A 56,386-nucleotide genomic window follows, 5' to 3' on the forward strand; every position below is an offset into this window, starting at 1 on the left:
CAAGCCTCGCGCGTGGGCGCCGATCGCGCGGCGCTAGGCTTGGACCATCGTCGCGAGCGTCTGCAGTGCGTAGTGGACCGTCGCGGCCCGCACGGCGGCCCGGTCGCCGTCGAATCGGCGCCGCTCGGTGCGCACATGGCCGTCCACCGACCAGCCGAACCACACCGTGCCGACCGGCTTTTCGGGCGAGCCGCCGGTCGGGCCGGCGACACCGGTCACCGCCACCGCGACTTGCGCTTTCGAGCGCGCGACGGCGCCTTCGGCCATGGCGCGCGCGACTTCCTCGCTGACCGCGCCGTGCGCCGCGATCAACGCCGCATCGACGCCGAGCATCTCGGTCTTGGCCTCGTTCGAATACGTGACGAAGCCGCGCTCCAACCAGTTGCTCGATCCCGAAAGATCGGTGCATGCGCCGGCGATCAGGCCGCCGGTGCAGCTTTCGGCCGTGGCCATCATCCAGCGCTTGCGTTGCAGCAGGTCAGCCAGCAACTCGACGAGAGCGGGCGTGTCGAGTTCGGAAGGGGATGGGTTCATCGTTTCACCATGCGCGCAATGCGGCGATCACCAGCAGCGTGCAGAACGCGGCCACCAGGTCGTCGAACAGGATGCCGAATCCGGCCGCGCGCCATCGCATCGTCTCGGGCGTGGCACCGCGTTGCTTGAAGAGCCGGTCCGCCCAGCCTACCGGGCCGATCTTGACGGCGTCGAAGAAGCGGAACAGTGCAAAGGCGGCGATCTGCCCGAAGAGCCCCGCGGGCATCACCAGCCACAGGATGATCCAGAAGGCGACCACTTCGTCCCACACGATGGAGCCGGGGTCGGCCACGTTCATGTGGCGAGCGGTCACGGTGCAGGCCCACCAGCCGACCGGCAGCGACACCAGGATCACCCAGCCGATCGTTGCGGCCGAGAGCCAGTGGTTCATGATGAGGTACGCGGCCCAGGCCCACAGCGTACCGACCGTCCCTGGCGCCCGGCGGGGCAGGCCCGAACCGAAGCCGAGGGCGATGACGTGCGCCGGGTGCGAGAACATGAAGCGCAGCGTGGCGCGGCGCGGCGAAAAATCCGGTGCGGCACCGGAAGGAGAAGCAACTGGCATGGGGCGACAGTGTCGCGCATCTCCGGCGATGCCGGTCGGGAGGGAAGGTCAGGCGGTCGCCGTCTCCCGCGCGGCCTGTCCACGAAGCCGGGCCACGAGGTCACCCACGTCCCCCGGAAGGCGGTCGCCCCGCCATGCGACGTGCTGGTCTGCGCGGCAGAGCACCAGTCGATGCCTGTACGCCGGAGGGATCTCCGCCGCATCGACGTCAACCACCGCCAGCGGCATGTCGCATGACTTCGCGCCCTGTACCAGCGCCGAAACATCGATCCCGCGATCGAAACGCAGCAGCGTGTAGCCAGGCCCGAATGCGTCGTACAGCGACCGTCCGCCCGCGAGCCAGAAATGCGGCGCGCGGCATCCCGGCACGGTCGAAGGCGTGAAGCTGCCCATCGAGTAGGTCGGCGGTTCCTCGCCGTCGGTCGCGATGATCGGCGAGCCGGTATAGAAGTAGCCGAAGTTCAGTCCGGCGCAGCAGAACTGCTGCACGTTGAGTTCGTAGGCCTCGCGTCCGATCCCGGCACGCAGTGCATCGCCCTTGGCGCCAGGCGCTTCGATGTCGGCGGGCACCGCGCGGCGGGCGCGGATCATCTTCTGCGCGTGGTCCATCGCGAAGTGCGACACCTGCTCGGTGATCGGCTGCCGCTCGGCCTCGTAGGCGTCGAGGATGCGCTCATCGGCCCAGCCCTGGACGCAGGCCGAGAGCAGCCACGACAGGTTGATGGCATCGGCGATCCCGGCATTCATGCCGTAGCCCGCGTAGGGCACCCACAGGTGCGCCGCGTCGCCCGCCAGGAACACCCGGCGGTCGCGGAAGCGGTTGGACAAGAGGCGGCGGCCGACCCAATCTTCCTTGCTGATCACCTCGTAGCGGAAATCGGGGCCGACGCCGAGGATTTCGCGGATGGATCGATCGCGGTCGACCGAATCGAACTCCGGCTCTTCGGCGTTGAGGTGGTTGTGCACGAGCCAGGTCTCGTGCCCGTCGATGGCGAACATGGTGCCGCACCGGCGCGGGTTCACCGAGTAGTACGACCAGGCCGGCTTGCCGGGGATCATTGCGCGCAGTTCCGGCGCGCGGATGAAGGTCGACTGCACGCGCTGGATCACCGCCGTGCCTTCCAGCTTGGCGCCGATCTTCTTGCGCACGCCCGAGCCGCCGCCGTCGCAGCCCACCATGTAGCGGGCTCGGATGGTGCGCGAGGCTCCCTGGTCGAGATCGGTCGCGGTGGCGCGCACGCCGTCGTCGTCCTGCTCGAAGTCCGTCACCTGCGTGCGGTTGAGCAGTGTCACATGGGGCAGCGCCGCTGCGTGCTCCAGAAGGATCGGTTCCAGGAAGATCTGGTTGATGCGATGCGGTGGCTCCGGCGTCGGCCACCAGGCGTCCGGCCCCTCGGTCTCGGTGTAGCGGTCACGACGGCACGGGATCGGAATGCGCGTGAGCTCGATGCCCGTCACGCTGGTGCGGAACACCACGTCGTTGGGGTGATCGGCCGGCAGCCCGGCATCGCGCAGCTTCTGCGCCACGCCCAAGCGACGGAACTGCTCCATCGTGCGTGCCGACACATGGTTGCACTTCACGTTGGGCGGCTCGGCGTAGCGGCGAATTTCCGCGATGACGACCTTCACGCCGCGCGAGGCCAGGTCCATGGCCAGGGTCAGGCCCACGGGGCCGGCGCCGACGATGAGGACATCGGCTTGGAGTTCTGTGTTCGTCATGCGGTTTTCAGTCCAGCTTGATGCCAGCGGTCTTGATGACCTTGGCCCATTTCTTTGTCTCTTCACGGATGTAGTTGTCGAAATCCTTCGGTGTGCCGGGTGCAGGCTCCACGCCGAGGGTGCGCATGGCTTCCTTCACCTTCTCATCATTGAGCGCGGCGACGATCTCCGCGTTCATCCGCGCGACGATCGGCGCGGGCGTATCGGCCGGCGCCACCACGCCGAACCAGCCGGTAGAGTCGTAACCCGGCAATCCGGCCTCGGCGACCGTCGGCACGTCGGGCAACATTGGCAGGCGCTTCGGGCTGGTCACGGCGTAGGCGATCAACTTGCCCGCCTTGATCTGCTGCAGCGCCGAAGGCAGATCGACCACCGCCAGCGGTATCTGGCCCGCCATCGCGTCGAGCGCGGCCGGTCCCGATCCGCGGTAGGGCACCTCGACCAGCTTCACGTCCGCCATCTGGCTGAAGAGCGCCGCCGACAGATGCATTGCAGTGCCGTTGCCGCCGTGGCCGATCGACAGCTTGCCCGGCTCGGCCTTCGCCAGCGCGATCAGTTCTTGCTGCGTCTTCGCGGCAACCGACGGGTGCCCGACGATCACGAACGGAATGGCGGCGAGCATGCCGACCGGCTTGAAGTCCTTCAGCGGATCGAAGGGCATGTTGGGGTAGAGGCTCACGTTCGCCGACAGCGCACCGGCCGCGCCGACGCCCAGCGTGTAGCCGTCGCCCGGCGCCTTCGCCACCGCGGTGAGGCCGACGTTGCCGCCGGCGCCCGGCCGGTTGTCGACGATCACCGCCTGCCCGAGCTTTTCGTTGAGCTTCGGCACCAGCATGCGGACCACCGCGTCGGCGCTTCCTCCCGGCGGGAAGGTGACGATCATGCGGATCGGCTTGGTGGGGAAGTCGCTGCTGTTGCTGGCGGCCTGTCCGTGCGCGGTGCCTGCGAGCAGGGCGAAAGTCGTGCCGAGCAGCGCCAGGGCGCGGGCGAGATTCTTCATGGATCGGTACCTCGTGTTGTCTCCAGCGCGCATTGGACGCCAGGGATATTCATTCGTAAATCAATAAATTCCGAATGAAATATGATGAATTCTGATGAATCAGAAGTTCACCCCCACGATTCGGCAGCTGCGCGCCTTTCTCGCCGTGCATCAGCTGCGCAAGCTCAGCGCCGCGGCCGAGAAGCTGTTTGTCACGCAGTCGGCCGTGAGCATGCTCATCCGCCAGCTCGAGGAGGGGCTCGGCGCCAGGCTCTTCGACCGCACCACCCGCTCGCTGCAGCCCACGGCGGCGGCTGAAGAGATGCTCGCCACGGCGGAGCGCATCCTCCGCGATGTCGATTCATTGAGCGCCGGATTCCGCGAGCTCTCCACGCTGCAGCGCGGCCGGGTCAGCCTCGCCATCACGCCGACGCTGGCTTCGTTCCTGATGCCGGCGGCGATCCGCCGCTTCGGCGAAGCGCATCCGCAGGTGCGTGTCGTCGTCGACGACTGCGCGCCCGAACAGTTCGTCTCGCGCATCATCGGCGAGCACGTCGATTTCGGCATTGGCACGCCCGAGCGGCCTGGCGCCGAGGTCGAGACGCAGACCTTGCTGCGCGATCACCTGAGCCTGGTGTGCCTGCGCGACCATCCGCTGGCAGGGAAGAAGGCAGTGCGCTGGGCCGACCTGGGTGGCCATCCCCTCATCACCGTGCGGCCCGGCTACGGCATCCGCCCCTTGATCGACGGTACGGCCACGGGGGCGGGCGTGGTGCTCAACGTGGTCAACGAGGTGTCGTTCCTGTCGACCGCGATCTGGATGACGGCGAGCGGCATGGGGGCGTCGATCATGCCTTCGGCCTTCGCGAAGGCGGCAGGCGACCCGGAATTGGTGATCAAGCCCATCACCGCGCCGCGCGTGTCGCGCGACATCTCGGTGGTCACCAAGCGGGGGCGTTCGCTGTCGGCAGCGAGCCGCAGCTTCATCGATGCCCTGCGCCGCGGGCTGAAGGAAAGCTGAGAAAGCCTCAGGAAGGCCGGCCCGTTCAGGCCGGCTGGAAATGCTGCTCGATGCGCTGGGCCACGGCCTTCGGGCGGTTGCGCAGGGCTTCGGTGGCGCAGGCGCCGAGGAACATGCCGTCGAAATTCATCTCCACGCTCTCGAAGTAGTGGTCGAGCGACGCCCCTGCGTCGAGCACGCACTGCTCCAGCGACGTGAAGGTGCCGCCGGAATCCTGCGCGTCAGATCCTTGGGCGCTGATGCGATAGGAATAGGCGCCAGTTGCGATGCGCCGGAATTCGATCAGGGGTTTCATGGCACTCGGATGATTGCGGCGATGGCGCATCCGGTAAATAGTCCATTTGGACCGGACGGACTTCGCGCAGAATTCGCAGGTCATGCTTCCGCCCCGAATCCTTCTCATCGACGACCATGCGCTCTTCCGGTGCGGACTCCGGATGGTGCTGTTGTCCGGCATTCCCGACCTCGAAGTGGCCGAAGCCGCATCACTGGAAGAGGCGATGAAGACCGCCATGGCGGAGCCGGCCCTGGTCCTGCTCGACATCCAACTGCACGGGCTCAACGGCCTCGAAGGCATTGCGCTGGTCAAGCGCAAGTGGCCGGATGCGGCGGTGGTCATCCTTTCGTCCGACGCCGCACCGCAGAATGTGCGAATGGCTTTGGAACGCGGCGCCGCCGCCTTCGTCTCGAAAGCCGACACGGCGGACAACATCCTGGCGGTGATCGAGCAGTTGCGGCGCGGCCAGGAGATCGTGTCTCCGGTTCAGGCCGACGCGCAGGCCGCCAGCGGAGACGGAACTCGCCAGTTGCTGACGCCGCGCCAGTTCGAAGTGCTCGACCTGCTGTGCCAGGGCCTGCCCAACAAGGTGATTGGCCGCCGTCTCAACCTGTCGGAGAACACCGTGCGCGGGCACGTGCAGGCCGTGTTGGCCGCGCTGCATGTGTCGAGCCGCTCCGAGGCGGGCTTCGCGGCCCGCCGCAGGGGACTGGTCGCCTGATGAAGAACCCGCTGCGCCTCGCCGACGGGCGCACCCTGATCGAGCAACTGCGGCTGCTGTGCGGCAACGTCGGCAGCTCGGTCATCCCCACCATCCTCGTCGCGCTGCTGCTGGTGTGGGTGCTTTCCAACGAGAGCAACGTGCTCGCGCTGCGTGCCTGGGCCGGGGCGGTGATCCTCATGAAGCTCATCTGCGCGCGCGAGGCGCGGCGCACGCTGGCATCGGTGATATCGCCCGAACGCGCGGAGCAGCTCGTCCTGCGGCAGATGGTGCTGAATGCCGTCGACGGCGCCGTGTGGGGTTCGCTCGCGTGGGCCACCCTGGGCACGACGACGGTGGCCGGCTCGGTGCTCGTGGTGGCGGTGCTCGCGGGCGTCGCCGGCAGTTCCATGTCGTCGCTGGCGCCGGTGCTGCCGGTCTTCCTCGTGTTCGGCGCGACCGAACTGATCCTCCTCGCGACGAAGCTGTGGACGCTTGGCGACCCGGCCTACAACGCGCTGGGCGTGGCCGGCGCGCTGTACGTGGTCACGCTGCTCGGGCAAGCTCGCAACAGCGCCAAGGCGGCGCGCGCGGCCATCGACTTGCGCTTCGAGAACGTCGAACTGATCGAGCGCCTGCGCGTGGAAACCGAACACGCCCAAGCGGCGCAGCAGAAGGCCGACGAGGCCAATCTCGCCAAATCCAAGTTCCTCGCCGCGGCCAGTCACGACCTGCGCCAGCCGATCCATGCGCAGGGGCTGTTCCTGGAAGTGCTGGCGCGCAGCAAGCTCTCCGCCGCGCAGTACGACGCGCTCGCCAACGCACGCGCCACCTGGCAGGCTTCCGCCGAGATGCTCGACACACTGCTCGACTTTTCGCGCATCGAGGCCGGCGTCGTCGAACCGCAGATGCAGGTCTTCCATCTGCAGCCGCTGCTCAACAAGATCGAGAACGAACTCGCGCCCCAGGCCGATGCCAAGGGCATCGTCTACCGTTCGCGCGAAACCCATGTCGCCGTGCGGTCAGACCCTGCCCTGGTGGCGCTCATCCTGCGCAACCTGGTCTCGAACGCCATCCGCTACACCGAGCGCGGCGGCGTGCTCGTGGCCTGCCGGTTGCGCGGCGCCGAAGTACAGATCGAGGTGTGGGACACCGGCATCGGCATCGAGGCTTCGCAGCACGAGGACATTTTTCGCGAGTTCCATCAACTCGGGAATGCAGAGCGCGACCGCCGCAAGGGCCTGGGGCTTGGCCTCGCCATCGCGCACGGACTGGCGCGCACGCTCGGCCACGGCCTGTCGCTGGTCTCGCGGCCGGGACGCGGCAGCGTCTTCAGAGTCAGTCTGCCGATCGCGCAGATGGGCGTCGCGAGCGGCGCCATCCAAGTCGTGCCGAGCCATTCGCGGATCTTCGATGTGCGCGTGCTGGTGATCGACGACGACGACTCCGTGCGCGCAGGCATGCGCCAACTGCTGGGCGCGTGGGGCTGCGAATGCGACGTCGCCGATTCGATCGAGGAAGCGCTGGCCCTGGCCCGCGTTCACCCGCCGGGCCTGGTGATCAGCGACTACCGTCTGCGTGAACTGCGCACCGGCGCCGAGGCGATTTCCGCGTTGCGCGCAGAGTTCGGTGAATCGCTGCCCGCGTTGTTGATCACCGGAGACACCGCGCCGCAGCGCCTGCGCGAGGCTCGCGCGAGCGGTGTGCCCTTGCTGCACAAGCCGGTGTCGCCGAACCAGCTCTACCACGGGCTGATGTGCGTGCTGAACGAGGTCGAGATCGATTCGTCGTTCGCGCGCCTCGAAGCGGCGCCGGGCGAGAGCCTTCGGCGCGCCTGACCTCGCTGCGGTGCCGCTCAGGCGAAGTGATCGAAGGAAGCGAAGCGCTGCGCGACGGCCTTGCCTTGCGCATCGAGGATGCGAAGCCCTGATTCCGATTCGATGCGGCCGATCCGCGCCACCGGTGTGCCCGTCGTGCGCCCGGCCTGCTCCACAGCATCGCGGGCCGCGGTCGGCGCGGTGAAGGCGAGTTCGTAGTCGTCGCCGCCCGCGAGCGCGCAGGTGCGCCGCACGTCGAGACTCAGCGGCGCAGTCGTTCCCATGGCGAGCAGGTCGGCCGCCGCATCGGCATCGATCTGCGCCCCGACACTGCTGGCCTCCAGGATGTGCCCGAGGTCCCCGACCAGCCCGTCGCTGATGTCGATCGCCGCGGTCGCGATGCCGCGCAGTGCCTGCCCCAGCGCAACACGCGGTGTGGGTTGTTCCATTCGCCCGCGCGCCAGCTCGAACGCCTCGGCCGGCAGCGCAAGCGTGCCGCGAAACACTTCGAGCGCGAGCCGCGCGTCGCCGAGCGTGCCGCTGACCCAGATGTCGTCACCCACCTTCGCGCCCGAACGCAGCAGCGCGCCGCCTGCGGGCACTTCGCCGAACACCGTGATGCAAAGATTGAGCGGCCCGCGTGTCGTGTCGCCGCCGATCAACTCGCAACCGTGCGCATCGGCCAGTGCGAAGAGGCCGCGCGAAAACCCTTCCAGCCAAACCTCATCGACCGCAGACAACGCGAGCGCCAGCGTGAACGCCAGCGGCATGGCACCGCACGCCGCCAGATCGCTCAGATTGACGGCCAGCGCCTTGTGCCCGAGCCGCTCGGGACTGACAGTGGAAAGAAAGTGCCGCCCTTCGACCAGCATGTCCGAAGAAACCGCAAGCTGCATGCCCGCAGCCGGTGCGAGCAGTGCGCAATCGTCGCCCACGCCCAGCGGCGAGCGCTTCACGGGCCGCGTGAAATAGCGCGCAATGAGATCGAATTCGCCAGTGCTCATGTCAGGGCGGCCTCAGACGGCGGCGGTGCGGAAGCGCAGGCCCGATTGCCGAACCACCTCGGCAAGCAACCTCTCCTTGCCCTGCAACTCCCGCAGCCAGCGCGCGTCGTTGCGATTGGCCTCGACGCTGGTGCGCAGTTCCGACAGCGCCTTCGTGGCATTGAGCGCCTCACTGTGCCATTCGAGCTGCGTCATGGTCATCAGGATATGGTCGCGCAGCGACATGTGCTCCCCGCTCGCCGGATCGACATAGACCGCATCGAGACCGAAGCGGCAGGCCTGGAAGCGGTTGTAGGTGTAGACGAGGTAATCGTCCTCGGTCGGCATGAAAGGCTGCTCCTGCAGGAACCACGCGGCCAGCGACTGCACATAGCCGGCCAGCGCGGCGGCGCGTTCCACGGTCAGCGGCGTGTCGAACACGCGGATCTCGATGGTGCCGAATTCGGGCTTGGGCCGGATGTCCCAGTAGAAGTCCTTCATGCTCCGGACCACGCCGGTGCGCGTCATGCGCATGAAGTAGTTCTCGAACTCCTTCCACGACAAGGTGAACGGCGCGCGGCCCGACAACGGAAACGCGAACACCGAATTCAGCCGCGCCGAATCGAACTGCGTGTCCTGCCCCTGCACGAAGGGCGACGAGGCCGACAGTGCGATGAAGTGCGGGATATAGCGCGACATGCGGTGCAGCATCAGCAGCGCCCCATTGGCATCGGGGCAGCCGATGTGCACGTGCTGGCCGAAGATGGTGAACTGCTTCGACAGATAGCCGTAGAGCTCCGACAGCTCCCGAAACCGCGGCTTGTCGTAGATGCGCCGTTCGTGCCACTGCTGGAAGGCATGCGTGCCGCCGCCCACCACCGCGATGTTGAGCTTGTCGGCGTTCTTCACCAGCGCGTCGCGGATCGGCGTGAGCTGCTCGATCACGTCCTGCGCCGAATGGCACACGTCGGTCGAGATCTCGATCATGCTCGACGTCATCTCCGGCACCACGCTGCCGGGCAGCGGCGTCTGCGCCATCAGCCGCAGCATGTCCGCGGCATAGGGCGCGAGGTCGTAGTCGTGGGTGTTGACGAGCTGCAGCTCGAGCTCGACGCCGAGCGACAGCGCGACGGACTTGTTGAAGCGTTCCAGCGGCACGATGCGGCTTGCCGGCGTAGCGGGCGTGCCGTCGGCTTGAAGTTCCATCGGACGTGATGTCATGTCGACCCCCACTCTCGGCACGGCGCTGCACTCATCGCTGTGTCTCCTCCACCCTGCCGAAGGCTTCGGGCAGCCAAGGCATGGAACTCTCGCCGGCGCCGTGAATGGCAGCGGTGGCGATCACCGCCCCGAGCACTTCCATCAGCAGGATGGCCGGCAGGGCGATCTGCGTGATCATCGCACCCAGCAGGGGTGATGCGGAAACGAAAGCCGACGAGATCAGCAGTGCGATCGACGACAGCGGCGACATCGCGCAGCCGACCCAGAAGGCCTGCTTCCAGCTTGCGCCGCTGCCGGGGTTCGCGATGGCGACGCCCGCGATCTTGGAGAAGGCGCGCACGCCGATCATGGTGAGCACCACGCTCGCAACCGGCAGGTTCCAGTCGGCCTGCGCCGCCACGATCGAGACCAGCACGAACATCAGCATCGTGATGAGGGAGGCGGCGGTGCCGAGCTGGCGGGGCCAGGTCCACGGCCTGGGATTGAGCGCCTTGAGCAGCACACCGCCGATCAATGCCGCGAGGGGCGCCGAGCCGCCGAAGTGCGCCGCCAGCGCAGCGCCCGCGCCGATGATGGCCAGCAGCAGGATCGAGGTGTTCTCGCTCGTCGGGCTCATCACGCGCAGTGCCGAGCGCAACGAAAGCGCCATCAGCGCCCCGACCACGAAGGACATCCCCAGCACCACCAGGACAGGAGACAGCTTCTGCAGCAGCCCCGTCGGCGCATGCTCGATGAGCCCCGCCTGCGCATAGCCGAGCGCGAGCGCATAGAAGGTATTGAGCGTCGCCAGCGTCATCGCCCGCTCCGTGACAGGCCCCGAGGCGCGCGTGTCGATGATGACCCGGCTCAGCACCGCCGGCGACGCGACGATCGCCATCAGCGCGATCGGATTGGCCACCGGATCGGGCACATCCAGCCAGTGCAGCACCCAGAACACCGCGAAATAGGTGAGCGTCGATTCGAGCAGGCTCTGCACCAGCACCATCGGGTTGTGGCGGAACCAGCGCACCGGCAGGCGCCCGCCGGCCTCGAACAGCACGATCGCCACGCCCAGCTCGATCAAGAAGAGGCTGATGCCCTGTAGCGGCCAGATCGCGCCTTCGAAGCCGGCGAAGCCCACCACGGTGCCGACGATCGAATAACCGATCACCTTGGGCATCCCCAAGTAGCGTTGCACCAGATGGCCGGAGGCCGCCGCTGCCGCCAGCAGCAATGCCCACAGCACGGTCGGCAGGCCGGCCGAGGGACGGACCCACTCAGACCAGAAACCCAGCAGATCGTTGGAAAAGAAATTCATCAAGCAGATTCAATCAAGGCGGGGGTCGGCCGCGCTGCCCGATGAGGTGCGCAGCCACCCTCCGGGGCGGAGCTCAGTGCAGCACTCGCGAGGAGGGAATACCCCCCGCATCGGCTTCCAGCACGAACATGGAAATCGGAACGTCGAAGCGCTCCGCACGTTCTGTCACGATCAAAAAGCTCCCGTGCATGGTACCGCTCGGTGCCTGGAGGCGGCAGCCGCTGGTGTAGCGAAAGGATTCCCCAGGCGCCAGGAGGGGTTGCTGGCCGATCACGCCGAGCCCGTCGACTTCTTGCGTGTTTCCCTCGGTGTCATGGATGACCCAGTGCCGGGCGATCACCTGGGCCGCCACCTTGCCGTTGTTGGTGATCGTCACCGAATAGGCAAAGGTATAGACCCGGTCTTCGGGCGAAGACTGGTCGGGCAGGAATCGAGGTTCGACCTGCACGGTCATCGGGAAGTTGGACATCGCGTGGATGGTAGTACATCGCCCCCGGCCCGAAGCTGCAATCCGAAGGCACTGCTGCGACAATCCGAGCCCATGAGCAGCCCCTTCCGCATCGCCCCTTCCATCCTTTCCGCCGATTTCGCACGCCTGGGCGCCGAAGTGAGCGACGTCATCGCCGCCGGTGCCGACTGGATCCATTTCGACGTGATGGACAACCACTACGTGCCGAACCTGACCTTCGGGCCGATGGTGTGCCAGGCGCTCAAGCCGCACGCGCAGAAGCCCGATGGCACGCCCGTGCCCATCGACGTGCACCTGATGATCCAGCCGGTCGACGCGCTGGCCGCGGCCTTCGCGCAAGCGGGCGCCGACTTCATCAGCTTCCACCCCGACGCGTCGCCGCACATGCACCGCAGCATCCAGGCCATCAAGGCCGCAGGGTGCAAGGCCGGGCTGGTGTTCAACCCCGGCCTGGGGCTCGAAGCGCTCGACTGGGCCATCGACGAGATCGACCTCATCCTGATCATGAGCGTGAACCCCGGCTTCGGCGGCCAGAGCTTCATCGATTCGGCGCTGCGCAAGATCGAGCTTGCGCGCAAGCGCATCGACGACACCGGACGCGACATCCGGCTCGAAGTCGACGGCGGCATCAAGGTCGACAACATCGCGCGCGTTGCCAGCGCCGGCGCCGACACCTTCGTGGCCGGCAGCGCGATCTTCGGTGCGAAGGATTACAAGAGCGTGGTGACAGCGATGCGCGAGCAACTCGACGCCTCGCTCAAGGCTTGACCTTGTCGTTGTAGACGCGGTCCGCCACCGGGCCGCGATCGGTGTCGACGAGACCGCGCTCGACATCGTCGAAGGCCTGCTTGCCCACGCGCGGAGGCTTGCCGTCCTTGGTCTCCTGACTGTCCGAAGACTGGTCATGCTCGTGCGGCAGGCGGGGCACGGCTTCGCCCTCCTGTTCGATCCTGGTCTTGCCGCCGCCCGCATCTTTCGATGCGTCGGTCTTCACGGAATCCTGCTTGCGCGTGGCCATGCTTCGCTCCTTTGTCATCCCGTCGTTTGTCGCATCGCATCGAGGCAAACACGGTAGGACCGCCGTTCGCCGCGTTGTAGGATGGCCGACCAGATGACATACCCAAGCACTGAGCCCACCGAGCCCACTGATCTCATCTCCAACGACACCTTGCGCGTTCACGGCTTCGCATCCCCGGCGCCGGGACCCAAGCTGATCGTGCTCGGCGGCGTGCATGGCGACGAGACCTGCGGCACCGTGGGCATCGAACGCGTGGTGGCGGACTTCGACGCGTGCAAGCTGCAACTGCTGCGCGGCCAGCTGACGATGGTGCCAGTCGCGAATCCGCTCGCACGTCGCCGGATGCGGCGCGAAGGCGAGCGCAACCTCAACCGCCTGTTTCAGCCGACCGAGCCGGGTGTCGAGCCCGCCGACTACGAAGCACGCATCACGAACCTGCTGTGCCCGCTGCTCGATCGGCACGATGTGCTGCTCGACCTGCATTCGTTCCAGAGTGCTGGGGAGGCTTTCGCGATGATCGGCCCGCGGGACAACAACGGAACGCTCGAACCTTTTTCGCGCGCCTTCGAGGAAGGGCAGCTTGCGCTGCATCTCGGCACGCCGCGTGTCGTTGAAGGCTGGCTTGATATCTACGCAGCCGGCCTGGCCCAGCGCGCGGGCGGGCAGCCGGCGGATGAGGCGGAAGTCGCCTTTGGGCGCGGGACCAATGAATACATGCGAAGCCGCGGCGGCTACGGGGTCACGCTGGAATGCGGACAGCATGAGGATCCGGTTGCGCCTGATGTGGCGTATGCGGCGATCCTTTCTTCGCTGCGGTTGCTGGGGATGGTTGCGGGTGATCCACAAGCCCGGCCGCCGAAGCCGCCTTCGCTGCTGCGGCTTGTGAGCGTGACGGATCGGTTGCATGAGGAAGATCAGTTCGTGCGGGAATGGGCGACGTTTGATGCGGTTGCGCAGGGCGAACCTATTGGTGTGCGCGAGGATGGGAGCGTGCTGCATGCGGATCGGGATGGGTTCATCGTGTTTCCGAATGCTGAGGCGTTGCCGGGGACTGAGTGGTTTTATTTTGCGGTGGCTAGTGATCGGGATTTGGGGCGGGCGGGTAGTTAGTTCGGATTGGATCGCTTCAGGACTGATTTCGGTCGTTCATGAGCGAAGGGCGGATAGCCAGGATGGGCCCATACCGGCTGTTCGCCCGTGCTTCAAAGCGGTCACTCATCGAGCTTGGCTTTGTCTCTCGGAGTACAGAAAAGACTGCGATTGCTGACTCACACCGAGAAGGGTAGAGAAGCAGCACGTGCGCGACCTGAACTCGTCAGAAGTTTATTTTTTGGAGGCGCCGCTCGACTCATTGCTTGGTTCGCTAGACGGCAGCGAAAATTTTGTTCGCATAGAGCGCGCCAATGAAACGGAGAAGTTTTTCAACGCGAATGACGTGGACGCATACTTCACTCCCTGGGCTTCGCCACAGCGGGTCAACCAAACAGCTCACTAATCAGGTCATCAATTTTCCGACCGTCGATGCCTCCGCGCTCGTCATCCTGGGTCACAACTAGGGTGGCACGTTCACCGCCGCCTTCCTCCAAAGGAAGCACGCCGTTGGCGCGGTACCACTGCAGCTTGCTATCCCAGCGCGACCGGTATCCCTCGTCCGTCAGCATGCCGCAGTGCTCCCACAGGATGACGCGGCCCATCGCCTGGTCGTCGATTGTGAAATCCGGCAGCCGGTGTTCTTTGCCATCAATGCTGTGGAACGGAATCTCGTAGCCAGCCACGACGCCGTGTGTAGCCAGTGCGTCGTCGATGATGACTTCCGACTTCGAGCGCAGTGGAGTCCCTCGGCGTGACCGGTGGATGAGCTTTTCGTCCATCCACTTCCCGTTCACCTGGACCGGCGACGGCAGCATCTCGGGGTTCTGCTTCTCGAACAGATTCGTGAATCGGCGCGGAATGACTGCGTTGTCGTCCGTTGCCAGTAAACGAAGGTCAGACAAGTCACCCTGGTGCATGATGACCACCCGGCGCTGTTGCCGCGTCAACGCGGTGTAGAGCATCTCGCGGCTGACGAGCCGGCTCTTCTTGGGCAGCACCAGGATGGTGGTGCCGAACTCACTTCCTTGCGCCTTGTGGACTGTCACCGCGTACGCCAACTCGAGCAGAGGCGACCTCTCGTCGTCGAAGTCCCAGGTCGCGAAGTTGTAGGCGAACCCGGGTTGGGATGAGAACTCCACTTTGGTTCGCCAAGGCTCGTTGCCGTAGGAAGCCGTCGCTTGGATTTCGCCCTCGACGACCCCAATCTCGCCGTTCGCAATGTACTGAAGCGCACCCGCCTCCGGCGTCACGAACTTGCGCTTGTGGTTGCGCACGTTGATGACCTTGTCGCCGTAGACGATTTCCTCCGGCCCACGCGGTGGGGTCAAGTGCGGACGCCCTCGCATGGGTTTGCTTGCCCACGCCACCGCATCCTTGCGGAAGGTCTTGTGCAGCAGACGATTAATATCCCTGGCCCCGAGGACCTCGTTGCGCAGCGGCGTCAGCACCTGCCACTCTTCCACCCGTCCCGCGGCACCCAGGCTGAATGCGATGTGGTCGCCCTTCAGTTCGCCGCCGTAGCTGGTCGCAAAGGTCAGCTGGTCGTCAATGCTCTTGAGCCCCAGTTCGAAGCAGAGCACCTCGAACAGCTTGTTCCGAAGCTCTTCGGTTGTGTCCCACCGGTGCGTAGCAACTCGACCCGTCGAGTCACCCTGACCCATCAGGACGGACCAGACTTCATCCTCGCCCGGTGCCAGCGGTCTACCGCTGAACCAGTTGGCGAGCTGCAAGTCGATGGGGAAACTGGCCTTCTCTCCGGACGCCTTGTGTCGACGCTGGATGGTGAGTTCCGCGTAACCCCGGCTAATCCTAGGGAAGAGCGCATCGGCGTTGGGCGGCGTCAGGTGGGTCACAGCATCGAAGAAGGGCTTTCCCGCGCCCATGGGAGGCAACTGTCGCGGGTCGCCGACGAGGATGAGCCGCTCGACGCTGGCCTTCACCGCATCGAGCAGTGCCCCCAGCATGTCTTCCGTGAGCATGGACGCTTCGTCCACAATGAGTGTCTTGGCCCCCGTGTACGTTGAGCCCGGCACGGTCTTGTACACGCCCGTCCGGCCGTCGTAGCGCCCGCCGCAGCTCGCCAAAAACTGCGCCAAGGTCTGCGCGTCATGCCCGCACTTCTGCGATAGCTGCACCCGCGCCTTGCCCGTGGGCGCCAGCAGCAGAACGCCCTTGGCGGCAATGTCCTCATGTTGGCACAAAGCCTTGAGCACGGTCGTCTTGCCCGCGCCAGCTGGCCCCACCAGCACCGAGAAACGCGAGGCGGCAAGCTCTGCCAGTGCGGAGGCCTTCTCGTTTCGAGCCCGCACCTCATCCGAGTCGGATGCATCCAGTGGAGGAAGCAGCTTGTCCAGCCGCGCCCGCCAGTCGTCCTTGAAGGGGAACCTTGCACCCAGCCGGGCACGGTCGTGAATTTGCTTGGACAACAGGGAGTTGAAGCCCAGGTACCGGAAGAGCTGCAAGGCCGGCTTGCTGCCCTTGATGGTGACCCGCTTCACCTCATAGGAGAAGAAGTCGGCAACCGTCTCAACCACGTCCTCCGAAATGGCGCACGGCGGCTCAAGCTTCGCGTTGCGAATGCCGAGGATAGTCATCTCCTCGGACAGCAGCGTGTGCCCCTCGCTGCGGGCGGCTTCCTCGAGCTGTTCGATGATGAGCGCGCGTACGCGACGCTTGTCGACCGGCCCCGACATGCGCGACACCTCCGGTAGTGGATGCGCAAGCGCGACCAGTTCGGCGGGAAACGCCCCGCGGTCGATGGTCTCCAGCGTCACCCGCTCTAAGCGCTCGTCGTCTCGAGTCGGCACGGCGAATCGGTCGCCCTCGTACAGCAGGTACGGGTTTTCCAACAACTGGCTGTCTGCGTAGTCCAGACCGGCTGCAGTGCGGACCGCCCCGACGTAATAGCGCTCGGCTTGCGCATTCGTCAGCGCAAACCGCGCGAGCAGCTTCAAGAGCTCCAGCCGGCTGGGCTTGAGCTTCTTCCAGGTTTCACTAAGGTCCGCCGTTATCAGCGCTGCCAGGTTGAGCGGCAGTGAAGCCGGCTTGCGCATGGCCTGGTCAACCAACGGCCAAGGGTCTTCATTGTCCTTCAACTGCCCCGCCAGGTGCATGGCCAGGAAGTTGCCGTGCTGAACCCCGAAGGCCGTGAGCGCAGCGCCGAGCCCCGGGTACGGGCCCCGCAGCTTCCACAGCTCCGAGATGCGGGCATCTATCCAGCGCAACGGCTTGTCGACCGGCGTCGTTTCGGGCAACACCTTGCGTGCGGATTCCAGGGCCATGCGGCACTCGAGCAAGGCGGAGATGGCGCCGTCCTGGCTGACGTGCTCGCAGACATACGAGAATTCCATCGTCCGGTCGGCCGGCGAGAACGCTAGGCACTTGTTCCAGTCGACCTCGGCGCCTCGCTCCTGCACTTCGGCCAGCTGCGCATAGGGCATCAGGAAGCCGTCACCGCTGTCGTCGTGGCGAATCGAGTGCCCGACGACCACATCCCACACGTAGGAGGTGTCCGGGTCGGCTGGCTTGCCCTGTCGCTGGTATTGCAGCGGCTTGCCCACCGTCGTGATGCGCCCCACGCCCACGATGACACGTCGCGGGTCGTCGGAGAACGGGGTCTGCTTGGCGTAGAAGAAGCACAGCGAAGCCTCGGGCTTGATGGTGCCGAAGAAGCCATCGAGCAGCGCCCGTTGATTGCGACCGTTCTGCACCCAGCCGGACTCGACCAGCCACTGCGGCTCCGTCGGCTCGCGTGCGGTGTCGTAGTCCAAGCGCCAGCCCTTGGCCAGCTCGTCGGCGAACTCACGCCGCATCCACTTGAAGGGAATGCAAGCTGCCGTGAACGGCGGCTGCTGCAGCGCCGTCACCTCGAGGTCGCTGTGTGCCTCGCTGCCGCTGTGCTTGTACGGATGGGTCAGGTTGCGCCGAAGCGTGAAGGGCGCCATGAAGGTCACGCGTTCCTTCACGCAGGGCGGCAACTCGTCCTCCTGGAGCGAGTCGAACCGACGACCCGCGATGCAGGCCTCGAGTTCGTCCCGCTTCGCCTCTGCGATTTCTGGCAGCACCACGCAAGAGCCGTTGTCACGAGGCCGCTTGCACACCGTTCCTTGCCACAGGTCGTCGTGCCAGGGCGCCCGGATGGAAATGTGGTTAATGACAGGCATGTTCGTTGAATTCAATTCAATAGAGGTGGCTGGCCATGGCGAGCGGCGGCTTGTGGCCGACTACGGCTGTCGTTCTCTACAGCGACATGAACAAGAGCAAACTCTTGCTCTCACCCACCGCCTGCCGCGCAAATCCACTGACCGCGTCCACGACCGGTTCGATTGCAGGTCCGCTCGCGCCCATTCGTGCAAGTTCATCATGCGTGGCCCACACCGCAGCCACATTCTTGATGTCTGCCGGCTGCAGCGCGGACAGTCTGCGCACGAAGTCCTGCGGGAACTCGAAGACCCATTGCTCCGGCGTGTGAGCAAGCAAGTGCTTCTCGCCTTCAAAATCCCTCGCCTCAGCGGTAGCGCCAAGGGCGGCCCAAAGTCCAGCCAGTGCCATGTTGTCCAACGAATTGAACTGCAACCGGGGCCAACTGCCTGGTGTGGCGGAGAGGATTTGAGGTGCGTCGTCGGTCGATGCAATCAGGATGTCCGTGAGCATGCTTGATGGGTCATTGGGTTGAAGTCGCCAGGCTGACTGTAGCTTCTGCGGGAGCGCGCCAAAAGGGAGCCGGCGTCTCAAAACTAGAGGGCCGCGACGAACTTCCGGTTTTGGCCGACCTGAGTCACAGGCCGGCGCGGTGCAAAGGTCTGCTTGCATTTGCGAACCGGCCGTTGAGGTGCGGGGCCTATTGCATCGAAAGCAAGAGCGCCCGCCGAGCCTCTTTGGACATCTTATGTGCCGCCAACAAGATCTTGGCCAGTACGTCATCGTCGCAATACAGGAATGCGAGCGGCACCTTGAGTGCGACAGCTAGTCGCTTAGCTGTTTTCACTGGCGGCTCATGCACGCCAGTCTCGTATCGGCTGATTCGGGCGCTGCTGGTGGCCTCATCCAACCCGATCAGAACACCAAGCTTGTCCTGAGGTAGGCCTGCCAGTTCGCGGGCCTCGCGAAGTCGCTTTCCGAAAACTACGGCTGCATCATGTTGGGGGCCCGAAACCATTCTTCGATATTCGAAGAATGGAGATAAACTCTCTCTACGAATAACGTAGATGGGGGGAGAATGAACAATCCAATCGAGCGTCGGCCGCGATGGTGTGCACTGGCGTTCTCCCACCCTACTTGCGCGCTTGCGCGCCCTCCAAACGTTCCCCAAGCCAGCGAAGGCGCGCCCAATTCCGTCGACGATCTCGTCGTCGCGACGGCCACCAAGGCCGAAGCCGATCTCAGCGCATTGAGAGAGGCATATCGCGCCACCGCATGCGTGCACGACCTGCTTCTTCTCGCACAGAGATCGCCCAGGTCTGAGCGCAACGTCAGCCGCACCGAAGTGGAATCGCTCGTGGCATTGGTCAACGCAGAATTCGAGCGCCGCATTCAGTGCGCCAAGGCGAGCATTGCATCGATGCATGTGACTTCAGAGATCTGAAATCAATCCTCGGAGAGGCTGCTGATGTCCGCAGCCCTGACCCGAGGGTTCGACCTTCAGATGGATTGCATTGCCGAGATTGCCAAGGGTAAAGTTGGATTCGGCCCGTCGCCTGAGATCTCCAACTCAAAACCCCCCAAAGGGCAAATGCGATGAATTTCAACATTCGCACGAAGGTCGCCCAGGCCCTCAAGGTCGTGTTGGGCCCTTTGGGATTGAACAAGCCGACGCGGGAGCCGTGGCCCAAGATTCTTCAAGTCGCAGCAGTCATTGCCCTGCAGACACTCGCGTACGGCATCGAGCAGCAAATCGAGCACCAAATTCTTGGCGAAAGGGTCGCCAACGTCGTCATCGCTGGTCAAAGCTGGTATCAACTGATGGTGTCGGCGTACCCACGAGCGCTTTCGCCAAAGTTCAGCACCGTGGTGCACATAGACCCGAGGTCGGACCCGACCGCAGAATATTTTCCGAACAATTCATGCGTGCAAAGAAAATATTTTGCGGATCTCTTGCCGGCTCTGGCGGGCTTTGCGCCGCATGTCATCGTGCTCGATCGGCGCTTTCTGCCGCTTGGATGCGAACGAATGGCGTCAAACGATCCGACCGAAAGGCTGCAGCAGGCGATATCGCACGTCACCACGGTATTGCACGTTCCGATCATTCTCGGGATGGGTATCGAGGAGGCTCCTCCGACACCGAGCGGCGATAGAACCGCGGCCCATGTCATTCCGTCGCTGGGCTTTGCGCCGTCCCCGCTGCTGACGGTCGGCATCCTCAATACAGACCGTACGCCCGAAAGGCTCGCTCTCGGATGGACCGTCAAAGCGCAGCCTGGGGGATCGGAGGAATGGGTCAACGGACTTGCCCTGCAATCGGCGCTCGTCCGCGAACCCAGGCTTCTGGATGACTCCTCCGTCCTCAAGCACCTCAAGGCGAGCGGCGAATCACCCTATATGAGCCTGATACGGCCCGAGAATCTTGTGCTCGTGCGATCAGGCGACCTGCTGTGCCTTCCGATGCCGTCGAGCGATCGGAGTCTGTCCAAGCGATGCGTTGATCTGAAGCCTTCCCTTCAAAATCTGGACCGCCTCCGTGGAAAGGTGGTTTTCGTTGGTGAGGTCGGAACGAGCGTCGATCGACACAGCACAGTCATCGGAGACATCTCCGGCGTCGATCTGCAGGCGAACGCACTTGAAGCACTTTTGGACGAGAGATTCTTTCCCCCCGCGCCGGCTCTCGTCGATATTGTTTTCGGAATCTTGTTCCTGTTCGCAGTAGATTGGGCGCTCTCGCACAAGACTGCCCTGGTGGCGATTGCTCGTTTCGTGTCCGTGGCGTGCGTCACTCTGCTGTTGCTCGCTTTGACCATCAGGAGCACCGGCTACTACGTTTCACCATTGGGAGTGAGCGCGCTGGTCGTCATGAAGCTTATTTGGTGGGCAGGGGAACGCACGGGATTGTTTGGATCAGCCCACGCTCACCCCGACACAAGTGATGTCAAGTCGGAAACCAAGGACGGAGGGTCAGCATGAACGTCGACAGACCTCGTTTAGCTTTCGGGCTCCTTGCGCGAGCCTGTATTGCCTTGGCGGCTGTGGTCGCAACCGTCAGCGCCAATGGTCAAACGGAGACCGCTCCGCCCAAACATCAACGACCGCCAGGCGATGAGGCAGGCGGTGTGAGCAACAAGCCCGAAACTCGAAAAGAAAGCGAAGCGGCCAGCGCCACGGCCGGCGAAGTCAAAGCGAGCGCAAGGGCGGAAGCCCGTCGGGCGGAGGCAGCCACCAGCAGCACCAAAGCGCGGGCCAAACAGAGCGATTCGAACAAGATGAAGCAGGATTAGTCCGGCTTTTCAACTCGGTGATCAATGCGTATCGACCAGCTTTCGAAGAGCGGCGTCGCGGATCGACAAGGCCTCGAACAAGCCAAGTTCTCGCAGCGCGGGCAAGCCGTCGATGATGTCCTTTTCAGCGGCGGCGCGTCGAGCGCTGTCGGCAGCGGGATCGCACCAGATCCTCGCATTGACCAGAAAGGCCCCGACGGTGCCTTTGCGAATGACGACGCCATTGCGTTCAACCTGGTTCTGCCCGTCGGGCAGGATGTCTTGGGCCTTCATGCACGTACTCCTATGGGTGATGGATAGGGCTATCGTAGGCAGCGAATTTGGCTTCGGTACGGCATGGAGGACATAAGATAGCTGCTTCAGGCCATCCCATCACGCTTCAAGCCGTCCATGGACCCTTTCGACCTCGCTTCCTCATCCAAGGGTCCGTTGCTGATCGCCGCGGCGCAGGAGTCCGGCCAGCCTCGCGTGACGCGCAGCCACAGCCACGCGCGCGGCCAGTTGCTTGGTGCGACGCATGGCCTGATCACCGTCGATGTGCGTGATGGCCGCTGGGTAGTGCCGGCGACGCATGCCGTCTGGATACCGCCTCACACGCCGCACGGGCTGCGCTCACACGGGCCATTCGCGGGATGGAGCGTGTACGTGGCAAAGCCCGCCTGCGCAGATCTTCCGGCCGAGCCGTACATCCTCGCGGCCTCCGGCTTGTTGCGCGAGGCAGTCTCGCGGGCAACCACGTGGAAGGCCGGTGCGACGACGCTGGACGCGGCGCAATCACGGCTCGCGGGAGTGATCTTGGACGAGATCCGCACATTGCCGCCGGTGGCGCTGGGCCTGCCCATGCCGCAAGACCCGCGCTTGCTGAAGATCGCCAGGGCGCTGTCGGCCCGGCCGGACGATGGGCGCAGGTTGGAAGAATGGGCCGAATGGGCGGGCATCGCGCCTCGCACGCTGACCCGTCGCTTCGTGGAAGAGACAGGCTTCAGCTTCACCGAATGGCGCCAGCGCGTGCGCCTGCTGCGTGCCTTGGAAATGCTGGCAGCCGGCACAGCCGTGACGACCATTGCGCTCGATCTGGGCTATGACAACGTGAGCGCGTTCATTGCGTTGTTCAAGCGAAGGTTCGGCGTGACGCCCGGTCGATATGAAGCCCTGATGCACTGAGGCCGCGCCTGCAGCCTGCGGCAGTCGAAGGAGACCGGCGTCCTGCCGTGCGTTGTCCGCGTTCTGCTTGCCGGCCCTTGGCCCTCGGCCATTCGGCCAAGTCCCACTTGGCCTCTCCCCAATATGGTGGATTGCGGCACCCCCGCATCAATGTCAATCTCCGTCCATGACGATGAATGGAGGCAGTCTTGTCCACCGATCTCTCGTCCGAACCTCGCGCCGCGGTTCCCATTGCTGACCCTTTGACCGTGTTTCTCGAGGCGCACCGGCGAGGCCTGCCGCCCAGCCGAGGTGCAAAACGCTTCAATGCGGGCGAGCATGCATGGCTCGCGAGCCATGGCGCGACGCTGGCCATCAAGACGCTGCGAGACAAGTCCGGCATCCGGGTCGATGAAGACGTGTTCGCGTCGATCCCGCGCCGGGACGGACGCGAGCGGCTCCAATACGGCGAACTGGTGGCGTTGTCGGGCGACTTCTACGAGACGCCGGATGCGTTGTTCGACGAGAAGCCGTCACCGCTCCCCTGGCTCTGGGAGGCCAACGACCTCTCCGACCTGCGCGCCATCTTCGCCAAGGAGCTGCAGTGGATCGAAGACCGGCTGGAGCGCCAGGGCGGCCGCGCGCCGTACCCGGACGAAAACATCCGGCTGGCCTGGAATGCCAAGTCCTATGTCGAGCTGGCGTTGCGCAATGTCGATCACTTCGGCTGGCACAACATCTGCGCCTACTGCAGGCACCATGCGCATGCCATGGAGCTCGCGGCGTCGACGGGCGGGCGGGACAACGAGACCTTCCGCCGTGCGCTCTACACCAACGCCTTCGCGGACCACTTCCTCACCGACGGTTTTGCGGCCGGGCATGTGCGCGTGCCGCGCGCCGAGATCTGCGACTGGGCGGCGGCGCACGGTTACAGCGACAAGGTGGCTGGTGCGCTGTCGAAGCTGCTGCACGATCAGGACGGCCACGCGCACTCGCTGCATGGAGAGCACGAGGAGGCCGGTGGCCGCGATTCGCATGACGGGCTGCCGGTGCAGAACGGCAGGGGCGAGACGTGGCACACCTACTGCGACGGCCAGCTGTTCCTGGAAGGGGCAGTGTCGTCGCCGGCGGTGGACCGCGCCGTCAGCGCGGTGGCGGCCTCTGTCGGCGAATTCCTCATGGCGTGGCAGCGACGCGACCTGCCGCGCGGTATCTATGCGGCCACCTCGTGGGTGCCTTTCCCGCGTCCCGATGCGCCGACACTGACGCAGAAGTTTGCGGCGGGCATGCCCGAACACGACTTCGAGGAACTGTGGAAAAGCGTCGCCTGGTACGCCACGGTGCCTTGGATCGCCGGGCTGGAGCGCCAACACATCCGCAGCTTGTTCGGCGCGCTGCCGCAGATCATGAAGAAATTCGGCGAGAACGTCGCCAGGGACGCCGCCGAGTCCCACATCGGTTCGCGCATCGATTCACGCTACATCGACGCGTACAGGCGCATTGCCTGAAGCATGAATCAAGGTCGCCATGAACATCCGCGACGCCATCGACCGTGACTTCCGAATGCTGGACGCCGCCTGGCCACGCGTCCGCGCACTCGAGATCGCCATGCGGTCCGCGGCGCGCTGGTTCATCGTGTGCCGCGAGATTGGGCCGGGCATGGATCCGCTCTATTACGTGCTCGACGGCGCAAAGGCTCGCGACAGACTGAAGAAGTCGCAGGCGGTCAGCACCAGCGACGCGCTGCGGCTTTTTTCAGAGAGTCCGAGTGTCACCGTTGCGGAAGCCTCGGCGCGCGTTGGGCGGGACATGCGGCAAGTCGTCCTTGCGGGCCGGGTTCCGGTTGGCATTCTCGAAGCTGCTGGAGTGGCGCTTCGCAGTTCGCGCGGCGGCGAGGCTGCCGATGCGGTCGTGGTAACGCGCGCCTTGCATGCGCGTTGGCCCGAGTCGATCGAAGTAGGCACCAGCCTGGCCTTGTTGGTATCGCTGGCCATGCCTGGGTCGGTGGATAGGGGTGCCGTATCGTTGAAGGCGACGCTGGGCACACGCATCGACATCGTCGTCCTCCCACTGGAAGGGATCACGCTCGAAGGAACCAACACGGGATCACTGGTGGTCAGCGATCCGCAGGCAGATGCGCCATTGATGTTCCGCTTCAAGGCGGGCGCGACCGGCATCGGATCTGCGCGCGTCTACGCATGGATAGGTGGCTACTCGGTGGCTTCGATGGACTTGACGACCACCATTGTCGAAGTCGGCGGCGTGGCGAGCGAGGTCGAAGAGGCAAGTGTCATCGCGACCGTTCCGGCCGAGCCCCGCGTGCAACCGGACCTGTCGCTGCTCATCACCGAAGCGGGCAGTGAAATCAGGATTCGGCTGCAGTCGGCCAGCCGCGAATTCGACGGCACGGCCTATCCCCCTATCACGCTTGCAAGCAGCTCGCGCGCGTACTTCGCGGAGTTCTGCCGCAAGATCGAAAACCTGCCCGTGGACACGGAGAGTCGACGCAAGGCCTCAGCCAAGAAGCTCTCGAACTGGGGCGTGGACATGATCGAGAAGGTGATCCCGGCCGAATTGAGGGCGACCCTTTGGGACGTTCGCGAACGGATCGGTTCGATGCAGATCACCTCCGACGAGGCATGGATCCCCTGGGAGGTCTGCCGCCTTGTCAGCACGAGCGACACCGGCTCCAAGGTCGAGGGGCCGTTCTTCGCCGAGGCGTTTTGCGTCACGCGCTGGCTGCATGGTGTCGCAGCGCCGGCTCGGTTCAGTTTCGGCGAATGGGCGCTGGTGGTCCCGCAGGATTCCCGCTTGCCGAACGCCAAGGCAGAGGAGCTTTTCATTCACTCGTTGGCCGATGCGACGCGCAAGGTGACGCAGGTGCCCGCAAATTTCTGCGACCTGACTGCCGCGATGGAATCGGAGATCTACCATGCGTGGCACTTCTGCGGCCATGCGCACGCGGGAAACGAAGGCGATGGCGACCAGGCGGCCATCGAGCTCGACGATCGCGACTCCATGACGGTGGACCTGTTCACGGGCGCGACGGAGAACGCATTGCGAACCGGGCCGTTCGTGTTCCTGAACGCCTGCCAGAGCGCCCAGGGCGGGCTGAGCCTGACGGGCGTGGCCGGATGGGCCAGGCGCTTCATCAAGCCGGCGTCATCGCGCTTCGCGGCCAGTGCCTTCCTGGGCTCGTACTGGTCGGTGTACGACGCCGCTGCGCTCGCGTTCACCGAGGCGCTCTACAAGAGCCTCATCCTGGACGGCAAGGCGATCGGTCAGGCCGTCAGGGACGCCCGGCTGGCCGTGCGCTCGGCGGACGATCCCCTCACGTGGCTGGCCTACACCGTGTACGCCGACCCGCTTGCAACCGTCGAATCGAGGTGACCATGCCATCCATCGAATCAGTGACCGCCCCGGGCCTTGCCGTCGCACTGCCGGAGTCTGCACTCGACATGGTGCCGCTCGGGGTCGCGAAGGTGAGCGGCCATGAAGCGATCACGTATGGCAATCGGAAGTTGCTTCAGATCACCGGGCTGCCGGACTGGCGCGGGCGCACGCTCTCCGATGTGTTCTGTGAAGAGGACCTCATCACCGTGCGCAAAGTGCTCAAGGAGCGGTTCGAGCAGCGGCTGGCAAGCGAATACCGGATCGACATTACCCGCTATGACGACGGCCGCAAGGTGCCCGTGAGCATCACCTCGTTTCCCGAGACCAATGAGCACAACGACGTGGTGGGAACGCTGGCATTGGTGCGCGACCTCACGGTCGAGATGGCTCAGAAGCAGATGTACCGGTTGGTCGAAAAGGAGTCCGACGGCACGAAGCTGCTCGATGCCATCGCGGAGTCGTTGCGTCCCTGGGTGCCCTTCGATCGCATTTCGGTGATACGCCTGAACGAGGAGCGAACCCATCTGCGAACCATCTACGACCAGGGCGAGGCACCCAAGGCATCGTTCAGGTGGTGGCGTATTCCGCCGGCAGTCAAGGACCTGTTGAATTGCAGCGAGATTCTGGTGATCGACGACATACCGACGTGGTACGACGCGCCGGAGCGAAGGTCGATGCTCGACGACCCAGCCGTCCAGGAGTTCCTCAAGCTGGGCCTGGTGTCCACGCTGAGCATGCCGGTACGGCAAAACGGCGCTCAGGTGGCGAGCATCGTGCTTTACCGAAAGAAGGGACACCCCTTCAGCGGAGCCGAGCAGGGCGTCGTCAACGACCTTCCCCTGGCAGAAGCCGTCAGCGTCGCGCTGCGCAACGAGAAGGAAAGCAACCTGAACTTCCTGCTCGACCTGATCAAGCAGATCTTGTCGGCCTACGGCTCGGTAAAGACCGTGGCCCAGATGATCGTCGGCAAGATCGCCGAGCACTATGAATGGGACTACGTTTCGATCTACCAGGCCTATGAGCACACCGGTCAATGCCGGATGATTGCCGAGACGGCGACCAAGGATGGCGTGGCGCTTCCGGAAGAAGAGCGAACGTCCTTCTCGATCAACGAGGGCATCATCGGCCATGTCTTTCGCACCGGGCAGGGCGTGAGCATCGAGGACGTCGGGGAGTCGAAGGAGTTCAGAGACATCTACATTCCGCGCGCGGGCATCAAGACGCGCTCCGAGTTGTGCGTGCCCATCGGCAAGGAAGTGCGCTGGGTGCTCAATGTCGAGGACGAACAGTCCAATGCCTTTGCGCCGCAGGAGAAGCGCGATCTCGAAGACATCGCGGCGAGCCTGAGTTCGTTACTCCAACGCACCTTGGACTACCAATACCGCACCGCGGTCGTGGAACGCGCCAACGACGCCATCATCCTGACGGACATCGAGGGATTGATCCGCGAGGTCAATCCGGCCACCTGCAGTCTGCTGAGGGCGCCCAAGGAAATGATCGTGCGCCGTCCCGTCGAGGAATTTTTCGCCGACCCCGAGGACGCGCGGGTATTGCTCAAGTGCGTCGTCTTCCCGAACCATGAAGCGCTCATGCAACGCCCCTTGCCGGCCGCAACGGCCGCCGAAACGCAAGTCAAGGTCCTGCTGTCGGTGGCAACGTTGTCCGGTGACACCGGCGGCAAGATCTTCATCGCGAGCGACATGACACAGTTCAAGCGCATGCAGCAACTCGAACTGGCGCAGGACGTCTATCGGGAAGTGACCGGACAGATCAAGACGCCGATGTCGCTGGCCATCGCATGGCTGCGCAGGTTCGCGCAGGGCAAGAAGACCGATGGCGAGGACATGGCCCACAAGGTGATCCAGCAATTGCAGAAGGCGGAACTGACGCTGGACCGCTTGCTGCTGGTGGAGCGCGGTGACGGCGTCGAGATCCGCCACGAGGTACTGATATCGGTCAATGACCTGGTGGACAGCATCATGCAGGACATGCCAGAACGAGAGCGCGACGTCGTGACGGCGACCACCTTGGCGCCGGACGACGCCCATCTCCGCGCCGACGCCTACGAGATGCGCTACTGCCTGCAGACCGTGCTCTCCTATTTGCTGCGACTTGCGGCGGAGGACGACCGCATCGAACTTGATGCGACGCGTGACGGCGATGGTGTCGCGTTTGCCTTGAGAGGGCGCGCCGCCGACGTCGAATCGGTCAGTGACATCGAAAGCGAGTGCAGGGCCGCGCAAGTGCGGGCGGAAATCTCGCTTGGCAAGGAGACGTTGAGCAAGATCGCCGGCCGAAACCGCGGAACCTTCGCCGAAATCATCGCGCCGGGAGGGCAGCAAGTGACATTCAGGTTCACCTTTCCCGTTGTCGCGACAGGAGTGCCGTCATGAATCGAATACTCATTGCACTGCAGAGTCCTGACATGGCCGATGCCGTCGAGGATCTGCTTGAAGACCTGCTTGATGGCGAAGACGCATTGTCCTTTGCCCAGGCTCGGAACTGCGCCAAGGTGTGGTCGTCCCTGGACATGGAGGCGCGCCGGATGCTGATCACCGAATTGGATCTGGCGGAAGACAAGGCCAGCGGCGTCGTTCGGCAGGGCGGATTGCGTTTGGCCCGGCAAGTCCGCGAGCGTTACCCCGATATGCCGCTCGTGCTCATCTCGCCATACACGACGACGGAGATCTCACAGAGTGTCGAGGCGATAGGGAAGGCTGCGCTGGTGCTGCAGGGTCGGGACTTCGAGGACGATCTGGTGACGCAGGTCTGCCACGGTCTCGGGGTCGCAGCGCCGCGGGACGACAAGCTCGTCGAGCAGGACGCCACGAAGCGTCATGTCGTCGAACCGCCGGGCACACAGCCAGTCGCCGCCGAGGCGGTTCGCTACCTGGTTGAAATTCGCTTGCGTGAAGGCGGCGAGTGCGACTATCACTCGAGATCGATCGGCGGATTGGTCCCCTACATCAACGAATCGAAGTTCACCGTGAAGCCGGAAGACCTGCAGGAGTTGGTCGCGCTGACGGCCAAGCTCGCCGATTCGAAGAACTGGACAAGGGATTACAAGCTTCTCGGCGAGAAGCTGCGCGAGGTCCTTCTGGAGGGCGACAAGCAGGTCATGAAGAACCTTGCGAACATCAGCGGCAGGATGTCGGTTGCGATGGCGGATGGCGCGGAGTCTTCGCCCGCGATCTGCTTCATCGTCGAGAAGGGCCTCTACCCCATCGCCCTGGAGGCCATTCGTGGCGGAGACGGCTCGACGCACTATTGGCTCGAAAGGGCGCCAGTCTGGCGTCGGCTCGCCATCAACGGCGCGCGCAAGTTTCCGCTGTTCCGGGATCCCGAGACACGCGACAAACCCATCAACTGCCTGCTCGTGGAGGCCGACACCTCCGGCATGGTGAAACCACTGAACCTGAAGGTCGACCCCATTCCCGCAGTGAGCCCGGAGGCCCAATCGCTGATCGACTGCCTGAACAGCCAGACGACCGTGCGAATCGGCAAGATAGGCCGCATCTGGTGTTCGGGTGGGCGGGTCTTCAAATCGGTATCGACCAGGGAGGCGCTCGACGAAGACCGGGTGCCGGTGCCCTGCGAGGGATCATTTCGCAACGCCATGAGGGACATGCTCACGACGGGAGAGCCCTGGCACCTGGTGCACTACGCGGGACATTCCCACTACGACCCCGAGAACGACTATGGCTACGTGGTGCTGCCGGGCAAGAGCCTGGAGGTGCTTCATGAACCCGACTACGTCGGCACGATCGAATTTGCCAAGTGGCTGAATCGCACGCACTTCGTGTACATGAGCAGTTGCGAGGGCTCCGCGCAGGACTTTGCGTTCAATCTTTGCCAGCATGGCGTACCGGCGCTCACGGGCTTTCGCTGGGTTGTGAAGGACGACATGGCAAAGCTGCACTCGGAAACGTTCTACGAAGAGTTGTTCCGGTGTCGATCGATCGAGGAGGCCCTGTACTTCACATGGAACCACATGTACGGGTGTCATCCGATGGACCGGGTGTGGGCTTCCTCGCAGTTGGTGATGCAGTACGCGGCTTAGATACATCGCGGTGCCTACCGTGGCGCCGCGAGGACGAGCGGAATCGATGTCTGCTCGTTGTAGTAACTCACCTCCAGATTCGCTGCTGCCGTGCCATGCGGAATCACGAACAGCACCGTTCCGTCCTTGGCCGAGCGACTGCGCACCAGTTCGTTGAGATCGCTCTCGGGCGCCGTGGGAACACCATCGACCAGAAGCCGAAACGATTTGTCCCAGAAGTTGGCGTCGTAGGAATCGTTATTCATCATGCGCAGGCGGATCCGCAATGCATCCTTCTCGGAGGATTGCGGCGAGATCTCCGCCGAAAGCAGCGTGAAAGTCGCCGGGCCGAGCTTGTAGTCGCGCATCGCGGGCAGTGTCACGGCGTAGCTCGTCCGGGTTTGCGAAGCCGGAGCCGGTGCCTGCGAAGATGAGGACGCGGTCGCTGCTGCGCTCGGCGGTTGCGCAGGTGGCGATCCGATCCAGCCCACCTGCTTGAGTGCCACCACCAGCCCCGCCAGCGCGGTGATCGCGGCCGTCACGCTTGCGATGATTCCTGGCAAGGTCTGCCATCAGGTCTTCGCCTTCTCTTCGTCTGCCATGAGGGATCCTTCCGCTCGATTCCTATGGACAAGGCATTCTGATGCGGAGACCGGCGACTGTCACTCGCATCATCAAAACACAGCGCCCGCGTTTGGCAATGCAGTGACTCGCCTGTCGAAACGCCGTCTCGACCGCCCCTCGTGCGCGCGCGAAGATGGGCGACTACACAACCATCGCCTGGAGACAAGCAGTGACCAACGCCCGACTCTTTTCCGACCATCGTCTGGAGGCCCTCGACGCCGACGAGCGCGCGCTCATCGAGCGGCTGCGCGTGCTGTGTCGCGACGAACTCGGCCCCCAGGCGGCTGATGTCGCGCGCGAGGACGTCTTCGCGTGGAACACCTTTCGGACGCTGGCGCGCGAAGGCATCGTCGGCACGGCCTTTCCGCGCGAATACGGCGGCAGCGATGCGCGCCAGGTGACGCGCGTGTGCATCATCGAGGAGCTCGGTCGCGTCTGCAGCACGTCGGCGTCGATGATCACCGGCACCGATCTTTCCGCCCGCGCCGTGGTCGCGGGCGCTTCAGAGCCCATCAAGCGCGAACTGCTTCCGGCTCTCTGTCGCGGCGAGATCCAGACGGCCTTTGCACTCACGGAGCCCTCCGCAGGTTCCGACGTCCGCGGTTTGGCGAGCACGGCGCGGCGCGACGGCGACCACTACGTGCTCAACGGCGCGAAGAAATTCATCACCCGCGCCGGCACGGCGGATTGGCTGATGGTGATCGCGCGCCTGGTCGACGATGCCGGCGCTGCCAGCGAGAAGTTGGTCGGCTTGCTCGTGCCCAAGGGCGCAGCGGGCCTGACCGTGAGTGCCGATGCGGCCAAGCTCGGCTGGTTCGGCGTGCCCATCGCCTCGCTGGCGTTCAAGGACGTGCGCGTGCCGGTCACGCATCGGCTCGGCGAGGAGGGCGAGGGCTTCTCCCTGGCGCAGGACGCGCTGCTGCGTGCCCGCATCGGGCACGCTTCGATGGCATTGGGCCGCGCGATCGGCGCGGTGGAGATCGCCGCCACCTACACCACGGACCGCAGCGCCTTCGACAAACCGTTGAATGCGCACCAGGGCGTACAGTGGATGCTGGCCGACATGGCCACGCAGATCGAGGCCTCGCGCGCGCTCGTGTGGACTGCGGCGCAGAAGTACGACCGCGGCGACAGCGACGCGGCCACCTTCGCATCGATGGCCAAGCTGCATGCGACCGACCTGTGCATGAAGGTCGTCACGGACGCGCTCCAACTGACCGGCGGCCGTGGCTACCTGAAGGACTTTCCGCTGGAGCGCTTCTTCCGCGACGCCAAGCTCAACCAGATCGGCGAGGGGGCGAGCGAGGTGCACAAGACAGTGATCGGACGAGACCTCGCGCGGCGCGCGGCTCAATCCGAGCGCAACCCGTGCCTGCGTGACGGGCCGCTCACGGACTATTGATCAGATCACGCCCTCTGCCTCGAGGGCGCTGATCTCGCTCTTCGAGAGCCCGAACTGCGCATACACCTCGGCGTTGTGCTCGCCGACATCCGGACCGGTTCGCGGCACTGGCATCTCGCGCCCGGTGATTCGCGGCACGATGCACGGGGCCGGCACGCTGCCGTACTGCGGATCGGGCAGCCGCACGATGGCCTGGCGCGCCACGAATTGCGGATCGCGCTCGATGTCCTCGATTGAATAGACCTTGCTGAACGGAATGCCCGCGGCCTCCAGCGTGCGCTCGATGGCCTCGTAGGGACGCGCCGAAAACCATTCCGACAGCATCCGATCGAGTTCGCGAAGATGCACGACGCGCTGGATGTTGGTGGCAAAGCGCTCGTCGCCGGCCCACTCGGGGCGGTCGATGGCGGCCGCGAGCCGCGCAAAGATCGCATCGGACGACGCGACCAGCGAGAAGAAGAAGCGGTCCGCGCTCACGTACATGTTGCTCGGTGCGGTGTAGGTCGCGCAGTTGCCGGCCGGAGCGCGCACCAGGCCCAGTTGCTCGTGCTCGATGGCGAGTGGATCGAGCAGGCGGAACAAGGCCTCGGTGGCCGACAGGTCCACTTCTGCGCCCTTCGCAGTCGGGTCGGCCCGCAGGCGCGCGATCTCGGACGCGATCGAGAACGCGGCGAAGAGGCCCGCCACCGCATCACCTACCGGAAAGTTCATGTGCTGCGGTGAACCGCCTTCTTCGCCGGTGAGGTTGGTGAAGCCGCTCATTGCTTCGAACACGCGCGCGAATCCGGGCCGAGCGCGGTAAGGGCCGGTTTGCCCGAAGCCGGTGAGGCGAAGGATGACGAGCCGCGGATTGATCGCCCACAGCGTCTCGGCGTCCAGGCCCCATCGGTCCATCGTGCCGGTGCGGAAGTTCTCGACCAGCACGTCGAAGTGCGGAAGCATCCGCAAGAGCAGGTCGCGGCCGCGCGGCTTGCGCACATCGAGCGAGATGCCGCGTTTGCCGCGGTTCGCCACCTTCCACCACAGCGGAACGCCTTCCTTCACGGGTTGCAGCGAGCGCAGAGGGTCGCTTCCGTCCGGAAGTTCCAGCTTCACCACCGTTGCGCCGTGATCGGCGCACAGCGTCGCACCGAACGGCGCCGCCAGCACGGTGGCCATGTCGAGGATGCGGACGCCTGACAGGGCGCCCGATGGGGAGGTGGATGCGGTCAATGGGTGGCCTCTAAAGAGTGGGGTCGGCAGGGCAGGGCGTCCGGCTTTCCCCGTTTTTGCCAGAGCACGATTTGGACTACAACGAGCGTTTCGCACAGCGAAACAGGTTCACCAGGCCACTCCGTTCGAGTCCATCATGAGTTCCAACCAACGCCCCACCTCCACCCGCCGCGCCATGTTCACCGCCCCGCTTCCAGGTCTCGTCAACCCGCACGACCTCAGCGCCGATCGCCAGTTCTCGATGAACCTGGCGCGCGGCATGGAGGTGTTGCGCGCGTTCACGCTGGCCGAGCCGATGCTGGGCAATCGGGAGATCTCCGATCGCACGGGATTGCCCAAGCCGACGGTCTCGCGGCTGACCTACACGCTCACGCTTCTCGGCTACCTGAGTCGGGTCGAGGGCCTGCAGAAGTACCGGCTGGGCTCGGGTGTGCTGTCGCTCGGCTATCCGCTCCTGGCCAACACGCGCGTGCGCCAGATCGCGCGGCCCTTCATGGAGCAGGTGGCGCGAGAGACCGGTTGCACTGTCAACCTCGGCATGCGTGACCGCACGAGCGTGGTCTACATCGACACCTGCCGCGTCGATGCGGGCAACGTCTACCAGCCGGACATCGGCAGCACGCGCCCGCTGCTGTCGACGTCGATTGGGCGCGCCCTGATCCTGGCCAGCCCGCCCACGGAGCGCAAGGCGATCCTGAATCGGCTGAGGGTCGAGGACCCGGAGCGCTTTGCACTCGACAAGCCGCTGTGGGAGGCCGACCAGAAGGCCTTTGTGCAGCGCGGCTATTGCTATTCGCGCGGCGACTGGCGAAAGGAAGTGCATGCCGTCGCTGTACCTATCCGGCTGAGCGCGCGCGAAGAGATCGTCGCGCTCAATTGCACGTCGGCCGCCTATCGCCTCGACAAGCCGACGCTGGAAAAACAAGTTGCGCCACGCCTGCTCGATGCCGTGCGCCTGATCGAAACCGCCTGCGGCACGCCGCGCTGAGCCCAAGGAGAACACATCCAATGATCCGCAACCCCGAAGCCTTCGCAAGACTGCTCGCCGAGGTCCGCCAGTTCGTGCGGGACGAGTGCATGCCGCTCGAAGCGGAGGTCGACCAGAGCGACGAGATTCCGCCCACCATCGTCGCGCGCATGCGCAGCCTGGGGCTGTTCGGCCACAGCATTCCCGAAGCCTACGGCGGCGCGGGGCTCACCTCTGAAGAGCTGTCGCTCGTCAACATCGAGGTGTCGCAATGCGCCACTACCTTCCGGGCCCGCTTTGGGGGCAATACCGGCATTGCGTCGGAATCGCTGGTCGTCGATGGAACCGAAGCACAAAAGAAAACGTGGCTGCCGCGCCTCGCGAGCGGCGAGGTCACCGGTTGCTTCGCGCTGACCGAACCGGACGCCGGCTCCGACGCCACAGCCTTGACGACGACCGCCGTGCTCGATGGCGATGATTATGTGATCAGCGGCCGGAAGTGCTTCATCACCAATGCGCCAATCGCCGATCTGTTCACCGTGTTCGCGCGCACCGATGCCTCTGCCAAGGGTGCCGCCGGCATCAGCGCCTTCCTGATCCCGCGCGGCACGCCGGGCCTCGGCACGCCGCCGGCCTATCGCAAGATGGGCCAACACGGCTCGCCGGTGGGCGAGGTGGTGCTCGAGGCCTGTCGTGTCCCGGCTTCGGCGATCGTCGGCGGAAAGCCGGGTCAGGGCTTTCGCACGGCGATGAAGGCGTTGAACAAGCAGCGCATCAACCTGGCGGGCTTGTGCGTCGGCCCCGCGATCCGGCTGGTCGACGAGATGGTCGAGCGTGCCACGTCGCGCCGCCAGTTCGGGCAGGCCATTGCCGAGTTCCAGCTCGTGCAGCAGATGATCGCCGAGAGCAATGTCGAGGTGCACGCCGCGCGCGCGCTGGTGCTGGAGACGGCGCGCAAGCGCGATGCCGGCGAGGACGTGACGATGGAAGCATCCATGTGCAAGCTCTTTGCCTCCGAGGTGTGCGGCCGCGTGGCCGACCGTGCGGTGCAGGTGTTCGGTGGAGGGGGCTATGTGGCGGACAACGTCGCGGAGCGCTTCTACCGCGATGTGCGCCTGTTTCGCCTGTACGAAGGCACGAGCCAGATCCATCTCGTCAACATCGCCAAGCGCACTGTCGCGCTGGCGCAGGCGCGCAAGGCGGCCGCATGAAGGCGCTGGCCGGCCTGCGCGTGCTCGAGTTCGCCACGGTCGGCGGCGTGCCCTTCTGCGCCTGGTGGCTCGCGCAGCAGGGCGCCGAGGTAACGCGCGTTGCCAATCCGCGTCCGCCCGACCTCGGCGTGCCGGTCGACGCGGAAGCCGACATCGGCCAGTGGGCGCGCGAGCTTCGAACGCTGGATCTCAAGACCGCTGAAGGCCGGGAGGCGGCGCTCGATGCGGCCGCGCAGGCGGACGTGCTGCTGGAGGGCTTTCGGCCCGGCGTGATGGAGCGGCTCGGGCTCGGCCCTGCGGCGATCCATGCGCGCAACCCGCGGCTCGTGTATGCCCGCATTGTCGGGTGGGAGCGGCAGGGGCCGTGGGCACAACGCGCCGGGCATGACATCAACTATGTCGCCATGAGCGGTGCGCTGCACGCCGTGGGCGCGGACCATGTGCCGCTCAACCTGCTGGGCGACCTCGCCGGCGGTGCGCTGTACGCCGCCATGGGGATTCTGTCTGCGCTCCATGCGCGCGCATCGACGGATCGCGGCTGCGTCGTGGACGCGTCCATGACGCATGGTTGCGCGCACCTGCTTACCGCGGTGTTCGCACGCCTGGGCGTGGGGGCCTGGCAGGACGCGCCCCATGCCAACGTGATCGACGGGGGCGTACCCTGGTACCGGAGTTACCTCACCGCCGACGGGCGCCACATGGCCGTCGGCGCGATCGAAGAGCGCTTCTATCTGAGTTTCGTCGCCGGCCTCGGGCTCGACCCGGCCCGCCTGCCCTCGCGAGGCGATCGCGCGCGCCATGGCGAACTGGCGGCGCTCTTCCAGAAGCGCTTCCTTCGGCAGTCGATGGCGCACTGGGCCGCCCACTTCGAAGCCCTCGACGCTTGCGTGACGCCGGTTCTGAATCTTCGCGAAGCGCGCGTGCATGAGGTGAACCGCGGGCTGTTCAAGGACGGAAACGGCCCCTGGGCTCCGGCAGCTGCACCTCAACTCTTTCCAATTCAATGACAGTCAATGACAGGAGACAAGCAATGATCCGCAATACGACTCGCCGCGCTTTCGGCGCCATGTGCATCGCAGCGCTGAGCCTGGCCGCCGCGCCGGCCCTGGCGCAAGGCGATGCTTATCCGACCAAGCCGATCAAGATCATCGTTCCCTTCTCCGCAGGCGGAGTCGTGGATTCGATCGCCCGCATCGTGGGCGAGAAACTGAGCGTGAAGTACGGCCAACCGGTCATCGTCGAGAACAAGACCGGGGCGGGAGGCTCCATCGGGACCGACTTCGTGGCCAAGTCCGCGCCGGACGGCTACACGCTGCTGTGTGTCAGCCCTGGCCATGCAGTGGCGCCGAGCATCATCAAGGGTGTGACGTGGAATCCGGTGAAGGATTTTCGGGCGATCGAAGGCTTCGGGATCATCTCGAACGTGTTCGTCGTGCCGCCGAACGTGCCCGTCAAGAACATGGCCGAACTCGTTGCGCTGGCGAAGAGCAGCGCCACGCCGCTGACCTACGCGACGGCTGGTGTCGGGACTTCCAACCATCTCTCCGGCGAACTGCTTTCGCAGATGGCGGGCGTGAAGCTCACGCACGTGCCCTATCGCGGCCAGCCCGATGCATTGAACGACCTGCTTGGCGGCCGGGTGACGATGATGCCGCTGACCGCGGCGCTGGCGTCCCCCTACATCAAGAGCGGCAAGTTGAAGGCTCTCGCGGTCACCACGGCCAAGCGCTCGGCCGCGCTGCCGGATGTACCGACGGTTGCCGAATCGATCGGCCTCCCGGACTACAGCGTCGGGACATGGTTCGGCTTCGTGGCGCCCGCCAAGACGCCGGACGCGCTGATCCGGAAACTGTCTGCCGATGTCGCTGAAGTTCTCGCGATGCCCGACACCAAGGCCAAGCTGGAGATGCTGGGCCTCGAACTCGCGCCGCAGGGCCCGAAGGAGTTCGATGCCTTCATCGCGACCGAGGTCGGGCGCTGGAGCAAGGTCATCAAGCAAGCCGGCATCGATCCGCAATGAGGGAGACCCGCGCCATGAAATCGCCCCTGAAGCCACCCATCTGCGCAAAGCTCGGCATCGCGCATCCGATCTTCGGGTTCTCGCATTCGATCGACGTGGTGGTCGAGATCGCCAAGGCAGGCGGATTTCCGGTGCTCGGCCTGGCGCGGGAGATGCCGCACGAGATTCCGCACATCCTGGAAGAGGTCGATTCGCGAATGCAGGGGCTTCCCTATGGGGTCGACCTGATGCTGCCTTCGCAGGTGCCGCAGACCGGCAGCATCGATGACGTGCGCGGCGCCTTGCCGCAGACGCATGTCGAATTCGTCGACGGCCTGCGCGATCGCTTCGCCGTGCAGGCACCGGTCAAGCCCAGCTTCTTTACCACGCAGGTGCGCTCCGAGTCGCTGTTCGAGCAGCAGATCGAGCAGGTGCTGGCTTCGAACGCGCTGGGCGTCGCCACGGCGATCGGCCTGCGTCCGGAACTCATCGCGCGCGCCAAGGCGGCGGGCAAGGTGACCTTCTCGCTCATCGGCTCCGTTCGCCATGCGCAAAAGGCCTTGGCGATGGGCGTGGACGTGCTCGTGGCGCAGGGCTACGACGCCGGAGGTCACACAGGAACGGTGGGCACCTTCTCGTTGGTGCCGCAGATCGTTGCTGTCGCCGGAGATGCACCGGTGCTCGCCGCTGGCGGCATCGGCAATGGCGATCAGATCGTTGCGGCCATTGCCATGGGCGCGCAGGGCGGTTGGCTCGGCACCCTATGGATGGCCGCCGCCGAAAACCACACGCCGCCGGCGCTGCTGCGTCGCCTGATCGACAGCGGCAGCGAAGACACGGTGATCACGCGCGCCCATAGCGGAAAGCCATGCCGGGTGGTGCGCAGCGACTGGATCGATGCGTGGTCTGCGTCCGGCGCACCAGAGCCCTTGCCGATGCCCTTGCAGCAGGCGCTGACGGGCGATGTGTTCGCGTCGATCCACGAACATGACGATGCACGACTCATCTACGAGGCGGCAGGACAGAGCATCTTCGCCATCCGGCGAGAGACGCGAGTCGCCGACCAGATGGCGGCGCTCAAGGGCGAGATGCAGGCCGCCTGGCAGCGTATGTCGATGATGTCTGCCAGCTGACCAGGGCTACCCGCGCTTCGTCGCGATCAACGGCTTCACATCCGGCGCATTCACCCGCGGCCGATCGGCCTCTACCGCAGCCAGCGGGTCAACTTCCTTCATGCTCGCAAGACAGCGCTGCGTGAGGTGCTGGTAGGTGCGCGTGCCTTCCAGCTTCCACGCGACTTCCTGATCGCTCAATTCGCGCATCACCTTCGCGGGAATGCCGGCGGCGAGCGATCGCGCGGGGATTTTCTTGCCCGCCGGAACGAAGGCGCAGGCCGCGAGGATGGCCGCTTCGCCGACTTCGGCCTCGTCCATGACGACGGCATTCATGCCGACCAGCGCGTCGCGCCGGACGATGCAGCTGTGCAGCACGGCGCCATGGCCGATGTGGCCGTTTTCCTCGACGACGGTGTCCTGGGCGGGGAAGCCGTGAATCACGCAGGTGTCCTGCAAGTTGGAGCCGCGCTGGAGCACGATGCGGCCGAAATCGCCGCGCAGCACGGCGCACGGCCCGACGTAGCAGTCCGGCCCGACGATCACGTCGCCAATGAGCACGGCAGTCGGATGCACATAGGCGCTGGGGTCGATGACCGGCACCACTCCTTCGATCGAATAACAAGGCAAGGCGGTCTCCTTCTTTTTTGGGAATGACGCCGATACGCGGGTTTTCCCGTGGATGTTCTGACTTGCGTCAGGCTGAAGTCGATCTTATGATTCACCGACCGGTCGGTCAACAATACATTTGACGCAGATCAAGACGTCCGGCCCGGCCCCATCCCACGACTGCATCCCACGACTGGAGACACAGCTTGTCCGATTCACTCGTCCTTGCTTCGCACGACGGCCCGGTTTTGACGCTCACGCTCAACCGGCCCGCCGCTCTCAACAGCTTCACCGGTGCCATGCACGAGCAGCTTCGTGCCGCGCTCGACGCCGCTGCGGCCAATGCCGAGGTCCGCTGCCTGGTCCTGACCGGCGCCGGCCGTGGCTTCTGCGCCGGCCAGGATCTCGCCGATCCGATGGTCGCGCCGTCGCTCGCCGGCGAGCCCCCCAAGGATCTGGGCTGCACGATCGAGATCCTCTACAAGCCCCTCGTGCGACGGCTGAAGTCGATGCCTGTCCCGGTGATTGCCGCCGTCAACGGCGTCGCGGCCGGCGCGGGCGCGAACCTGGCGCTGAACTGCGATCTCGTGATCGCCGGCCAATCCGCCAGCTTCATCCAGGCCTTCGCCAAGATCGGCCTCGTGCCGGACACCGGCGGCACGTGGCTGCTGCCGCGCATCGTGGGCCGCGCGCGCGCCATGGGGCTCGCGATGCTCGGCGACAAGCTCAGCGCCGCCGAAGCCGAGCGCATCGGCCTCATCTGGAAATGCGTCGACGACGCGGTGCTGGCCGAGGAGGCCCGCAAGCTTGCGGTGCGTCTCGCCGCGATGCCGGTGAAGGCGCTGGCCGCCACCCGCGACGCCATCGATGGAGCCCAACACCTCACGCTCGATCAAGCACTCGATCACGAAGCCGTCGTGCAGTCCGAGCTTGGCCGCGCGCACGACTACCTCGAAGGCGTCGCCGCGTTCTCCGCGAAGCGCACTCCTGTTTTCACCGACCGCTGAATCGCAATGTCCACACCCCAATCCGAACGCACGCCGCAGCAGACCGCGGAACTGGTGCGCGAGCGCATGTTCGCCAACGACCGCGCTGCCAAGAACCTCGGCATGGAAGTCGTCGAAGTCTCGCCCGGCAATGCATCTGTCGCCATGACCGTGCGCGAGCACATGCTCAACGGCCACGACATCTGCCACGGCGGCCTCATCGCGACGCTCGCCGACACGGCCTTCGCGTATGCCTGCAACTCGTACAACGAACTGACGGTGGCCTCGGGCTTCTCCATCGACCTGATGGCGCCGGGCCGCGAGGGCGACGTGCTCACGGCGCGCAGCTTCGAGGTCTCGAAGGCAGGCCGAACCGGCGTCTACGACTGCGAAATCACCAACCAGCGGAACGAGCGCATCGCCGTCTTCCGCGGCCGTTCCTACACCATCAAGGGCAAGCCGGCCGTCGCCGCGTGAGCCGCCCGAGGAGACACATCCATGCCCGTGAAGCAACCCGCCCCCGGTGAACTCGACGCCATCGAGACCGCCAGCCGCGACGAGATCCAGGCCCTGCAATTGCAGCGTCTGCGCTGGTCGCTCAAGCACGCCTACGACAACGTGCCGCACTATCGCAAGGCGTTCGACGAAAAGGGCGTTCATCCCGACGACCTGAAGCAGCTGAGCGACCTGTCCAAGTTCCCCTTCACGACCAAGAAGGACCTGCGGGACAACTATCCCTTCGGTCTTTTCGCGGTTCCGCGGGAGCAGGTGTCACGCGTGCATGCATCGTCGGGCACCACGGGGAAGCCCACCGTCGTCGGCTACACGAAGAACGACATTGACACATGGGCCTCGTTGGTCGCACGTTCGATCCGCGCAGCGGGCGGCCGCGCGGGCGACATCGTGCACATCGCCTACGGCTACGGCCTCTTCACCGGCGGGCTCGGCGCGCACTACGGCGCCGAGCGGCTCGGCTGCACCGTAATTCCGATGTCGGGCGGGCAGACCGAAAAGCAGGTCCAGCTCATCCGCGATTTCAAGCCCGAGATCATCATGGTCACGCCGAGCTACATGCAGGTGATCGTCGAGGAATTCGTGCGCCAGGGGCTGGACCCGCGCGAATGCTCGCTCAAGGTCGGCATCTTCGGTGCCGAGCCGTGGACCGAGGCGATGCGCCACGAGATCGAAGGCAAGGCCGGCATCGATGCGGTCGACATCTACGGCCTCTCCGAAGTGATGGGCCCCGGCGTGGCGAGCGAATGCATCGAGACCAAGGACGGCCCTGTGCTGTGGGAAGACCACTTCTATCCCGAGATCATCAACCCCGAAACGGGCGAAGTGCTGCCCGAGGGCTCGGAGGGTGAACTCGTCTTCACCTCGCTCACCAAGGAAGCGCTGCCCATCATCCGCTACCGCACGCGAGATCTCACGCGGCTCCTGGCGCCCACCGCGCGCTCGTTCCGCCGCATGGGCAAGATCGTCGGGCGCTCGGACGACATGCTGATCATCCGCGGCGTCAACGTCTTCCCGACGCAGATCGAGGAGATCGTGCTGCAGCACGCCAAGCTCTCCGGGCAATACCAGATCAACGTGAGCCGCGACGGCCTGCTCGACACGGTGGAAGTGCGGTGCGAACTGCAGCCGCTCGCCGCGCCGTCCACCGATGACAAGGAAGTGGGCGAGATCGCGCGCTGGCTCCAGCAGCGCATCAAGACGCTGGTGGGCATCTCGACCACCGTCAACGTGCTGAAGCCCGACAGCATCGAACGCACGCTCACCGGAAAAGCCCGTCGCGTGATCGACAAGCGTTCGCGCTGAGCGCTGCGCATTCATCCTCCGCGCGATCAACGAACGAATTCATGCTGAAGAAACTCTCTCTCCTTTGCGCAGCCCTTGCTCTGGCCGGATGCGCCGCCACGACGGCCTCCTCGACCGGAACAGTCACGATCAAGCGCGACACCTACGGCGTGCCGCATGTCTATGCGAACGATGTGCGCGGCCTTTTCCATGGCTACGGCTATGTCGTTGCCGAAGACCGTCTGTTCCAGATGGAAATGGCGCGCCGCGCGGTGCTCGGGACCGTCTCCGAAGTGATGGGTCCGAACTACGTGGCGCTCGACAAGGGCAGCCGCTCGGCTTTCACGCCGGCTTCGATCCAGGCGCAGATGGCCAAACTGTCGCCCGATGACAGGGCCATCTTCGACGGCTATGCGGCAGGCTTCAATGCGCGGGTGAAAGAGGTGCTGGCCGACAAGACCAACCTGATGCCGAAGCAGTTCATCGACGCCGGCTTCGAGCCGAAAGCCGATTGGACCGGCTACGACGTCGCAATGATCTGGGTCGGCACGATGGCCAACCGCTATTCGAATGCGAGCAGCGAGATCGCCAATCTCCGCCTGCTGAACCAGCTCCAGAAGGCAAAAGGCGATGCGCTCGGTCGCGAGATTTTCGACCAGATCCGCTGGATCGAGGACCCACTGGCACCGACCACGGTCCCCCGCACCGGCGGGCGGGCGCAGGCCGCGGCGGCGCCAGTCGGCGTTGTCGCAAAGGGTGACGACCCATTGGCCCGCCTGGCGCCGGTATCGCCCGAGTTGCTCGCCTCCCGCAGCGACGTGGATGCAGCACGGCGCGGCGTCGCGCAGCCGTGGGAGCGGCCCATTGCCAGCAATCTCTGGATCGCCGGGCCGAAGAAGACCAGCGACGGGAGCACGGTGCTCATCAACGGACCGCAGTTCAACTGGTTCAATCCCTCGTACGTGTTCGGTATCGGGCTGCATGGCGCCGGTTACGACGTGACGGGCAACACGCCCTTCGCGCACCCGGTGATCCTGTTCGGCACCAACGGAAAGATCGCCTGGGGCGCAACCGCCGGCCCGCTGGACGTCAACGACATGTACCAGGAGAAGCTCAACCCGTCGAACCGCTACGAATACCAGTTCAACGGCGCCTTGCGGCCGATGGTCAAGCGCACGGAGATCATCAAGGTCAAGGGTCAGCCGGACCAGAACCTCGACATCTACTCGACGGTGCACGGCATCGTCACCGACTTCGACCTCCCGAACAACACCGCCTTCTCCATGAAGCGGAGCTGGGACGGCTATGAGCTCGAGTCCCTTCTGGGTTGGATCCATTCCATGCAGGCGAAGAACTGGGACCAGTGGCTGGCGCAGGCTTCGCGGGTCGCGATCACGATCAACTGGTACTACGCGGACGCCGACGGCAACATCGGCTACGTCTCGCCCGGCCGCTTGCCGATGCGCCCGGCCTCGCAGGACATTCGCTTGCCGGCGGTCGGCGACGGCACGATGGAGTGGCAGGGAATTCGTCCCTTCAAGGAGGACCCGCAGGTGTTCAATCCGGCGCAGGGCTTCATCGCCAACTGGAACAACCAGTCCGCGCCCGGTGCGGTGAGCGACGGCGGCAACTACGCGGCGGCCGACCGGGTCAACGAATTCATCACCCGCCTCGAAGCCAAGCCGCGCCTGACGCGCGACGAGCTGTGGGCCATCAACCGCAGCACGGCCTACGCCGATACCAACGCCCGCTACTTCGTCCCGTTCATCGTCGAGGCCACACGCAGCTTGCCGGCCACCAATCCCGCGAAGCGCGCTGCGCAGATCCTTGCCGCCTGGAACATGGAGAACGACGATCCGACCGAGCAGGGCGTCTACCAGAGCCCGGCCACGACGATCATGATGACCTGGCTGCCGATCATCTACAAGCAACTGCTCGCCGACGACCTGCCACCCGAATTGTTTGCCGCGTACTCGAACGGCGGCTATGCAGGCGCGACGCAGGTGGCCAGCATCCGGCCGGGCAACGGCTCCAAGCTGCTCTACAACGCGCTGCTCGGACCCAAGGCCGGCGTGCCGCAGCACTACGACTTCTTCAATGGCGCGGACAAGAACGCCATGATCCGCAGCACCCTGGCGCAGGCCGTGTCCGAGTTGACGACGCGCTACGGCAGCGATCCGGCGCGTTGGCGCACGCCCGTCACCAAGCACGCATTCCTCACGAGCAACTTCATCGGTGCGCCGCAGGCCAACGCCGACGAACTGCTCACGCTGCCGAGCTTCATGAACCGCGGCTCGCAGAACGACAAGGTGGTGTTCTCGGCCGGGAGCGTTTCAATGTGCACGGCGGCGCCCCCCGGACAAAGCGGCTTCGTCGCACCCGACGGCCGCAAGGCGGCGCACTATGGCGACCAGATGACGCTTTTCAAGGATTTCGGCTGCAAGAGCGAATCGCTGACACCGGCCGACGTGGACCGGAATCTCGAGTCGAGCAAGCAGCTGACGTATTGACCGAATTGACCGAATTGACCGTATTGACCCTTCAATAGGAGATCACGATGTACACGCAAGCCATGGACACGATGGGCAAGGAGCCCGGCGACGGCAAGAAGGCCGTGCGCTCCGCCGAAGAGATGCAACTCGAGCAGCGTTTCGACGCTCGCATCGATTCGGGCGACTTCATCGAAGCGAAAGACTGGATGCCCGAGCACTACCGCAAGACGCTGGTGCGCCAGATCAGCCAGCACGCGCATTCCGAGATCGTCGGCATGCTGCCCGAGGGCAACTGGATCACCCGCGCGCCGACGCTCAAGCGCAAGGCCATCCTGCTGGCGAAGGTGCAGGACGAGGCAGGCCATGGCCTGTATCTGTATTCGGCCGCCGAGACGCTCGGCACCTCGCGCGACCAGATGGTCGATGCGCTGCACACGGGCCGTGCCAAGTACAGCTCGATCTTCAACTACCCGACATTGACCTGGGCCGACATGGGCACCATCGGCTGGCTGGTCGACGGCGCCGCGATCATGAACCAGGTGCCGATCTGCCGCTGCTCCTACGCGCCCTATGCGCGCGCCATGATCCGCATCTGCCGCGAAGAGAGCTTCCATCAGCGCCAAGGCTACGAAGCGCTGCTCACGATGATGCAGAAGGGCACCGACGCGCAGAAGGCGATGGTGCAGGACGCGGTCGACCGCTGGTGGTGGCCGTCGATCATGATGTTCGGCCCGCCGGACGATCAGTCGCCCAATTCGGCGCAATCGATGCGCTGGGGCATCAAGCGCTTCACCAACGACGATCTGCGCGCGAAGTTCATCGACGCGGCCGTCGAGCAGGCCAAGGTGCTCGGCGTGACGCTGCCCGACCCGGACCTCAAGTGGAACGAGGCGCGCCAGCACCACGACCACGGCCCCATCGACTGGAGCGAGTTCTGGCGCGTCATCGGCGGCGACGGCCCCTGCAACCGCGAGCGCCTTGGCGCCCGCGTGAAGGCCTGGGACGACGGCGCCTGGGTACGCGAAGCCGCACTGGCCCACGCCGCGCGCCGCGCAGCCCCCGAACCCCTCGCGGCGTAACACGCGCGCAACGACCAAGGAACACGATCATGAGCAGCAATTCCAATCCAACGCCCACTGCCTCGACCGCCACCGCCACCGAATGGCCCCTGTGGGAAGTCTTCGTGCGCAGCAAGTCCGGCCTCGACCACAAGCACTGCGGCAGCCTGCATGCCGCCGATCCGAAGATGGCCATCCAGATGGCCCGCGATGTCTATACGCGCCGCCAGGAAGGCACCAGCGTGTGGGTCGTGCGCTCCGACCAGATCGTCGCGAGCGACCCGGGTGACAAGGAGATGTACTTCGATCCGATGGAAGACAAGGTCTATCGCCATCCCACCTTCTACCAGCTGCCCGGCTCGGTAGACCACATGTGAGGCAGCTGTGATGCAAGGCTCCATCGCTCTTGATCTCCAGCCGACGGTGCAGTACCTGCTGCGCATCGGCGACACCTGCCTGATCCATGCCCAACGCATCTCCGAGTGGTCGGGCCACGCGCCGATCCTCGAAGAAGACATCGCCATGTCGAACATGGCGCTGGACCTCATCGGCCAAGCCCGTGCCGTGCTGACGCTGGCCGGCCAGGTAGAAGGCCGCGGGCACGACGAAGACCAGCTCGCCTTCCTGCGCGACGAGAAGGATTTCCGCAACCTCACGCTGGTGGAGCTGCCGCGTGGCGACTTCGCCTTCACCGTCATGCGCAACGTGATGGTCGCGACGTTGATGAAGCTGCTGTGGGAGCGCCTGCATGACTCCAGCAACGCCGAACTCGCGGCCATCGCCGGCAAGGCGGTCAAGGAAGCGCGCTACCACCAGCAGCACGCGGCCGACTGGGTCGTGCGCCTGGGCGACGGCACGGACGAATCGCGACAGCGCATCGAGAAGGCGTTGGGCGAACTGTGGCTCTACATGCCGGAGCTCTTCGAATCGGATGCCATCGACGACGCCGCGCATGCCGCAGGCATCGGGCCGCGCTGGGCCGACCTGCGGGGGCCGTGGCTTGCCGACATGGACGCCATCCTCGAAGAAGCGACGCTCACGCGGCCCGACGAAGCCGCCTTCCGCAGCACCGGCAAGCGCGGCGTGCACAGCGAGCACATGGGCTACATCCTGGCCGAGATGCAGCACCTGCAGCGCGCGTTTCCCGGAGGCGTGTGGTGAACGCATCGCCAGCTTCCGTCGCCACGCGCTGCGAGCAGGCGTGGGACGTGCTCGGCACGGTGCTCGATCCCGAGGTGCCCGCGCTGTCGGTGCGCGACCTCGGCATCGTGCGCGACGTGGTCGAGCGCGACGACAGGCTGGAAGTCGTGCTGACGCCGACCTATTCGGGCTGTCCTGCCACCGAGGTCATCGAGCACGACGTGCTCGCCGCCATCGAGAAAGCCGGCCTCGGCCCGGCCTACGTCACCCTGCAACGCGCACCGGCGTGGACCACCGACTGGATCAGCGCCGAAGGCCGCCGCAAGCTCTTCGAGTACGGCATCGCACCTCCTGGCCCCGCAGCACCGGATGGCGCCGTGCCCATCCGCATCTTCGGCCGCAAGGCGGATGCGGTTGTCTGCCCGCGCTGCGGCAGCAAGACCACCGAGCGCCTGTCCGCGTTCGGTTCCACGGCCTGCAAGTCGATGTATCGCTGCATCGCTTGCCGCGAGCCTTTCGAGCACTTCAAACCCATCTGAAGCGGCAAATGCCATGAGCGTCATGTTTCACCCCCTGCGCGTGCGCGCAGTCGAGCCCGACACCGAAGAAGCGGTGATCGTCTCCTTCGACGTCCCGACAGATCTGCGCGACGTCTTCGGCTTCACCCAGGGCCAGTACCTCACCTTGCGCAAGGACATCGACGGCCAGGACCTGCGCCGCTCGTACTCCATTTGCGCGGGCGTCGACGACGGCGAGTTGCGCGTGGGCGTGCGCAAGGTCAAGGGCGGCACCTTCTCGAACTGGATCAACGAGCAACTCCAGCCCGGCGACACCATCAACGTGATGGCGCCGCAAGGCCGCTTCTTCGTGCCGATCGAGCCGCAATCGCGGCGCCAGCATGTGGGCATCGTCGGCGGCAGCGGCATCACGCCGATCCTGTCGATCATGAAGACCGTGCTCGCGCGCGAACCGCACTCGCGCTTCACGCTGATCTACGGCAACCGCAAGCTGCAGTCGACCATGTTCAAGGAAGAGCTGGAAGACCTCAAGAACCGCTACATGACGCGGCTGGTGCTGCACCATGTGTTCTCGGGCGAACCGACGGACGCGCCGCTGAACATGGGCCGCATGAACCGCGAGAAGCTCGGCGAGTTCCTGTCGACCGTGGTGCCGGCCGGCAGCATCGACCACGCCTACATCTGCGGTCCCTTCCAGATGAACGACGAGGCCGAAGCGGCGCTGCTCGCGGCCGGCGTGCCCGAAGAGCGCATCCACATCGAGCGCTTCGGCGTCGCGGCGCCCGAAGGCGCGCCGGTGGGCGCGGTGATCCACGAGGCTCGCCCCGGCGATGCCGAGCTGGCGAAGGTCGTCATCATCCGCGACGGATTGCAGCGCGAGATCGAGTTCCGCAAGGACCAGCCGAGCATTCTCGACTGCGCGTCGGCGGCGGGCCTCGAAGTGCCGTTTTCATGCACCTCGGGCGTGTGCGGCACGTGTCGCGCCAAACTCGTCGAAGGCCAGGTCCGGATGGAGCGAAACTTCGCGCTCGACAAGAACGAGGTCGCTGCCGGCTTCGTGCTGACCTGCCAGGCCCATCCGCTGACCGAGCGCGTGGTCCTGTCGTTCGACGAACGCTAGGCGCTCAATACAAGAACGCAAGAAGGAACCCCATGGCCCGAGGACGCTCACCCGGATACGACGATCAGCGCGAAATGATCCTGGATCATGCCGCGCAGCTCTTCGCGAACCGGGGTTATCCCGCGACCTCGATGAACCAGGTGGCGGAAGCCTGCGGCTTTTCGAAGGCGCTGCTCTATCACTACTACCGCGACAAATACAGCCTGCTCGTCAGCATCGCGGAGAACCACGTCTCCCGCCTCGAAGACCTCGTGACCGACGTCGAGCAGCAGGGCCTCGCGCCTGAAGCGCACTTGCGCGAGCTCATCCGGCGCTTCGTCGAGGAATATGCAGGCGCCCGGCATGCGCACCGCGTGCTCACCGAAGACGTCAAGTTCATGGAGCCCGACGACCGCGAGCGCGTGCTGGGCACCCAGCGCACCGTCGTCGCCGGCTTCGCCCGCGCCGTCATCGCACTGCGCCCCGACTTGCGCAAGAGCAAGCTCGCCAAGCCGCTGACAATGCTGCTGTTCGGAATGATCAATTGGATGTTCATCTGGATGCGGCCCGACGGCGAGCTCGACTATGACGCGATGGCGCCGGTAGTAGCAGACCTCTTCCTCGGCGGGCTGCCCGGTGTCAGACTGCCGCGGCCCGTCGCCAAGGTAGACGCCTGAATCGACCGGACTTCAACCCTTTTTTAGTTTTTCCAACCAGCAAACGGAGACAACCGCATGAGCATGAAACACCTCAAACCCCTCGCCGTGATCGCGGCGCTGATGGCATCGGCGTTCGCCTACGCCGACATCAACGTCGGCGTCACCGTGTCGGCGACGGGGCCGGCTGCGTCGCTCGGCATTCCCGAGAAGAACACGATCGCGCTGATGCCCAAGACCATCGGCGGCCAGAAGATCAACTACATCGTGCTCGACGATGCCAGCGACACCACGGCGGCGGTGAACAACACGCGCAAGCTGATCTCCGAGAACAAGGTCGACGTGATCCTCGGCTCGACCACCACGCCGAACTCGCTGGCGATGGTCGACGTCGCCGCCGAAAGCCAGACGCCGATGATCTCGATGGCCGCCTCGGCGCGCATCATCGAGCCGATGGACGCCAAGAAGCGCTGGGTGTTCAAGACGCCGCAGAACGACATCATGATGTCGCTCGCGATCGCCGAGCACATGGCCGCCAACGGTGTGAAGACGGTGGGCTTCATCGGCTTTTCGGACGCCTACGGCGAAGGCTGGTACCAGGAGTTTTCCAAGGCCGCCGACCTGAAGAAGATCAAGATCGTCGCCAACGAACGTTACGCGCGCACCGACACCTCTGTCACCGGCCAGACGCTGAAGCTCATGTCGGCCAAGCCGGATGCGGTGCTTGTTGCAGGTTCCGGCACGCCGGCCGCGCTGCCGCAGAAGAGCCTGAAGGAGCGCGGCTACACCGGCAAGCTCTACCAGACGCACGGCGTGGCCAATGCCGACTTCCTGCGCGTGGGCGGCAAGGACGTCGAAGGCACCTTCCTGCCGGCCGGCCCGGTGCTCGTCGCGGAGCAATTGCCTGCCGCCAATCCGGTGAAGAAGTCGGCGCTGGCTTACGTGTCGGCTTATGAAGCCGCGTACGGCAAGGGTTCGGTCTCGACCTTCGGCGCGCATGCGTGGGACACGGGCCTGCTGATGGCCGCTGCGGTTCCGGTCGCGCTCAAGAAGGCGCAGCCCGGCACGCCGGAGTTCCGTTCGGCGCTGCGTGATGCGCTGGAGCAGGTCAAGGAGCTGCCTGGCGCGCATGGTGTGTTCAACATGACGCCGAACGACCACCTCGGCCTGGACCAGCGCGCCCGCGTGATGGTCAAGATCGAAAACGGTGCCTGGAAGTACCTGCCCCCGGCTCCCTGAGCCCGTTCGCTGAAGAAAAGGGAAGGTATCGCTCGATGCCTTCCCTCGCCTGAACAAAAGCCAAAGGCCGCACAGCGGCGGAGCCGGAATCAAACATGGACGTACAGATTGCCCTGTTGTTGGGGCAGGACGGCATCGTCAATGGCGCGGTCTACGGACTGATGGCCTTGGCACTGGTGCTGGTGTTTTCCGTCACGCGGGTGATCTTCATCCCGCAGGGCGAACTCGTGGCTTTCGGCGCGTTGTCGATGGCCGCACTCAATGCCGGGCGCACGCCGGCCACGCTGTGGCTGCTGCTGGCGCTGGCGGTCGCGACCCTCGTCGTCGAAGCCTGGCGTTGGAAGCGCGGCGCCACGGTCGATTGGAAGGCCACGGCGGTGTGGACGATCGGCTTTCCCGCGCTGGCTTGCTTGCTCGTGCTTGGTGTGCATCCGTCGTCGTTGGGCATGCAGGCCGCCACCGCGTTGGTGCTCATCACGCCGCTGGGGCCGCTGCTGTACCGGCTCGCCTATCGACCGCTGGCCGATGCCACGGTCCTGATTCTGCTGATCGTCTCGGTCGCCCTGCACGGCGTGCTGGTCGGTCTCGGCTTGCTGTTCTTCGGCGCCGAAGGATCGCGCACGCCGGCGTTTTCGGAGGCTCAGTTCGACCTCGGCGGCGTCGCGATCAGCGGCCAGTCGATGGTGGTGGTGGGCGTCGCGCTCGTGCTCGTGTTGCTGATGTTCGTGTTCTTCGAGCGCTCCATCGTCGGCAAGGCCCTGCGTGCCACCGCGATGAATCGCGTCGGCGCGCGTCTCATGGGCATTCCGACGGATCTGTCGGGCGACCTGAGCTTCGCGCTGTCTGCTTTGATCGGCGCCGTCTCGGGCCTGCTCATCGCGCCGTTGACGACTGTCTATTACGACACCGGTTTTCTGATCGGCCTCAAGGGCTTCGTCGCGGCCATCGTCGGCGGGCTCGGGAGCTACCCGATCGCGCTGCTCGGAGCACTGCTGGTGGGACAACTCGAAGCCTTCTCATCGTTCTGGGCCAGTGCATTCAAAGAGGTTCTCGTGTTCACGCTGATCATTCCGGTGTTGTGGTGGCGCTCGCTTCATAGCCGTCACGTGGAGGACGAGGAATGACGCGGCGATACCTCACATTGCTGTGCATCGCCGCGCTGGCGCTCAGTTGGGCCTGGCTGCCCGAGTTCACCGTCACGCTGTTCAGCTACATCGGTCTCTATTCGATGGTCGCGGCCGGCCTCGTCATGCTCACCGGCATCGGTGGCATGACCTCTTTCGGGCAGGCGGCCTTCGTCGCCGTCGGCGCGTATGCCACTGCGTGGGTCTGCACGTCGCCGGCTGCTGCCGCGGCGCTGGGCGGCATGGTTGCTCCGGGCGCGCTACCGTGGGTCGGGCTGGTGCTCGGCCTCGTGCTCACCTTCGCCATCGCATGGGGGCTGGGCGCAATCACGCTGAAGCTCTCCGGCCACTATCTTCCTCTGTGCACGATCGCATGGGGGCTGAGTCTCTACTTCCTGTTCGGCAACCTCGAGTTCCTCGGCGGGCAGACCGGCATCACCGGCGTCCCGGCGCTCACGGTGGCGGGCTTCTCGCTCGCATCGCCGCGCGCGCTGGGGCCGTTGATCTGGGCGGTGCTGCTGCTGGCGCTGTGGGCGCTGCACAACCTGCTCGATTCGCGCGAAGGGCGCGCCATCCGCTCGCTCAAGTCCGGCCGCGTCATGGCCGAGTCGATGGGCGTCGACACGGCGCGCTACCGCGTCAAGGTGTTCGTGCTCGCTGCGCTGCTGGCGGCGTTGTCGGGCTGGCTCTATGCGCACATGCAGCGTTTCGTCAACCCGACGCCTTTCAATCTCAACATCGGCATCGAATATCTCTTCATGGCGGTGGTCGGCGGCGCGGGGCACCTGTGGGGCGCCGTGCTCGGCGCGACGCTCATCACGCTGGTCAAGGAGCAGTTGCAGGACATCCTGCCGAAGCTGCTCGGCGCCAGCGGCAATTTCGAGGTGATCGTCTTCGGCCTCTTGATGCTCTTCGTGCTCCAACGCTTTGCCGAAGGCCTCTGGCCGACGCTGGCGCGCGTGTCCGGACGCTTCCTGAAGCCGAATCCCGTGCCGGTGCCCAGGACGACCGCCGCGCTAGCCAGTCGGACGCTGCCGCCGGCAGGCAAGCTGCTGCTCGAAGCCGACAAGGTCACGAAGCGCTTCGGCGGACTCGTCGCCAACAATGCCGTCGCCATGACGCTGAAGGCCGGCGAAGTGCATGCGCTGATCGGCCCCAACGGCGCCGGCAAGAGCACCTTCTTCAACATGATCTCCGGCGTCGACGACCCGAGCGAGGGCGAAGTGCGCCTGATGGGCGATGCGATGAGCGGCAGGCCGTCGCGTGACTTCGCCGCCCGCGGACTGGGTCGCACCTTCCAGCATGTGCGTCTGCTCGGCAATCGCAGCGTGCTGGAGAACGTGGCGCTCGGTGCACACCGGCGCGGACGTCACGGCTGGCTGGCCTCGATGCTGCGGCTGGATCGCGCCGAGGAAGCCGCACTGCTGGCCGAAGCGCGCCGGCAGATCGAGCGCTGCGGGCTTGGCGAGTACGTCGACGTGCCGGCGGCATCGCTGGCGCTGGGCCAGCAGCGCGTGGTCGAGATCGCGCGCGCTCTCGCGGGCCAGCCGGCCGCGTTGCTGCTCGACGAACCGGCAGCCGGCCTTCGCCATCTCGAGAAGCAGGCACTCGCGACCTTGCTTTCCCAGTTGCGCGCCGAAGGCCTGGGCATTCTGGTCGTCGAGCACGACATGGAGTTCGTCATGAATCTGGCCGACCGCATCACGGTGCTGGAGTTCGGCACCGTCATCGCCGAAGGCACGCCCGCCGAAGTGCAATCCAACCCCCGTGTGCTGGACGCCTACCTGGGCGGCAGCGACGAACCGATCCCCATGGCTGCATGATGAACCCGCTCTTCGAACTCCAGGACTTCAGCGTCGCCTACGGCGCGGTCGAAGCGGTGCATGGCATCGCATTGAGCGTCAACGAAGGTGAGATCGTCACCGTCATCGGCCCCAACGGCGCCGGCAAGACGACGCTGCTGTGCGCGGCGATGGGCCTGCTGCGTTCCACCGGTAGCCTCACGCTGGATGGCGAGCGCATCGCGCGGCCCAGCGTCGAGGCGATGGTCGCGCGCGGCGTGGCGCTCGTGCCTGAGCGGCGCGAGCTCTTCGGCGAGATGTCCGTCGAGGACAACCTGCTGCTCGGCGGCTTCTACCGCTGGCGGACCGGCAAGCGCGACCAGCGCGAGCGCATGGATGAAGTCTTCGCGATCTTCCCGCGGCTGAAGGAACGCCGTGTGCAGCTTGCCAGCACGCTGTCGGGCGGCGAGCGACAGATGCTCGCCATCGGCCGCGCGCTGATGGCGCGGCCGCGCCTGCTGATGCTCGACGAGCCTTCGCTCGGCCTCGCGCCGCTGATCGTGCGCGAAGTGCTGCACGTGGTGTCTTCGCTGCGTTCGCACGGCGTATCGGTGCTGCTGGTCGAGCAGAACGCGCGCGCCGCCTTGCAAGTGGCCGATCGGGGCTACGTTTTGGAAACCGGCGCAGTCGCGCTGACCGGCCCCGCGCAGGCATTGCTTCATGACCGTCGAATCATCGACACCTACCTCGGCCTCGGCAGCAAGAACGCCGTCTCGGCCTGACCGGAGAATTCCATGACCCAGATCCTTCAAAGCTTCATCGGCGGCCGCTGGCTCGGCCAGCAGGGCGCGCAAGAACTCCGCAGCGCCGTCAACGGGCGCCTCGTGGCGAGCACGCATGCCGAGAGCATCGATTTCGGCGAGGCGCTCGATCACGCGCGCAACGTCGGCTTGCCCAACCTGCTCGCCATGGATTTCCAGCAGCGTGCACAACGCCTGCGCGCGCTCTCGAAGTACCTCGCCGAGCACAAGGAAGAGCTGTACGCGATTTCGGCGCACACCGGCGCCACGCGCGCCGACAGCTGGATCGACATCGAGGGTGGCGCCGGCACGCTCGCCGCCTATGCCGGCATCGGCGGCAACGAACTGCCGTCGGGCAACCTTGTGCATGAAGGACCCGCCATGCCGCTCGGCAAGAAGGGCGGCTTCGCGGGCACGCACATCCTGGTGCCGCGCCGCGGCGTCGCGGTGCATATCAATGCCTTCAACTTCCCGGTATGGGGCCTGCTCGAAAAATGGGCGCCGAGCTTTCTCGCGGGCATGCCCTGCATCGGCAAGCCGGCCACGTCGACGAGCTACCTGACCGAAGCGCTGGTGCGGCTGATGCACCGCTCGGGCCTGCTGCCGGAGGGCAGCCTGCAACTGGTGATCGGCAGCACCGGCGACCTGCTCGACCGGCTCGACGGCTCCGATGTCGTGACCTTTACCGGCTCCGCCGACACGGCCGCGAAGCTGCGCGTGCATCCGAACATCGTGCGCCAGTCGATCCCCTTCAACGCCGAGGCCGACTCGCTGAACTGCGCGATCCTCGCACCGGATGTGTCGCCCGACGATGAGGAGTTCGATCTCTTCGTCAAGGAAGTGGCGCGCGAGATGACCGTCAAGTCGGGGCAGAAGTGCACCGCCATCCGCCGCGCGATCGTGCCGCGCCAGCACCTCGACGCGGTGGCCGAGAAGCTGCGCGCGCGGTTGGCGAAGACCGTGGTCGGCGACCCGTCGCTCGAAGACGTGCGCATGGGCGCGCTCGCCTCGCACGCGCAGCAGGCTGACGTTGCCGAGCGTGTGCGCACGCTGATGCAGGGCGCCGAGCTGGTCTACGGCGAACGCGACGGGTTCACGCCGCGTGGCGAAGGCGTGGCCGAGGGCGCGTTCTTCTCTCCCACGCTGCTGCTTTCACGCGACCCGCTCCGGCATGACGCGGTGCACGACGTCGAAGCATTCGGCCCCGTGAGCACGCTCATGCCCTATGAAGGCCTCGATGAAGCACTCGCCCTCGCAGCGCGCGGGCGCGGCAGCCTCGTCGGCACGCTGGTTACCAAGGACCCTGCCACGGCTGCGAAGGCCATCCCTGTGGCCGCCGCGCACCATGGCCGGTTGCTCGTGCTGGACCGCGAAGCCGCCGTCGAGTCGACGGGTCACGGCTCGCCCTTGCCCTTCCTCAAGCACGGCGGCCCCGGCCGCGCGGGCGGCGGCGAAGAGTTGGGCGGCCTGCGCGCGGTCAAGCACTACCTGCAGCGCGCAGCCGTGCAAGGCTCGCCGACCATGCTGGCGGCCGTCACCGGCGAATACATGCGCGGCGCGAAGCTGAACGAATCCGAGGTGCATCCTTTCCGCAAGCACTTCGAAGACCTTCAGATCGGCGATTCGCTGCTCACGCACCGTCGCACGGTGGGCGAGGCCGACATCGTGGCCTTCGGCGGCATCTCCGGCGACTACTTCTACATGCACTTCGACGAAGTGGCCGCGAAGGAGAGCCCCTTCGGCAAGCGCATCGCGCACGGCTACTTCGTGCTGTCGGCCGCCGCGGGGCTCTTCGTCTCGCCGGCGCCGGGGCCGGTGCTGGCTAACTACGGGCTCGATACGCTGCGCTTCGTCAAGCCGGTGGGCATCGGCGACACGATCCGGGCGCGGCTGACCTGCAAGCGCAAGATCGATCGGCAGAAGAAGGATGCCAACGGCGTCGGCCAGGGCGTGGTGGCGTGGGATGTGGAGGTGACCAACCAGGACGGTGACCTGGTGGCGAGCTACGACATCCTGACACTGGTCGCCAAGCGCGCCTGACATCGCGCGCAACGGAATGCCCCGTGGCCCTCGGGGCATCCGGGCTTGCACCTTGGTGCAAGTTGACACTGGGCGGGGTGCGCGCAAGACTCGTCGGCAACGCGGTCACAGGAAAAGCTGGCGATGGGCAAGAACAGGCGCACTTCGCGCAATGCAGCAGGAGATGCTGTCGCGGCTTCTCCGGCGGCAGAGACGGCCCTGACAGATAGCGACGAGCACCTCGGTGGGGCCGGCAAGAAGGCCGTCCTGCTGCTGCTCGCGGTGATGCTGCCTGCGGCTGCCGGCTACCTCGTGGCCACGAGCTGGTGGAAGAAGGAGGCGAAGGAAGCAAGCACTCCCGAAGCCGTTCATCGCATCGTCGTCGGCGACGGAACGAGCGCGCCCAAGGGCATGGTCTGGGTGCCCGGGGGCAAGTTTCTGATGGGCAGCGACAGCAAGCTCGCCCAGGCCAATGAAAAGCCGGCCCATCCCGCGAGCGTCAAGGGCTTCTGGATGGACCAGAACCATGTGACGAATGCCGAATTCAGTCGCTTCGTCGAAGCCACCGGCTACGTGACGACGGCCGAGCGCAAGCCCGACTGGGACACGATCGCGCCGCAGGTGATGCCCGGTACGCCACGCCCGCCCGACAACGCGCTGGTGGCCGGCGCGATGGTCTTCACCGGCACGCACGACGAAGTGGACTACCGCGACTTCTCGCGCTGGTGGGCCTACGTGCCCGGCGCGGACTGGAAGCATCCGAGGGGCCCGAACAGCAGCATCGACGGCTATGACGACCATCCCGTGGTGCAGGTCAGCTACGAAGATGCGCTCGCCTACGCCAAGT

53 protein-coding genes (1 of these 53 running past the window's edge) are annotated in these 56,386 nt (G+C 65.3%); 36 read left to right on the plus strand and 17 right to left on the minus strand.

Going from position 1 to position 56,386, the window contains the following annotated elements; all coding sequences use genetic code 11:
* Positions 1-33: 33 nt before the first annotated feature.
* The 4 genes from AC1DHL_RS22350 to AC1DHL_RS22365 are packed head-to-tail and all read right to left on the minus strand — an operon-like array spanning position 34 to position 3,818.
* A complete protein-coding gene (locus AC1DHL_RS22350) occupies positions 34-534 on the minus strand; it encodes a CinA family protein (RefSeq protein ID WP_478101888.1) in 501 nt (166 codons plus the stop codon).
* A 4-nt stretch (positions 535-538) separates the two neighbouring features.
* Positions 539-1,099 (minus strand): phosphatidylglycerophosphatase A family protein, encoded by a 561-nt coding sequence (locus tag AC1DHL_RS22355; RefSeq protein WP_478101890.1) that lies wholly within the window; start codon positions 1,097-1,099, stop codon positions 539-541.
* A 48-nt stretch (positions 1,100-1,147) separates the two neighbouring features.
* Positions 1,148-2,818 (minus strand): FAD-dependent oxidoreductase, encoded by a 1,671-nt coding sequence (locus tag AC1DHL_RS22360; protein WP_478163398.1) that lies wholly within the window; start codon positions 2,816-2,818, stop codon positions 1,148-1,150.
* Positions 2,819-2,825: 7 nt separating this feature from the next.
* Positions 2,826-3,818, minus strand: a complete 993-nt coding sequence (locus AC1DHL_RS22365) for a Bug family tripartite tricarboxylate transporter substrate binding protein (protein WP_478163399.1) — start codon at positions 3,816-3,818, stop codon at positions 2,826-2,828.
* A 94-nt stretch (positions 3,819-3,912) separates the two neighbouring features.
* Between AC1DHL_RS22365 and AC1DHL_RS22370 the strand changes: the two genes are divergently transcribed.
* Complete coding sequence (locus AC1DHL_RS22370; RefSeq protein ID WP_478101896.1) at positions 3,913-4,818, plus strand: LysR family transcriptional regulator; 906 nt, start codon at positions 3,913-3,915, stop codon at positions 4,816-4,818.
* A gap of 25 nt (positions 4,819-4,843) precedes the next feature.
* Here AC1DHL_RS22370 and AC1DHL_RS22375 read toward each other — a convergent pair whose 3' ends face one another.
* Positions 4,844-5,113 (minus strand): hypothetical protein, encoded by a 270-nt coding sequence (locus tag AC1DHL_RS22375; RefSeq protein ID WP_478163400.1) that lies wholly within the window; start codon positions 5,111-5,113, stop codon positions 4,844-4,846.
* 82 nt (positions 5,114-5,195) lie between these two features.
* Here AC1DHL_RS22375 and AC1DHL_RS22380 point away from each other — a divergent pair, with 82 nt between their 5' ends.
* A complete protein-coding gene (locus tag AC1DHL_RS22380) occupies positions 5,196-5,816 on the plus strand; it encodes a response regulator (RefSeq protein WP_478163401.1) in 621 nt (206 codons plus the stop codon).
* The gene (locus tag AC1DHL_RS22385) at positions 5,816-7,633 is read left to right on the plus strand and encodes an ATP-binding response regulator (protein ID WP_478163402.1); all 1,818 of its coding nucleotides are present in this window, start codon (positions 5,816-5,818) and stop codon (positions 7,631-7,633) included. The genes AC1DHL_RS22380 and AC1DHL_RS22385 overlap by 1 nt, the downstream gene beginning before the upstream one ends.
* Before the next feature lie 17 nt (positions 7,634-7,650).
* Here AC1DHL_RS22385 and thiL read toward each other — a convergent pair whose 3' ends face one another.
* From thiL to apaG, 4 genes are all read right to left on the minus strand, one after another.
* Entirely contained in the window at positions 7,651-8,616 is a 966-nt protein-coding gene (gene thiL, locus AC1DHL_RS22390) for a thiamine-phosphate kinase (protein ID WP_478163403.1), read from the minus strand.
* Between the two features lie 12 nt (positions 8,617-8,628).
* A complete protein-coding gene (locus AC1DHL_RS22395; RefSeq protein ID WP_478163445.1) occupies positions 8,629-9,753 on the minus strand; it encodes a YbdK family carboxylate-amine ligase in 1,125 nt (374 codons plus the stop codon).
* A gap of 94 nt (positions 9,754-9,847) precedes the next feature.
* On the minus strand, positions 9,848-11,113 hold the full coding sequence (locus AC1DHL_RS22400; protein WP_478101906.1) for a cation:proton antiporter: 1,266 nt from the start codon (positions 11,111-11,113) through the stop codon (positions 9,848-9,850).
* Positions 11,114-11,186: 73 nt separating this feature from the next.
* A complete protein-coding gene (gene apaG, locus AC1DHL_RS22405) occupies positions 11,187-11,582 on the minus strand; it encodes a Co2+/Mg2+ efflux protein ApaG (RefSeq protein WP_478101908.1) in 396 nt (131 codons plus the stop codon).
* A 72-nt stretch (positions 11,583-11,654) separates the two neighbouring features.
* On the opposite strand from apaG, the gene rpe reads away from it, so the two are divergent.
* Positions 11,655-12,350 carry a ribulose-phosphate 3-epimerase gene (gene rpe, locus AC1DHL_RS22410; RefSeq protein WP_478101910.1) on the plus strand — a complete coding sequence of 232 codons (696 nt, stop codon included), beginning with the start codon at positions 11,655-11,657 and terminating at the stop codon, positions 12,348-12,350.
* Here rpe and AC1DHL_RS22415 read toward each other — a convergent pair.
* Complete coding sequence (locus tag AC1DHL_RS22415) at positions 12,340-12,600, minus strand: hypothetical protein (RefSeq protein ID WP_478101912.1); 261 nt, start codon at positions 12,598-12,600, stop codon at positions 12,340-12,342. The two genes, rpe and AC1DHL_RS22415, sit on opposite strands and share 11 nt — an antisense overlap.
* A gap of 93 nt (positions 12,601-12,693) precedes the next feature.
* On the opposite strand from AC1DHL_RS22415, the gene AC1DHL_RS22420 reads away from it, so the two are divergent.
* Together AC1DHL_RS22420 and AC1DHL_RS22425 are read left to right on the plus strand one after the other, a co-directional pair.
* Positions 12,694-13,710 carry a succinylglutamate desuccinylase/aspartoacylase family protein gene (locus tag AC1DHL_RS22420; protein ID WP_478163446.1) on the plus strand — a complete coding sequence of 339 codons (1,017 nt, stop codon included), beginning with the start codon at positions 12,694-12,696 and terminating at the stop codon, positions 13,708-13,710.
* 187 nt (positions 13,711-13,897) lie between these two features.
* Positions 13,898-14,095, plus strand: coding sequence for a hypothetical protein (locus AC1DHL_RS22425; RefSeq protein ID WP_478163404.1), 198 nt, complete (start codon positions 13,898-13,900; stop codon positions 14,093-14,095).
* Here the strand turns inward: AC1DHL_RS22425 and AC1DHL_RS22430 are convergent.
* From AC1DHL_RS22430 to AC1DHL_RS22440, 3 genes are all read right to left on the minus strand, one after another.
* Positions 14,076-17,855 (minus strand): ATP-dependent DNA helicase, encoded by a 3,780-nt coding sequence (locus AC1DHL_RS22430; RefSeq protein WP_478163405.1) that lies wholly within the window; start codon positions 17,853-17,855, stop codon positions 14,076-14,078. The two genes, AC1DHL_RS22425 and AC1DHL_RS22430, sit on opposite strands and share 20 nt — an antisense overlap.
* A 76-nt stretch (positions 17,856-17,931) precedes the next feature.
* Positions 17,932-18,345: a hypothetical protein gene (locus tag AC1DHL_RS22435; protein ID WP_478163406.1), complete on the minus strand. Its 414-nt coding sequence runs from the start codon at positions 18,343-18,345 to the stop codon at positions 17,932-17,934.
* Between the two features lie 187 nt (positions 18,346-18,532).
* Positions 18,533-18,850: a helix-turn-helix domain-containing protein gene (locus AC1DHL_RS22440; RefSeq protein WP_478163407.1), complete on the minus strand. Its 318-nt coding sequence runs from the start codon at positions 18,848-18,850 to the stop codon at positions 18,533-18,535.
* 60 nt (positions 18,851-18,910) lie between these two features.
* Here AC1DHL_RS22440 and AC1DHL_RS22445 point away from each other — a divergent pair, with 60 nt between their 5' ends.
* The 3 genes from AC1DHL_RS22445 (at position 18,911) to AC1DHL_RS22455 (ending at position 21,119) form a co-directional block, all read left to right on the plus strand.
* Positions 18,911-19,276 carry a hypothetical protein gene (locus tag AC1DHL_RS22445; protein ID WP_478163408.1) on the plus strand — a complete coding sequence of 122 codons (366 nt, stop codon included), beginning with the start codon at positions 18,911-18,913 and terminating at the stop codon, positions 19,274-19,276.
* Positions 19,277-19,428: 152 nt separating this feature from the next.
* Positions 19,429-20,808, plus strand: coding sequence for a CHASE2 domain-containing protein (locus AC1DHL_RS22450; protein ID WP_478163409.1), 1,380 nt, complete (start codon positions 19,429-19,431; stop codon positions 20,806-20,808).
* On the plus strand, positions 20,805-21,119 hold the full coding sequence (locus AC1DHL_RS22455; protein WP_478163410.1) for a hypothetical protein: 315 nt from the start codon (positions 20,805-20,807) through the stop codon (positions 21,117-21,119). Before AC1DHL_RS22450 ends, AC1DHL_RS22455 begins: the two co-directional genes overlap by 4 nt.
* A 21-nt stretch (positions 21,120-21,140) precedes the next feature.
* Here the strand turns inward: AC1DHL_RS22455 and AC1DHL_RS22460 are convergent, their stop codons facing one another.
* Positions 21,141-21,392 carry a hypothetical protein gene (locus AC1DHL_RS22460; protein ID WP_478163411.1) on the minus strand — a complete coding sequence of 84 codons (252 nt, stop codon included), beginning with the start codon at positions 21,390-21,392 and terminating at the stop codon, positions 21,141-21,143.
* A 117-nt stretch (positions 21,393-21,509) separates the two neighbouring features.
* On the opposite strand from AC1DHL_RS22460, the gene AC1DHL_RS22465 reads away from it, so the two are divergent.
* The 5 genes from AC1DHL_RS22465 (at position 21,510) to AC1DHL_RS22485 (ending at position 29,715) form a co-directional block, all read left to right on the plus strand.
* On the plus strand, positions 21,510-22,283 hold the full coding sequence (locus AC1DHL_RS22465) for an AraC family transcriptional regulator (protein ID WP_478163412.1): 774 nt from the start codon (positions 21,510-21,512) through the stop codon (positions 22,281-22,283).
* 188 nt (positions 22,284-22,471) lie between these two features.
* Positions 22,472-23,770 (plus strand): hypothetical protein, encoded by a 1,299-nt coding sequence (locus AC1DHL_RS22470; RefSeq protein WP_478163413.1) that lies wholly within the window; start codon positions 22,472-22,474, stop codon positions 23,768-23,770.
* Between the two features lie 19 nt (positions 23,771-23,789).
* Positions 23,790-25,652 carry a CHAT domain-containing protein gene (locus tag AC1DHL_RS22475; protein WP_478163414.1) on the plus strand — a complete coding sequence of 621 codons (1,863 nt, stop codon included), beginning with the start codon at positions 23,790-23,792 and terminating at the stop codon, positions 25,650-25,652.
* Between the two features lie 2 nt (positions 25,653-25,654).
* A complete protein-coding gene (locus AC1DHL_RS22480; protein WP_478163415.1) occupies positions 25,655-28,048 on the plus strand; it encodes a GAF domain-containing protein in 2,394 nt (797 codons plus the stop codon).
* Positions 28,045-29,715, plus strand: a complete 1,671-nt coding sequence (locus tag AC1DHL_RS22485; RefSeq protein WP_478163416.1) for a CHAT domain-containing protein — start codon at positions 28,045-28,047, stop codon at positions 29,713-29,715. Before AC1DHL_RS22480 ends, AC1DHL_RS22485 begins: the two co-directional genes overlap by 4 nt.
* Positions 29,716-29,729: 14 nt before the next feature.
* Here AC1DHL_RS22485 and AC1DHL_RS22490 read toward each other — a convergent pair whose 3' ends face one another.
* A complete protein-coding gene (locus AC1DHL_RS22490; protein WP_478163417.1) occupies positions 29,730-30,236 on the minus strand; it encodes a hypothetical protein in 507 nt (168 codons plus the stop codon).
* A gap of 251 nt (positions 30,237-30,487) precedes the next feature.
* Here AC1DHL_RS22490 and AC1DHL_RS22495 point away from each other — a divergent pair, with 251 nt between their 5' ends.
* On the plus strand, positions 30,488-31,720 hold the full coding sequence (locus tag AC1DHL_RS22495) for an acyl-CoA dehydrogenase family protein (protein WP_478163418.1): 1,233 nt from the start codon (positions 30,488-30,490) through the stop codon (positions 31,718-31,720).
* Here AC1DHL_RS22495 and AC1DHL_RS22500 read toward each other — a convergent pair whose 3' ends face one another.
* A complete protein-coding gene (locus AC1DHL_RS22500) occupies positions 31,721-32,932 on the minus strand; it encodes a CaiB/BaiF CoA transferase family protein (RefSeq protein WP_478163419.1) in 1,212 nt (403 codons plus the stop codon).
* Positions 32,933-33,068: 136 nt separating this feature from the next.
* Here AC1DHL_RS22500 and AC1DHL_RS22505 point away from each other — a divergent pair, with 136 nt between their 5' ends.
* Genes AC1DHL_RS22505 through AC1DHL_RS22525 form a run of 5 tightly spaced genes read left to right on the plus strand, consistent with a single transcriptional unit; the run spans position 33,069 to position 38,242 of the window.
* Positions 33,069-33,920: an IclR family transcriptional regulator gene (locus AC1DHL_RS22505; protein ID WP_478101983.1), complete on the plus strand. Its 852-nt coding sequence runs from the start codon at positions 33,069-33,071 to the stop codon at positions 33,918-33,920.
* Positions 33,921-33,940: 20 nt separating this feature from the next.
* Entirely contained in the window at positions 33,941-35,110 is a 1,170-nt protein-coding gene (locus tag AC1DHL_RS22510) for an acyl-CoA dehydrogenase family protein (protein WP_478163420.1), read from the plus strand.
* Positions 35,107-36,117 (plus strand): CaiB/BaiF CoA transferase family protein, encoded by a 1,011-nt coding sequence (locus AC1DHL_RS22515; RefSeq protein ID WP_478163421.1) that lies wholly within the window; start codon positions 35,107-35,109, stop codon positions 36,115-36,117. Before AC1DHL_RS22510 ends, AC1DHL_RS22515 begins: the two co-directional genes overlap by 4 nt.
* A gap of 23 nt (positions 36,118-36,140) precedes the next feature.
* Positions 36,141-37,130 (plus strand): tripartite tricarboxylate transporter substrate binding protein, encoded by a 990-nt coding sequence (locus AC1DHL_RS22520; RefSeq protein WP_478163422.1) that lies wholly within the window; start codon positions 36,141-36,143, stop codon positions 37,128-37,130.
* 14 nt (positions 37,131-37,144) lie between these two features.
* The gene (locus tag AC1DHL_RS22525; protein WP_478101991.1) at positions 37,145-38,242 is read left to right on the plus strand and encodes an NAD(P)H-dependent flavin oxidoreductase; all 1,098 of its coding nucleotides are present in this window, start codon (positions 37,145-37,147) and stop codon (positions 38,240-38,242) included.
* A 6-nt stretch (positions 38,243-38,248) separates the two neighbouring features.
* Here AC1DHL_RS22525 and AC1DHL_RS22530 read toward each other — a convergent pair whose 3' ends face one another.
* Positions 38,249-38,851, minus strand: a complete 603-nt coding sequence (locus tag AC1DHL_RS22530) for a phenylacetic acid degradation protein PaaY (RefSeq protein ID WP_478101993.1) — start codon at positions 38,849-38,851, stop codon at positions 38,249-38,251.
* 185 nt (positions 38,852-39,036) lie between these two features.
* Between AC1DHL_RS22530 and paaG the strand changes: the two genes are divergently transcribed.
* The 16 genes from paaG to AC1DHL_RS22610 form a co-directional block, all read left to right on the plus strand.
* Positions 39,037-39,837 (plus strand): 2-(1,2-epoxy-1,2-dihydrophenyl)acetyl-CoA isomerase PaaG, encoded by an 801-nt coding sequence (gene paaG, locus AC1DHL_RS22535; RefSeq protein ID WP_478163423.1) that lies wholly within the window; start codon positions 39,037-39,039, stop codon positions 39,835-39,837.
* 6 nt (positions 39,838-39,843) lie between these two features.
* Entirely contained in the window at positions 39,844-40,293 is a 450-nt protein-coding gene (paaI, locus tag AC1DHL_RS22540; protein WP_478163424.1) for a hydroxyphenylacetyl-CoA thioesterase PaaI, read from the plus strand.
* A 21-nt stretch (positions 40,294-40,314) separates the two neighbouring features.
* Positions 40,315-41,634 carry a phenylacetate--CoA ligase PaaK gene (gene paaK, locus AC1DHL_RS22545; RefSeq protein ID WP_478163425.1) on the plus strand — a complete coding sequence of 440 codons (1,320 nt, stop codon included), beginning with the start codon at positions 40,315-40,317 and terminating at the stop codon, positions 41,632-41,634.
* A gap of 41 nt (positions 41,635-41,675) precedes the next feature.
* The gene (locus AC1DHL_RS22550; RefSeq protein WP_478163426.1) at positions 41,676-44,123 is read left to right on the plus strand and encodes a penicillin acylase family protein; all 2,448 of its coding nucleotides are present in this window, start codon (positions 41,676-41,678) and stop codon (positions 44,121-44,123) included.
* Between the two features lie 47 nt (positions 44,124-44,170).
* Positions 44,171-45,184 carry a 1,2-phenylacetyl-CoA epoxidase subunit PaaA gene (gene paaA / locus AC1DHL_RS22555; protein ID WP_478163427.1) on the plus strand — a complete coding sequence of 338 codons (1,014 nt, stop codon included), beginning with the start codon at positions 44,171-44,173 and terminating at the stop codon, positions 45,182-45,184.
* A gap of 29 nt (positions 45,185-45,213) precedes the next feature.
* Positions 45,214-45,540 (plus strand): 1,2-phenylacetyl-CoA epoxidase subunit PaaB, encoded by a 327-nt coding sequence (gene paaB, locus AC1DHL_RS22560; protein ID WP_478102004.1) that lies wholly within the window; start codon positions 45,214-45,216, stop codon positions 45,538-45,540.
* A 10-nt stretch (positions 45,541-45,550) separates the two neighbouring features.
* Positions 45,551-46,324: a 1,2-phenylacetyl-CoA epoxidase subunit PaaC gene (gene paaC / locus AC1DHL_RS22565; protein ID WP_478163428.1), complete on the plus strand. Its 774-nt coding sequence runs from the start codon at positions 45,551-45,553 to the stop codon at positions 46,322-46,324.
* Positions 46,321-46,842 carry a 1,2-phenylacetyl-CoA epoxidase subunit PaaD gene (gene paaD, locus AC1DHL_RS22570; protein ID WP_478163429.1) on the plus strand — a complete coding sequence of 174 codons (522 nt, stop codon included), beginning with the start codon at positions 46,321-46,323 and terminating at the stop codon, positions 46,840-46,842. Before paaC ends, paaD begins: the two co-directional genes overlap by 4 nt.
* Positions 46,843-46,855: 13 nt before the next feature.
* Positions 46,856-47,941 (plus strand): 1,2-phenylacetyl-CoA epoxidase subunit PaaE, encoded by a 1,086-nt coding sequence (paaE, locus tag AC1DHL_RS22575; RefSeq protein ID WP_478163430.1) that lies wholly within the window; start codon positions 46,856-46,858, stop codon positions 47,939-47,941.
* Between the two features lie 32 nt (positions 47,942-47,973).
* Positions 47,974-48,597: a TetR/AcrR family transcriptional regulator gene (locus AC1DHL_RS22580; protein WP_478102011.1), complete on the plus strand. Its 624-nt coding sequence runs from the start codon at positions 47,974-47,976 to the stop codon at positions 48,595-48,597.
* Between the two features lie 63 nt (positions 48,598-48,660).
* A complete protein-coding gene (locus AC1DHL_RS22585) occupies positions 48,661-49,815 on the plus strand; it encodes an ABC transporter substrate-binding protein (protein ID WP_478163447.1) in 1,155 nt (384 codons plus the stop codon).
* Between the two features lie 95 nt (positions 49,816-49,910).
* Positions 49,911-50,939: a branched-chain amino acid ABC transporter permease gene (locus AC1DHL_RS22590; protein WP_478163431.1), complete on the plus strand. Its 1,029-nt coding sequence runs from the start codon at positions 49,911-49,913 to the stop codon at positions 50,937-50,939.
* Positions 50,936-52,762 (plus strand): branched-chain amino acid ABC transporter ATP-binding protein/permease, encoded by a 1,827-nt coding sequence (locus AC1DHL_RS22595; protein WP_478163432.1) that lies wholly within the window; start codon positions 50,936-50,938, stop codon positions 52,760-52,762. The genes AC1DHL_RS22590 and AC1DHL_RS22595 overlap by 4 nt, the downstream gene beginning before the upstream one ends.
* Positions 52,759-53,502 carry an ABC transporter ATP-binding protein gene (locus AC1DHL_RS22600; RefSeq protein WP_478102016.1) on the plus strand — a complete coding sequence of 248 codons (744 nt, stop codon included), beginning with the start codon at positions 52,759-52,761 and terminating at the stop codon, positions 53,500-53,502. The genes AC1DHL_RS22595 and AC1DHL_RS22600 overlap by 4 nt, the downstream gene beginning before the upstream one ends.
* Positions 53,503-53,514: 12 nt before the next feature.
* The gene (gene paaZ / locus AC1DHL_RS22605; protein ID WP_478163433.1) at positions 53,515-55,560 is read left to right on the plus strand and encodes a phenylacetic acid degradation bifunctional protein PaaZ; all 2,046 of its coding nucleotides are present in this window, start codon (positions 53,515-53,517) and stop codon (positions 55,558-55,560) included.
* Between the two features lie 264 nt (positions 55,561-55,824).
* Positions 55,825-56,386: the 5' portion of a formylglycine-generating enzyme family protein gene (locus tag AC1DHL_RS22610; RefSeq protein ID WP_478163448.1), read on the plus strand. Its footprint extends 566 nt past the window's final position; 562 of the gene's 1,128 nt are visible here — the first part of the coding sequence; it begins with the start codon at positions 55,825-55,827; its stop codon lies off the right edge, out of view.

The organism is Variovorax sp. 10L426, assembly GCF_056395305.1.

Coding starts and splice junctions, on each gene's coding strand:
- AC1DHL_RS22430 (WP_478163405.1), bottom strand. CDS start 17,855: ATGCCTGTCATTAACCACATTTCCATCCGGGCGCCCTGGCACGACGAC.
- AC1DHL_RS22580 (WP_478102011.1), top strand. CDS start 47,974: ATGGCCCGAGGACGCTCACCCGGATACGACGATCAGCGCGAAATGATC.
- AC1DHL_RS22350 (WP_478101888.1), bottom strand. CDS start 534: ATGAACCCATCCCCTTCCGAACTCGACACGCCCGCTCTCGTCGAGTTG.
- AC1DHL_RS22510 (WP_478163420.1), top strand. CDS start 33,941: ATGATCCGCAACCCCGAAGCCTTCGCAAGACTGCTCGCCGAGGTCCGC.
- AC1DHL_RS22400 (WP_478101906.1), bottom strand. CDS start 11,113: ATGAATTTCTTTTCCAACGATCTGCTGGGTTTCTGGTCTGAGTGGGTC.
- AC1DHL_RS22485 (WP_478163416.1), top strand. CDS start 28,045: ATGAATCGAATACTCATTGCACTGCAGAGTCCTGACATGGCCGATGCC.
- AC1DHL_RS22505 (WP_478101983.1), top strand. CDS start 33,069: ATGAGTTCCAACCAACGCCCCACCTCCACCCGCCGCGCCATGTTCACC.
- AC1DHL_RS22375 (WP_478163400.1), bottom strand. CDS start 5,113: ATGAAACCCCTGATCGAATTCCGGCGCATCGCAACTGGCGCCTATTCC.
- paaZ (WP_478163433.1), top strand. CDS start 53,515: ATGACCCAGATCCTTCAAAGCTTCATCGGCGGCCGCTGGCTCGGCCAG.
- apaG (WP_478101908.1), bottom strand. CDS start 11,582: ATGTCCAACTTCCCGATGACCGTGCAGGTCGAACCTCGATTCCTGCCC.
- AC1DHL_RS22595 (WP_478163432.1), top strand. CDS start 50,936: ATGACGCGGCGATACCTCACATTGCTGTGCATCGCCGCGCTGGCGCTC.
- paaA (WP_478163427.1), top strand. CDS start 44,171: ATGTACACGCAAGCCATGGACACGATGGGCAAGGAGCCCGGCGACGGC.
- paaK (WP_478163425.1), top strand. CDS start 40,315: ATGCCCGTGAAGCAACCCGCCCCCGGTGAACTCGACGCCATCGAGACC.
- AC1DHL_RS22370 (WP_478101896.1), top strand. CDS start 3,913: ATGAATCAGAAGTTCACCCCCACGATTCGGCAGCTGCGCGCCTTTCTC.
- AC1DHL_RS22465 (WP_478163412.1), top strand. CDS start 21,510: ATGGACCCTTTCGACCTCGCTTCCTCATCCAAGGGTCCGTTGCTGATC.
- AC1DHL_RS22415 (WP_478101912.1), bottom strand. CDS start 12,600: ATGGCCACGCGCAAGCAGGATTCCGTGAAGACCGACGCATCGAAAGAT.
- AC1DHL_RS22460 (WP_478163411.1), bottom strand. CDS start 21,392: ATGAAGGCCCAAGACATCCTGCCCGACGGGCAGAACCAGGTTGAACGC.
- AC1DHL_RS22360 (WP_478163398.1), bottom strand. CDS start 2,818: ATGACGAACACAGAACTCCAAGCCGATGTCCTCATCGTCGGCGCCGGC.
- AC1DHL_RS22585 (WP_478163447.1), top strand. CDS start 48,661: ATGAAACACCTCAAACCCCTCGCCGTGATCGCGGCGCTGATGGCATCG.
- paaC (WP_478163428.1), top strand. CDS start 45,551: ATGCAAGGCTCCATCGCTCTTGATCTCCAGCCGACGGTGCAGTACCTG.
- AC1DHL_RS22450 (WP_478163409.1), top strand. CDS start 19,429: ATGAATTTCAACATTCGCACGAAGGTCGCCCAGGCCCTCAAGGTCGTG.
- AC1DHL_RS22380 (WP_478163401.1), top strand. CDS start 5,196: ATGCTTCCGCCCCGAATCCTTCTCATCGACGACCATGCGCTCTTCCGG.
- AC1DHL_RS22480 (WP_478163415.1), top strand. CDS start 25,655: ATGCCATCCATCGAATCAGTGACCGCCCCGGGCCTTGCCGTCGCACTG.
- paaB (WP_478102004.1), top strand. CDS start 45,214: ATGAGCAGCAATTCCAATCCAACGCCCACTGCCTCGACCGCCACCGCC.
- AC1DHL_RS22600 (WP_478102016.1), top strand. CDS start 52,759: ATGATGAACCCGCTCTTCGAACTCCAGGACTTCAGCGTCGCCTACGGC.
- AC1DHL_RS22525 (WP_478101991.1), top strand. CDS start 37,145: ATGAAATCGCCCCTGAAGCCACCCATCTGCGCAAAGCTCGGCATCGCG.
- AC1DHL_RS22590 (WP_478163431.1), top strand. CDS start 49,911: ATGGACGTACAGATTGCCCTGTTGTTGGGGCAGGACGGCATCGTCAAT.
- AC1DHL_RS22475 (WP_478163414.1), top strand. CDS start 23,790: ATGAACATCCGCGACGCCATCGACCGTGACTTCCGAATGCTGGACGCC.
- AC1DHL_RS22440 (WP_478163407.1), bottom strand. CDS start 18,850: ATGGTTTCGGGCCCCCAACATGATGCAGCCGTAGTTTTCGGAAAGCGA.
- paaI (WP_478163424.1), top strand. CDS start 39,844: ATGTCCACACCCCAATCCGAACGCACGCCGCAGCAGACCGCGGAACTG.
- AC1DHL_RS22355 (WP_478101890.1), bottom strand. CDS start 1,099: ATGCCAGTTGCTTCTCCTTCCGGTGCCGCACCGGATTTTTCGCCGCGC.
- AC1DHL_RS22435 (WP_478163406.1), bottom strand. CDS start 18,345: ATGCTCACGGACATCCTGATTGCATCGACCGACGACGCACCTCAAATC.
- AC1DHL_RS22365 (WP_478163399.1), bottom strand. CDS start 3,818: ATGAAGAATCTCGCCCGCGCCCTGGCGCTGCTCGGCACGACTTTCGCC.
- paaE (WP_478163430.1), top strand. CDS start 46,856: ATGAGCGTCATGTTTCACCCCCTGCGCGTGCGCGCAGTCGAGCCCGAC.
- thiL (WP_478163403.1), bottom strand. CDS start 8,616: ATGAGCACTGGCGAATTCGATCTCATTGCGCGCTATTTCACGCGGCCC.
- AC1DHL_RS22520 (WP_478163422.1), top strand. CDS start 36,141: ATGATCCGCAATACGACTCGCCGCGCTTTCGGCGCCATGTGCATCGCA.
- AC1DHL_RS22420 (WP_478163446.1), top strand. CDS start 12,694: ATGACATACCCAAGCACTGAGCCCACCGAGCCCACTGATCTCATCTCC.
- AC1DHL_RS22385 (WP_478163402.1), top strand. CDS start 5,816: ATGAAGAACCCGCTGCGCCTCGCCGACGGGCGCACCCTGATCGAGCAA.
- AC1DHL_RS22550 (WP_478163426.1), top strand. CDS start 41,676: ATGCTGAAGAAACTCTCTCTCCTTTGCGCAGCCCTTGCTCTGGCCGGA.
- AC1DHL_RS22445 (WP_478163408.1), top strand. CDS start 18,911: ATGAACAATCCAATCGAGCGTCGGCCGCGATGGTGTGCACTGGCGTTC.
- rpe (WP_478101910.1), top strand. CDS start 11,655: ATGAGCAGCCCCTTCCGCATCGCCCCTTCCATCCTTTCCGCCGATTTC.
- AC1DHL_RS22515 (WP_478163421.1), top strand. CDS start 35,107: ATGAAGGCGCTGGCCGGCCTGCGCGTGCTCGAGTTCGCCACGGTCGGC.
- AC1DHL_RS22455 (WP_478163410.1), top strand. CDS start 20,805: ATGAACGTCGACAGACCTCGTTTAGCTTTCGGGCTCCTTGCGCGAGCC.